Raw genomic sequence first — 56,541 nt, forward strand, 5'->3', positions numbered from 1 at the left:
AGGAGTTACTTATTTGCATATGATTTTGTAACAAAATCATTTTCTTGTGGTTTTTGCTTCATATTTATTATGATTGATGAAGATTTTCAAAAAGAGGGCTTTTTTGCTTCTGCTTTTCATACAATGAAACAGGTGAAATATGAAAAAAACAATTGCTTTTTTGATGATGCTTTTTTGCTTTCAGCTGCCCATAGAGGCAGATTATATCGTCATGTCTGAAGGTGAGGTATTAGCGGGTGACAACATTCATCAGACACAAAGCGTCGCTTCAATCAGCAAGGTGATGACAGCATTGGTAGCGCTGGAAAATGCCGATATCAGCGACAGGATCATCATTGATCGTGAAACGACGATGCAAATCGGTTCTTCCTTATACATGCTTGAAAACGAAGAATATTCATTGCTTTCGCTATTATATGGCCTGATGCTGAGAAGCGGTAATGATGCGGCACATGCAATTGCTCTTCATGTTGGTAAAGATGTTGCCCGTTTTGTGAAAATGATGAATGATAAGGCAAAAGAATTAGGCATGCATGATACTGTGTTTTCAAATCCCAGCGGATTGGATGAAACGGATGAAGGAAATATCTCGAGCTTATATGATATGGCCTTATGCATGCAGGCTGCCATGAAAAATGACATTTTTAGGATGATCGTCAATACGCGTCAGTACCAGGCGGAGAATCAGCGTGTTTGGATCAATAAGAATCGTCTTTTAAGCATGTATGACAGCTGTAATGGAGGAAAGACAGGCTATACGGTAAAATCCGGTAAAACACTGATTACCACAGCTTATGAAAATGGTCTTGAATCCATCGTGGTCAGCTTTAGAGAAGGGGATTATTTTATGTTACATAAACGGCTTCATGAAGATGTGTACCAGAAATATAAATCCCATCTTTTGATTAAAAAAGGCAGCTATAAGATAGCTAATAAGCGGCTGCTCATCAAAGAAGATATTCATGCAATCGTTCCTATTGGTGATGAGGTATTTGCGGAAGCTCTTATTGAAGATGGAAAAGTGCTCATCCGCTATAAAAATTTAGATACTGTGATTGAACGAAGGGAGCTTTTGACATGACGCTTTTCTGGAGCATGATGATCTTAGCCTCTATCTTATTTGCGTTAATTACCGGAAAAAGTGAGCTTTTAAGCAATACGATCGTATCGGTTGGCAGTGAAACATTGGATTTTGTATTGCCGCTGATTGCAGTTACCTGTTTTTTTAACGGGATCGTAGAAATTGCCTTTCAAAACGGCTGTATCGCATGGCTGGAGAGAAGGATGAACCCCTTGCTTCGCTTCCTGCTTCCGGATATCAAGCACGATCAGGAAACCTTGGGCTATGTTGCCAGCAACATCGTGATCAATATGTTTGGATTGGGAAGTGCCGCTACTCCTGTCGGCCTGAAAGCGATCAAGGGCATGCAGAAGCACAATCCTGATCCTAAAACAGCAACCCGAAGCATGGTAACCTTTCTCGTATTAAATACAGGCGGCGTCACACTGTTTCCGACAAGCATCATCGCTTTACGTGTGGCTTATGCATCAAAGGATGCGACCAGCTTTATTCCTTTTGCGATCATTGCTACTTTCAGTGCATCCCTGATAGGACTTTTGGTGGATCGGTGGTGGAATCATGGTCACTAATCTGATCTTGCCGCTTTTTATCTTTCTGATCCTGACCGTATCACTGATTAAGAAGGTTGATTCGTACAATGCCTTTTTAAAGGGGGTCAAAGAAGGCTTTTTACTTTTTAATGATGTATTTGGAAGCATGCTTTCCATGATGTTTGCGATCAATTTATTAAGAATTAGCGGCTTGCTTGATTTTATCGCTCATATTTTCGCGTCTTCGATTCTGAAGATCGAGCCTTCCTTATGGGCCATGATGCTTTTCCGGCCTTTTTCGGGAACAGCCTCTTTAGCGATTATGATCGATATTTTTAAATATTTAGGTGTTGATTCTTTTAGTGGCATCATGGCAAGCATCATTCAGGGAAGTACGGATACGACGCTTTATGTCATTACCTTATATTTTGGGTGTGTTGGTGTTAAAAAGATCAAAAATTCGATGGTCATCGGTCTGATCAGTGATATTGTAGGAATAAGTATGGCCATTCTACTTACATTTCTCTTCTTTTCATGATATGATACTGAAAAAGGAAGTGGAATATGGAAAGATTACAGAAGGTAATTGCTGCCAGCGGCTTGACTTCACGCAGAAAAGCTGAGGTTTTGATCAGTGAAGGAAGGGTCCGTGTGAATGGCAATGTGATTCGTGAAATGGGATATAAAGTAAAAAAAGGTGACAGGATCGAGGTTGATGGTGAACTGATCCAAAAGGAAAATAAGGTCTATTATGTCATGAATAAGCCTAAAAAATGCTTATGTACCTTAGATGATGAGCATGGGCGCAAGACAGTCGTATCACTGATCGATTGTGAAGAAAGAATTTTCCCGGTAGGCAGATTGGACTATGACACAAGCGGTGTCTTGATCCTGACCAATGACGGTGAATTTGCCAATATGATCATTCATCCTCGCTATCATCTTCCTAAAACCTATGACGTGCTGATCGATGGTATCCTGGATACCTCTCAGATCAAAGAATTAGAAAAAGGTATCCAGCTGGATGATGGTATGACGCTGCCGGCAAAAGTAAGGGTTCGTAAAAAAGATTATGCCCTTAAAAAAACTAAATTTGATCTGACGATCGTTGAAGGGAGAAATCATCAGGTCAAACGTATGGTCGAGTATTTTGGCTATCAGGTCACTTCTCTGCATCGTAAATCAATCGGCTTCTTAAAGGTTGATGATATGTCACAGGGAAGCTACCGGCTTTTAAAGCCGCAGGAGGTCAAAGATCTGCGGCGTTTAGCGAATGAAGGAAAATAATGCTCCGCTTTTGGCGGAGTTTCTTTTAAGTTTTATTTGTCTTTTATTGTTATTTCGATTAAAATAGAAAAAGGTGATGGTATGCAGCAGTATTTTATAGAATCAAAACTTAGTGAAAAGATCCTGTTTAATGAGGAACAATCTCATCATATCGCACATGTCATGCGTATGAAGGAAGGCGAGATCGTTAAGGTCGTCGATTGTGAGGAACAGGCCGCTTATGCTGCTATCCACTATGAAGGTAAAAAAGCTGTTGGACTTCTTCAAGAGCATTTGCCTGATGATCATCATAAACAGATCGACATCAGTCTGGCAATGGCACTGGTCAAAAAAGAAAAATGGGAGCTTTGCGTACAAAAATCTGCGGAATGCGGGGCTTATGATATCTTACCGTTTATATCCTCAAGAAGCGTTGTGAAAATCAGTGAAGAAAAGAATGATAAAAAATTAGCGAGATGGCAGAAGATTGCCTTAGAAGCCTGTGAGCAGTCAAAACAGAATCACCGCTGTCTGGTCCATCCGATATGTTCATTTTCACAGGTGCTTGAAAAAGAAGCTGATTTAAAATGCATTGCCTATGAGAATGCGGATACAACAGCCGACAGTCTGGGAAAAGTTTTATGTCAGCATCCCAACATTCGATCTGTGCTGGTCATGATCGGCCCTGAGGGTGGTTTCAGCGGGAAGGAAATCACAGAAGCTAAAGCCCATGGCTTTATCTGTGTATCTCTTGGTAAGCGGATCCTCAGAGCAGAAACAGCTGCTATCAGTGCTGTCAGCATGCTGACTTATCATTATGAGTTGCTTGGAGAATGGTATGGAACTAATAAAGAAAATTCAGAAAAAGGATGAAATCAAACTGTTGAAATGTGATGCAGTCAAGCGTTTCATCAAAGAAAACGAACATTATCTAAAACGATATCACATTGATCTGTCAATCAAAAAAGAGGAGGATTTCTTTTATTTTGAATGTCTTGTTCAAACCTTAAAAAACAAGGAGGCCTTTGAAGGCTGCTTTGTGAAATCTTATGATGATATGATTGATTATTGGCAGACACTGAATTATGAAGAAAGAAAACGTCTGATCAATATCGATATTGACCGGATCAAAGAAAAGCTTCCTTTTGTGGTACGTGATCAGCAGAAGCTTTACTTGCCTTGCATGAATGAGCGCATCAATGCAATTTATGAGAATGAAATGGTATTATTTGAATTGAAACAATATAATCGGCTGCGATTTGATTGTAAGGATATGATCGATCAACATCATCTTACGTGTGAAATGGTCAGCTTTCATTTTACGTCCTTGGAATTGGTAGAAATCGATGAAAATGGTTATTGGGCTTATTGTCCGTTATCATCGACGTTATATCATTTTGTAGATGATGTTATCTGTGAATCCTTTCCTTTGGTCCGTTTCCAAGGTGAGATCAATGAGCTTGAAGACTGGATCTCTTTATATCTGAAGGAAGATGAAGAGGCATGTATTCGTATGTTCATCGAAAAGGGCTGGATCAGTGAAAAGATGACACGTAAAATGACGAAGATCTTAGAAAGAAGGAAAAAATGAAAACATTTGCGATACATACACTTGGCTGCAAGGTCAATTCCTATGAATCTGAAGCTTACATCGAAAAATGTCTTCAGTTAGGTTATAAGCAGGTTGATTTTAAAGATAAAAGTGACATTTATCTGATCAATACCTGTGCAGTGACCAATACCGCAGCTTCAAAATCAAGACAAAAGATCCATCAGGCGATTACTCAAAATCCACATGCTTTTATTGCGGTCGTCGGCTGTTATTCACAGGCTGAGGCAGCGAATATCGAAAAAATGGAAGGTGTGAATGCGGTTGTGGGAAGCGATCAGAAACAGACGTTTCTCGATTCGCTCGATACGCTTGTGGAAAAACATCAGAAGATCAATTATGTTCATGAATTAAATACGATTCCTCAGTTTGAGGATCTGCATATCGAACGCTTTGTTCGGCATACAAGGGCCTATTTAAAGATACAGGATGGCTGCAACCAGTTCTGCAGTTATTGTATCATTCCTTATACAAGGGGAAGAGAACGCTCTTTGGAGGAAGATAAAGCAATAGAGATCGCGAAAAAGCTCGTATCGAACGGGCATCATGAGATCGTTCTTTCAGGGATCCATACCGGAAGATATGGCCGTGGTATTCATAGCGATCTTCCTTCTTTGCTTAACAAGCTGTTGGAAATTCAAGGACTGGACCGTATCCGGATCTCAAGCATTGAGATGAATGAAGTCAGCGATGCTTTGCTGGATCTGATGGAAAAGCATCCCCAGATTGCCCGGCATCTTCATATACCGGTACAGGCCTGCAGCGATTCGGTCTTAAAAAGGATGAATCGTCCCTATGATATGCGGCAGTTCATGAAGCGGATCGAAGAGATTCGTCAAAAGCTTCCTCATATTTCGATCAGTACGGATATCATTGCCGGATTTGCGGATGAAAGTGAAGAAGAGTTTGAAGAAACGTTAAAAAATGCAAAGATGTGCCGCTTTAGCTTCATGCACGTCTTCCCATATTCAAAAAGAGATCAAACAGTGGCTAGTAAAATGAAACAAATTCATGGTACAATAAGAAAGCAAAGAGCACATGAGCTTTGTGAGCTGTCAGATGTGATGAAGAGGGAATACAGCAATTCATGGATTTCAAAAAGCTGTGAGGTTTTGGTCGAAACATGCAAGGGTGAAAATTGCATGGGACATTCCAGTGAATATTTACCGGTTATGTTTAAAGGGGATGCCTCGCTGGTCGGACATATCGTTCGCGTTGTGATTCATGAAGTAAATGATTCCGGATGTTTAGGATCATTGGAGGGTTAAGATGAAATGTTCATATTTATTTGAAAATGCACCGGATATTGAAATTAAGACGCTTTTTTACGATTCTCGGAAGAAAGTAAAAAATGGCATGTTTTTCTGCATGGATGGTCTTGTTCATGACGGTCATGAATTTATTCGGCAGGCGATCGAAAATGGGGCGGTCTGCATCGTCCATTCAGAAGATATCTCTGAAAAGCAAAAGGGAATCGTATATATTCGTGTTGAGGACGTGAGCGATACGATGGCACGGGTTGCTGCTCGTTTTTATGGCTATCCGTCAAAAAAGATGAAGATCTATGGTGTGACCGGAACAAATGGGAAAAGTACGATTACGACGATCATTCGTGATATTCATTCGAGGTTTGAACCTTGCGGCTATATCGGGACGATTTCTATCAGCTATGGTGATGTTACCTTGCCCCCGGATCTTACGACGCCGGATGCCATCATGCTTCAATCGGTATTCAAGGATATGGTGAAGGCCGGAATGAAGGCATGTTCACTTGAGGTCAGCTCACACGGGTTGGAACAGAATCGTGTGAACGGTGTTGATTTTGATGTTGCGATCTTCACCAATCTGACCTATGATCACCTCGATTATCATGGTACTTTTGAAAATTATCTAAAAGCCAAATGCAAGCTTTTTGAAATGATCCGAAAGGATGGCATCTGTGTTTTGAATGTCGATGATGCTTCTTTTAAAGAGTTTGAAGAGGCATCAAATGGACGCGTTGTTACTTATGGCATTCAAAATGATGCGGATTATCGTGCTGATAACATTCAATTGGGTATTGAAGGAACAAGCTTTTCCTTGATTTATGAAAATAAAGAATATCCGGTACGTACAAATCTTGTCGCTTTGTACAATGTCTATAACCTTTTGGCGGCGATTGCCGGCTTGCATCAGGGAGGACTTGATCTTGAGAAGATTCTTGAGTGTCTGAATGATCTCAAGCAGGTTGACGGACGACTGGAGCGAATCGATGAAGGACAGCCGTTCAATGTCATCGTTGATTATGCACATACTCCGGATGGCTTTGAAAAAATATTTGAGTATGCTCAGATGATCACGCCAAGCGATCGCAATATCATTGCCGTGTTTGGCAGTGCCGGACGCCGGGATGCGAAAAAAAGAAAGGTGATGGGCAGCATTGCCGATCGTTATTGCGGGAATATCATCATTACCGATGAAGATCCCCGTACAGATGATCCAAGCGCTATTGCCAATGATATCAAAAGCGGTATCGTCAATGCCAATACGATCTATATTCCTGAAAGAAGTGATGCGATCCGTCAGGCCATTGAGATTGCCAATGTCAAGGATACGATCCTGATCCTTGGCAAGGGGGATGAAGACTATATGGTCTATGAAAACGGCAAGCAGTATTACATGGGCGACCAGAAGGCTGCCAAACGAGCAATTAGAAAATACTATCTAGGTATTGAGGAGGACGAAAATGAAGAAGAGTAAGTATATCGATCATACATTGTTAAAGCCGCAGGCTACGAAGGCTCAGATCCTTAAATTATGTGACGAAGCCCTTGAATATGATTTCGCAAGCGTTTGTGTGAATCCTTACTGGGTCAAGACTTGTGCTGAAAAGCTAAAGGGAAGCGATGTCATGGTTTGTACGGTGATCGGTTTTCCTTTAGGTGCAACGACCAGTGAAACCAAGGCGTTTGAAACGAAGCAGGCCATTGCACAGGGTGCTGATGAAGTGGATATGGTCATGAATATCGGAGCCCTGATAGACGGCGATACGGATACTGTTATCAAGGATATCGAAGCTGTCGTAGAAGCAGCGAACGGCAAGTGTGTCAAGGTGATCCTTGAAACCTGTCTTTTAAGCGATGAACAGATCACTTTGGCTTGTGAATGCTGTGTAAAGGCAAAGGCAACCTTTGTCAAGACGAGCACAGGTTTTTCAACTGCAGGAGCGAATCCGCATGTTGTCAAAGTTATGGTTGATGCTGTCAAAGGAGCATGTAAGGTTAAGGCAGCCGGCGGTGTCCGTACACCTGAAGAAATGGATGAGATGATCAGGATCGGAGCTGACCGTATCGGTACAAGCTCCGGTGTAAAGCTGATGAATAACGAAAGCGGAAAAACTTCATATTGATATAAAACTGGTTTCAAACCTCCCAGTATAATAATAGGCAAAAAGTGAATGAAATTTTTATGAAAGCTTCATGACCTTGCTTATATTACAGGCAGGGTCATTTTTAATGTGAAAGGGTGATTGAATGAAGCGTAAGATCATTATTGACTGTGATCCCGGAATCGATGATAGTTTGGCGATCATGATGGCATTATCATCAAAGGATGTTGAAGTGGTAGGAATTACGATCGTATGCGGCAATGCTCCCGTAACGATGGGTTTTGAAAATGCGAAGAAAGTGCTGAAACATATGAATCGTCTGGATATTCCGATCTATATGGGTGCTGCTAAGCCGTTAAAAAAAGAATATGTAAATGCTTTGGATACGCATGGGAGCGATGGGCTTGGAGAAAGCTTTCTTGAACCTGTGGAAGGCTTTTACCAGCCTTTGACGGCTGTTGAATTTTTATCGCAGACATTGAATGAGGAAAGCTGCAGCGTGATCGCTCTTGGTCCTTTGACAAATCTTGCTGATTTGCTTGCTGCCGATGAAAAAGCCTTTAATAATATTGAGATGCTTGTTTCCATGGGTGGTTCATATAAGGCCCATGGAAACTGTTCACCGGTGGCTGAATACAATTACTGGGAGGATCCTGAGGCTGCGGCTATCGTTTATCAGCATATGGCCAAGCTTGGTCGCTTGATCCATATGGTAGGCCTGGATGTCACAAGAAAGATCGTCCTGACTCCGTCACTTCTTTCTTATATGGAAAGACTTGATCCTGAAAAAGGAGAATTTATACGTAAGATCACGAAATTTTATTTTGATTTTCATTGGCAGTGGGAGCATATCATCGGTTGTGTCATCAATGATCCTCTGGCCATGGCTTATTTTCTAAAGCCAAAGCTATGTCATGGATTTAATTCTTATGTCCAAATTGAAACCGAATCTCTTTCAAGAGGACAATCAATCGTAGATGCTTATGATTTTTATAGAAAAAAGGCGAATGCCCATGTCTTGAATGAAGTAGATATCCGGGGATTTTTTGAATTATTTTTTGAATTGCTGCTTCATATGGAAAAAGACAAGCTTACTGAATTAGAAAAGCTGATTGTGCAGGAGGTGGATCATGAAGGCTAAATTTTCTATCTTTCAAATATGCATGATCGCTTTGAGCGTGGTCCTGAACATCGTGGGCGGTCAGATTGCTTTGTTATTGCGTCTGCCAATCTATCTGGATAGCATCGGCACGATCTTCACAGGAGCTGTCTATGGACCTGTATTAGCCATGCTTCCCAGTCTGCTGAGCGGATTGATACTTGGTGTGACAAGTGATATCTATTCGTTATATTACGCACCTGTGGGCATTCTTTTGGGCCTTTTAAGCTCTCTTGTATGGAAAAAAAGATCTTCCAAGGCAAGCTGGCCTTTTCTTGCTGCCTTTGTGATCACGATTCCGACATCACTATGCAGTGCTTTGATTACCGCAGCACTGTTTGGCGGCATCACTTCCAGCGGGTCAAGCATTTTGGTCCAATTGCTCGCTAAAACACCGCTGGGACTGACCATGAGCTGTTTTATCGTACAGGTCATGACAGATTATCTCGATCGTCTGTTAAGCATCGTCATCGTGCTGGCACTGCTGAAGCGTCTGCCTAAGAGCATGCTTCATAAGATAAATCCTGCGCTTAAGGAAGACAAAGATATTTAAAATAAAGGGTTCATTTTTATCGTTTTATCTATAAAAATACGCTTTATCTTGAAAAAAAGGGTTTAAAACTAGAAAATAACTGAAAAAATTTCCATAAAATCTTGCATAATTATGTGAAATTATGTATAATGTACATGCTTGCTCGGAAGGGAGGTTTTTGTAGATGCCAAAAGTAGTGTTAAAAGAGAACGAAGTTTTAGATGATGCTTTACGTAGATTTAAACGACAAGTATCTAGAAACGGTACCCTTGCTGAGGCTCGTAAAAGAGAGTTTTATGTAAAACCAGGCGTACGTCGCAAATTAAAACAAGAAGCAGCACTCAAAGCTAGACGCTCAAAATAGAAGCAGCTGCTTCTTTTTTTTATCTTTGCAAATAAGTTCAGTTTACGGACACTTCTTTCATATACTGAAATGAGGTGTCTGATGATCACATTATCTGATGAAAAAATCAGTATCATTCATTATAAAAAAATCAGTAAGGTATCGATCCAAGAGATACATATTGAAACGGCGCATACGACTGTCATGATTAGCGGTGAGGAGCTTTTTATCGTCTATCTGAATGCGGATGAAATCATCTTAAAAGGGAAAATCAGGAAGGTTGATTTTTTAGCTCATGAGAGGGCATGATCTTTATAAGGCGGAATGTGATATTTATGAAGTGATGGCTTATGTGATGCAGCATCGTATTACCATCTATCATCTGAGGGAAGAGAAATATGTTTATTTTTCTTCTTCTTGTAAATATCGAACATTGCTTCAAAAACATCCGCTCATTCACTATCAGTCAAGTATCGGTATGATGGGCATGGTGTTTCGCTTTTTTGCCAGCAAAGAAAAAATAGCTGCTTTGATTTGTTCGCTGCTTTTGTTTTTGGGTTTATCCAAAACTATTTTTCAGGTAGAGATCTTGGGTGAAAGTGATTTCCATCACGATCTCATCGAAACAAAGCTCAAACAGTTTCAAACACCTTTTTTCTATTGGGACAGTACAAGTATCTATAAAAAGCTGGCTGAGCTGAATCAGGATCTCAACTGGTATGCCGTACATCAAAAAGGTTCCAAGCTGGAAATTCATTTTCTTCCCCGTGAAAAAATGGAGCTTTCACAGTTTCATCCATATGATCTTATCGCTTCTAAAGATGGTGTCATTGCCGCTTTTGATGTAGCGAAAGGGAATAAGGTCGTCAAGATCAATCAAAAAGTACAAAAAGGAGAAGTCTTGGTCAGCCATATCATTTTGGATAGCAAGGAAGAAGAGAAGACAAGCGATGTATTGGGAAAGGTCTATGCCTATACCTTTGAACGCATTGATGTGGAAATCTCTAAAAATGAGCTTCCCGAGGCCATCAATTATTATTTATGTCTGATGAAAAGCAGGATGCAGCTGTCACTTGATAAAGATGAATATATTGTCAAAGAGATTCCTTTGCAATTTGAAGAAGATTCAGCTACAATAAGGATGTCCAATTATTATGTTTTATATGAGATGATTGCGGTAGTAGGAGAAAGTGATGAATAAATACAGTTTAGATGTTTCTTATTGGGAAATGGATGAAAGAAGAATGCTTTGTGGTCCAAATGATCAGTATTTAAAGCTTTTAGAGAATGAATTTGATTGCCAGCTCGTTTTTGATGATAATTCTTTGATATGCCTTGGAGAAAATGAGTTGTGCCTGAAGGTGATCAAAAACTGTTATTCTTTGATGGAACAAACCCATCAGCTGTCTTTAAGCGATGTCCAATATCTATGTAATCTGGTGAAGAAGTATCCTCATTCCAAAAAGCTTCATTTTTCAAATGAGCCGATTGCCAAGACATTTAACGGTAAGCTGATCTTTCCTAAAACGATCGGTCAGCGCGTGCTTATTGAGAGCATGGAAAACAGTGATATCGTCTTTGCAAGCGGAGTGGCAGGCACCGGAAAAACTTATCTTGCAGTCGTTTATGCTGTCAGCCAGCTGAAAAAAGGCGTTTTCTCTCGAATCGTGCTGACACGTCCGGCCGTAGAAGCAGGTGAATCTTTAGGCTTCTTACCGGGTGATCTGAAAGAAAAGGTCGATCCTTATTTACGTCCTCTTTATGATGCCTTGTATGATATGCTGGGAAATGAGCAGGTGGCAAAGCTCATGGAAAAAGATGTCATAGAAATTGCTCCTTTGGCCTATATGCGTGGCAGGACGCTGGATAATGCTTTCATCATTCTGGATGAGGCACAGAATACGACGCGTTCACAGATGAAGATGTTTTTGACACGCATGGGCTTTAATTCGAAGATCGTGATCACCGGCGATACGACGCAGATCGATCTTGTGAAGCCCAAGGAATGCGGTCTGACGCAGGCAATCGAGTATCTGCATGATGTTGAGGGCATCAGCTGTGTTGAACTGACAAGTCATGATGTCGTTCGTCATCCGATGGTACAAAAAATACTTGAACGTTACGAAAAATATGAAAATTCTTAAAAAAGAAACATCAGAAGTTTCTTTTTTTTATTGGGAATGGATATATAAGAGTAGGAGGTATAAATATGAACTGTGGTATTGAGGTATTAAAACGACTGAATGAATTGATTGATACAGATTTAACAAAGGTAATCTGCCGCTGTGAAAAAAAGATCGGTGAAAAGGGCTTATGTATGTCAGATCTGTTTGAAGAATTGAATCTGGTACTTCCTTGTCAGGCGGTATCTTCGCTTCATCTCATAAAAAAAACACCGTATATTGCTTTTATCGGCTTTGATCATCATGGCCATTATGTTTTGGTCGAGGATGTTCAAAAGAAGGTAAGGGTATATGATCCCGCAAAAGGGTTTTTAAAAATGACAAAATTTCATTTTTATATGATTTGGAGCAAGAAAGCAATCGTTTTTATGTTATAATAGAAAAGAATTCGAGGTGGATTATGATAACGCTCATCAATCAGACAAATGATGAAAAATGGAATGAATATGAAGAAAGATTTCAGCGTATTTTTGAAAAGACGCGTGAGGTATGCAGGGTTGATCGGGATTATGACGTATCGATCATTCTGGTGAATGACCGCGAGATCCATGAAATCAATAAATCGTATAGAAATATCGATCGTCCTACAGATGTGATCAGCTTTGCATTGAAGGATAGTGAGGATGAGATCATGCTGGAGGAAATCGAAGCAGAGCTGGGAGATATTTTCATCAGTGTGGATGCGGTGAGAAAGCAGGCCAAAGAGTATGAGCACAGCGAATGCCGTGAGATCAGCTTTTTATGTACCCATGGGCTTTTACATCTTCTCGGCTATGATCACATGAATGAAGAGGATGAAAAAGAGATGTTCGCTTTGCAGGATGTGATATTGGATGGTTTCTCTTTTTAAGAAATTTAAGGCTGCATTCAGTGGTCTTGGCTGTGCCGTCAAAGACAAAAGCGTCCGGCTTCAATTGGTCTTTGCTGCGGCTGTGCTTGTTTTTGGCTGGATATATGGATTTAGTGGTGAGGAATGGCTTTGGATCATCAGCGCTGTTTTTATCGTCGTCTTATGTGAAATGGTAAATACTGCTGTTGAGCGGATCTGTGATCTTATTGATCCTCATCTTAACGTAAAGATCAAATATATCAAGGATCTGAGTGCCGGTTGTGTCCTGCTTGCCAGTTTATATGCAGTTGTGATAGGATGTATGATCCTGAAAGGAGTATTACGATGATTGATCAGAAATTAGTAGAAAGAGCTTTTAAAAATCTGGAGAATGCCTATGCACCTTATTCACGATATCGTGTCGGAGCATGTCTTGAAACGGTGAATGGAGATTTTTATGATGGTGCAAATATTGAAAATGCCTCATTCGGACTTACCAATTGTGCGGAAAGGAGTGCAGTTTTCGCAGCATATTCCAAAGGTGTCCGCAAAGAGGATATCAAGGCTTTAGCTATCGTTTGTGAAGGAAATACGATTGCTGCACCTTGCGGTGCCTGCCGACAGGTCCTGGTCGAGCTGTTGAAAAAGGATACGCCGATTTATCTGGCGAACCGTACATCACAGCTTGAAACAACGATCGAACAGCTTCTTCCGATGAGCTTTACGCAAGAGGATCTATAAGATGAAAAGCGGTTTTATCGCAATCGTAGGACGTCCTAATGCCGGCAAGAGCACGCTTTTGAACAGCATTATGAATCAAAAGCTGGCGATCATCTCAAGCAAGCCGCAAACAACGCGCAACAATATCCAGGGGATCTTAAATGATGAGGATTCTCAGATGATCTTTATTGATACCCCGGGGATCCATAAACCGCATCATGAATTGGGCCGTACGCTGAATAAAAGTGCTTATGCGTCTTTACAGGATGTCGATGTCATTTATTATATGGTGGATGCATCGGTTCCTTTTGGACATGGAGAAGAATTTGTATTAAATCAGATCAAAGGAAAATCAGAAAATATTTTTCTAATCTTAAATAAGGCGGAACTTTTGTCACGCGATAAGGTCATGCAGTTGATCTTGCAGTGGCAAAAACGATATGATTTTAAAGAGATCTTTCCATTAAGCGCTCTTGAAAGGCGAAATGTCGATGAATTGATCAAAACGACGAAGAAATATCTTTCAGAGGGACCTATGTATTTTGATAGTGATACGATTTGTGATCACGATCAGAATTTTTTGATCAGTGAACTGATCCGTGAAAAAATCATTTATCGGACACAGGAGGAAATCCCGCATTCGGTGGCGGTGGTCATTGAAAATAGGGAAGAAACTGAAAATAAGATCTATATCCAGGCGATGGTCATTGTTGAAAGAGCCAGTCAGAAGGGTATATTGATCGGCAAACAGGGTAAGATGATTTCTTCTATTCGTTTAGATGCGCAAAAGGAATTACGCTTCATTCTGGGCAAAAGGGTTGAATTGGAGCTGTATGTACGCGTAGAAGAAAATTGGCGCAATAAGGAGAGCAAGATCCATCAGTTTGGTATCGGTGAGCTTGATGAGTGATTTTAAGGGCATCGTCTTGACAAATACGCTCATTCATGATCATGATGTGCTCATGAATGTGCTTACGCCTTTTGGAAAGATAAGCATGAAAGCAAAAGGGGTATTAAAAACACATTCTAAAAACCGTAATTATACAGAAGTAGGATGTTACAGCCTTTTTCATACGATCGATAAGAATACGTCGAAGATCGTGCTGTTGAAAAATGCGGAAATGGTAAAACGTTTTTTGAATATTGAACATGATCTGATCCGCAAAAGCATTTATTCATGTTTTCTTGAAATCATGAATAAGACTGACATCTGCTTTGAAGATGCTCTTCAATATATAGAAATCCTGGACAGCTGTGCGAATCCTTATTGTATCTATGCCTTGCTGTTATGTGAAGTGCTGCGCTCAAGCGGCGTTTCGATCGTGGTTGATGCGTGTGTGCTTTGTTCTTCGGAGAAAGGATTATGTGCCTTATCGATTCCGGATGGCGGTTTTGTATGCGTTCATTGCTTTGATCAGACGCGTCATTATCATCTAAGCGTGGATGAATTAAAAAATTTACGCTATGCAGCGCACGCTTCTCTTGAGAATTATCAGGCTTTAGAAGCAGCTTCGACACTTTCCTTCCAGTCAGTCAGCTATCTTGTTGAGCTTTTACATCGCTATGGTGAGATCACGCTTCGAAGCCATGCGTTTTTAGAGGTTTTACAGCCACTTGCTTAATTTGACAATCAAGTGGTTTTTGTGTTATAAAATAGGATGAGTTTGTTTGCACAATTAAAATTTAGGAGGCATAACATATGGGTGATTTCAGTTTTGAAAAAATCGTCAATCATGCGAAAAATTCAGGATTTGTATATCAGGGTTCCGAGATATACGGCGGTCTGAGCAATACGTGGGATTTCGGACCTTTAGGAGTAGAATTAAAAAACAATATTAAAACGGCCTGGTGGAGAAAATTTGTCCAGACGTCACCCTACAATGTAGGCATTCAGAGTGCTATTTTGATGAATCCGAAGGTTTGGGAAGCAACGGGACATTTACAGGGCTTTTCAGATCCTTTGATGGATTGCAAGGTATGCAAGACACGTCATCGCGCGGATCATCTGATCGAAGAGTTTTCAAATGGCAAAGTGAATCCGGAAGGCTGGAGCAACGAACAAATGATGCAGTATATCAAGGACAATCATATCGGCTGTCCAAACTGCGGTGCCCATGACTTCACAGAGATCCGTCAGTTTAATTTGATGTTTAAAACATTTCAGGGGACTTTGGAGGATGCGAAGAGCACGATCTATCTCCGTCCTGAAACTGCGCAGGGAATGTTTGTGAATTTTAAGAACGTTCAAAGAACCATGCGTAAAAAGCTTCCTTTTGGTATTTGCCAGGTAGGAAAATCTTTCAGAAATGAAATTACGCCCGGTAATTTTATATTCAGGACACGTGAGTTTGAACAGATGGAAATGGAATTTTTCTGTAAGCCCGGCGAAGATCTGAAGTGGTACGATTATTGGAAAAAGACGTGCATGGATTTCTTGACGCATTATGGAATCAAACCGGAAAATCTGCGTTTCCGTGATCATGCGAAGGAAGAGCTGTCCTTCTATTCCAAAGCGACCTGTGATATCGAATATAACTTTCCGTTCGGCTGGGGCGAGCTGTGGGGCATTGCAGATCGTACGGATTACGATCTAAAGCGTCATATGGAACATTCCAAGGAAAATCTGGAATATATGGATCCGATGACCCATGAGAAGTATATCCCTTACTGCATTGAACCGGCAGTTGGTGTGGAAAGAGTTTTCCTTAGTGTTTTTGCGGATGCTTATGATGAAGAGGTCATCAACGATAAGGATACGCGTATCGTAATGCATCTGCATCCGGCCTTAGCACCTGTCAAGGCTTGTATCACGCCGCTTAGTAAAAAACAGAATGATCTGGCTATGAAGCTTTTTGAACAGCTGTGTGTTGATTTTGCTGTTGATGTTGATGATGCAGGCAGCATCGGCAAGCGTTATCGCAGAGCGGATGCGATCGGAACGCCATTCTGCATCACACCTGATTTCGATACTGAGAATGATGGTTGTGTTACGGTTCGTGATCGTGATTCCATGGAGCAGGAAAGAATCAAGATCGAAGATTTAAATGAATATATTTCTTCAAAGATCGCATTTTAGGAAGGAAAGCTGATGGCTAGATTAAGTGAAGACAAAATCAATGAAATACGTTCCCGCAGTGATATCGTTGAGGTCATCTCAAAATATATCCCGCTTTCACATAAAGGAAAAAGCTATGTGGGAATGTGTCCTTTTCATGATGATCACGACCCTTCGATGAGCGTTTCACAGGATAAGCAGATCTTTAAATGCTTTGCGTGTGGTGCAGGGGGCAATGTCTTTAACTTTGTATCACGCTATGAGAACATCTCTTTTGTTGAGAGTGTCGTGAAAGTTGCCAAGATCTGTAACATTGATGTTGGTGATATCGAAATCACTTCAAATCATGTCAACGCTCATCTGGCACCTTATTATAAGCTTAACCAGGCGTTTATCGATTATACGCATTACATGCTTCTATCGGGCGGTCATAACGATATTCTGGATTATCTGCATAAGCGGCAAATTCGTGATGATTTGATTAAAAAGTTTGAAATTGGCTACAATCCTAAAGAAGATGCGCTATATCATTACTTGAAGGCGAAAAAATTTAAAGACGATGAAATGATAGAAGCCAATCTCGTACGTTTGACCAGTCAGGGAATCCATGATGTTTTTTCATCAAGGATCACGATTCCGATTCATGACCGCTATGGCAATCCCATTGCCTTTACCGCAAGAAGAATCGGCGATGGGGATGAAGCGAAGTATATCAATACGTCAGAAACGCCATGTTATGTAAAGGGAAATGTTCTTTTCAATTATCATCGTGCTTTAGAGGTCTGCAAGAAGACCCAGCGGGTACTTCTGGTAGAAGGAGCCATGGATACGATAGCCTTTTATAAGGCAGGCATCGAAGATGTGGTTGCCACTTTGGGAACAGCCTGTACCAAGGAGCAGCTAAAACTGTTGAAACAGATGCATGTCAAGGTAGATGTCTGTTACGATGGTGATGCTGCGGGCATCAATGCCATTTATAAATTCGGCAAGATGGCGAGTGAGAGCGCTCTTGTATTTGAGGTTGTCGATAATAAGAGCGGTCTTGATCCCGATGAGATCATTGAAAAATATGGGATCGATGAATTAAGATCCCTGTCTTACAAAACGATTTCATGGATCGATTTCTGTTTCGAATATCTTCAAAGCAGATATCATTTGGAGAATTATTCGCAGAAGGTTGAATATGCCAAGGAGATGAGCGTTGAAATTGAACGTGTAAAAGAAGCTTTTTTAAGAGAAAACTATTTAAAGAAGCTTTATGAGATTACAGGCTTTGATATGAGTCAAAGGACTGTTAAGCCAAAAACTGTTTTACGAAATATATCTAAAAATATTCAATTTAGATATGGGGAAGCGGCTGAATATGAAATATTAGGCCAAATGCTTCTTTCACGTCAGGCGGTCAATGTATTTAAAAATGATCTTGGCTTTCTGATTCATCCTGTTTGTAATCAGCTTGCCTTATATCTGATCAATGAGTATCGGCTTTCCGATACGATACAGGCAGCGGATCTGTTGAATCAGATCAAAGAGGAGGAAGTCAAAAAGCTTCTGATCGATCTGTGTGAATGGGAATTGGCACCGAAAGCCTTTAATATGGAGGTCTTAAAGGATGCCATCCGTAAGATTCATGATAAGTGCATTGAAGCTAAAATCAAGGAAATGTCTGAGCTGGCTAAAAAAATGTCGAATCCGCTGGATAAGGCCAGATTGATGAATGAGATCATAGAATTGCGTAGAAAAAGCAGTCAGTTGTAGGATCAGTTAGGAGAAATTATGAAGCAAGAAAAAACAAAGGAAATCAATAGTTTGAAGACATTGGATGAAATAAAAGAAGATCTTTTGGAAAAGTATCAGAAGGATCATGTTTTGTATCAGAAGGATATTGCTAGTGCGACAGAACACTTGGATTTAAGCGATGATGACACAGATGAGCTGTTTGATTGGCTGACCAAGAATGATATCGAAGTTTCTGATGATGAGGATCTGAATCTGAATGATCCATCGATCGTGCTTGATGAGCCGGATGATATCGGTGATTTTGATGATTTGGATCTTGATGATGAATTTGATGAAGATGATGCTTTAGCAAGCGATATCGAATCGCTTGAACAGTCGTTTGCGAATTCTTCTCAGGCTAAGATCAATGATCCGGTCAAGATGTATTTGAAAGAAATCGGACGCGTCGATCTTTTGAATCCGGAAGATGAGCCGGAAATTGCACGACGCATCCAGGAAGGCGATGAGGAAGCGAAAAAGACGCTGATCGCTGCCAACCTTCGTTTGGTAGTCAGCATTGCTAAAAAATATGTTGGGCGCGGCATGCTCTTTCTTGATTTGATTCAGGAAGGTAACATGGGTCTTGTGAAGGCGGTTGAAAAATTTGATTACACCAAAGGATTTAAGTTTTCAACATATGCGACATGGTGGATCCGTCAAGCGATCACACGTGCAATTGCCGATCAGGCCAGAACGATTCGTATTCCTGTACATATGGTCGAAACGATCAACAAATTGACTCGTATCCAGCGCCAGCTGGTACAGGATCTTGGCAGAGATCCGACAGCTGAGGAAATTGCGGAAAAGATGGATGGCATTACTCCTGAAAAGGTACGTGAAATTCAAAAGATTGCCCTTGAACCGGTATCGCTGGAAACGCCGATCGGTGAAGAGGATGATTCACATTTGGGTGACTTCCTTGAAGATGAGAATGCGATGTCACCGGATGAATATGCCAACAACCAGCTTTTGAAGGATGAGATCAACCTTGTGCTGCAGGGATTGACAGATCGTGAGGAAAAGGTTCTGCGTCTTCGTTTCGGTCTTTATGACGGACGTACAAGGACGTTGGAAGAGGTCGGTCGTGAATTTAATGTGACCCGTGAACGTATCCGTCAGATCGAGGCAAAGGCTTTACGTAAGCTGAAGCATCCTACACGCTCAAAACGGTTAAAGGATTTTGTTGATAAAGCACAATGAGAATTTCAAAAAGGATCCGTGAAATCGAAAAGCTGATACCACAAAACAGCATTGTCGCAGATATCGGCTGTGACCATGCCTATTTGTGCACGCTTGCGGTTCTTCATGGAAAAGCGGTTAAATGCTATGCCTGTGATATCGCACAAGGCCCCTTAGAAAATGCGAAAAGGACGATTCGGGAAATGAATCTTGAAGATCGTATTTTTCCTGTGCTTTCTGATGGCCTTGAACATGTACCGGCCGATGCGAATGTATGTGTCATCAGCGGTATGGGCTTTGATACGCTCAAAAAGATTCTTGAAAATCATGATCTTGATCAGTTTGAGGTGCTCATTCTGCAAATTAATGGAGATGTCTATGATCTGAGAAAATGGATCATTGCACATGATATGAAGATCACTGATGAAAGAATCATTCATGAAGGACATTATTATACGATCTTGGTCTGTCAGCACGGACATGATCATTATACCGAAGAAGATTATATTTTTGGAAAATATCTGCAGGGCGATACCTTTCAGGATTATTGGAAGTTTCGTAAACAAAAAATACAGGAGATCCTTCAGATGTTACATGATTCAAAGCAGACGGATGAGCTGACTCATCTTCTAAAAATGATTCAAAGAAAAACAGGTGCTTAGCATCTGTTTTTAAATGACATCTTCTGTTTTTAAGGGAATGATTTCTTCTGTCTGGAGATAATGGATGATCTGCTGAGTAATTTTAGTAGGCGTTGATGCGCCGCTTGTTACGGCTACCTTTTGAAATGCATGCAGATCTTCTTTTAATAATGCCTCCAGATTTTCAACGCAGAAAACATGATCGGCTTTGTTTTGTGCCAGCTGTGCCAGCTTCTGTGTATTATGGCTTTTAGGATCGCCGACAACAATAAAAGCGTCTGCTCTTTCAAGCTTCATGACTGCCTGCTGACGACATCGTGTCGCGCTGCAGATCTCATTGCTGATAAGTGCGTGGGGATATTTTCTGGCGATGCTTTCATAAAGAGCAGCAGTCTGATAAGAAGACAGTGTCGTCTGATTTGTAAAGAAGAGCTTTTCATTTGTGAAGGTTAGGTCATCTTCTGTTTCGATCAAGTGAACCTTGTCGCTGATCTCAAGCACAGCTTCGCTTTCAGGATGATGTTTTTTACCGATATAGCCAATCGTATAACCTTCATCTAATTTTTCTTTGATCAGCGTATGGATAAATGAAACATATTCACATGTGGCATCAACGATCTTTAATCCTTTGGCTTTTGCCTTGTTGACAACACGTTCGCTGACGCCGTGGGCGGTAAAGATGACATAGCCTTCATCTATTTCGTCTAAAAGCTCATAGCGTGTTTTTTTATCCGTGTCGACGCTGTATATTTGATATTTTTGAAGAGCCTCTACGACAAAGCGATTATGGACCAGCATGCCTAAGATCGTTATTTTATCATGGGGATGCTGTTTTCTGGTTCTTTTGGCGATTTCAATCGCATTGACTACGCCTTTGCAGTAGCCTCTTGGGGTAATTGTGATTACTTCCATTGTTTCACCTCGTCATCATCATATCATATCTGGGAAAATTATGTTATAATTATAAACAAGAAAAAGGAGAAAAGTTATGAGCAAATTTTCAGATTATACATTCAAACAAACAACAAAAGATTTTATCGAACATAACGGATTCATAGCTCCGACCCCCATCCAGCAGAAAGTAATTCCGCTGGTTTGTAAAGGAAAGGATGTCATCGGCATCAGTGATACCGGTACTGGAAAAACTCATGCTTTTCTGATTCCGATCATTGAAAGAATCGATCCAAGCTTAAATGAGGTCCAGGTGGTCATAACGGCCCCTACCCGTGAACTTGCATTACAGCTGTATATGCGGGCTGCCGATCTTTCTGAAGCATTAAAGGGATGTCGTGTTCGCCTGATCAGTGGCGGTATAGATAAAAACAAACAAAATACGACCTTACGGATACAGCCGCATGTCGTCATCGGTACGCCGGGAAGGATCAAGGATCTGTTTCTCGAAGAAAAGACGCTTCGTATTGACAGAGCATCGCTGCTGGTCATTGATGAAGCGGATATGACTTTGGAATTCGGTTTTCTTGAGGATATTGATGCCTTTGCCTCGAAGATGCGAAAGGATCTTCAGATGCTCTCCTTCAGTGCCACGATGCCACAGGGATTACAGCTTTTCCTAAAAAAATATATGCATAATCCGGTAACGGTCAAAATCGAAGATGATACGCATATCAGCGCGCCTAAGATCGAACATATCTGTATCCCGTGCAAGCATCAGGAATACCATGAAAAGCTCTTGGAAGTATTAAAAGGTTTTAAGCCTTATGTTTGTCTGATCTTTGCCAATACACGCAGCGAAGCCGCAAAGGTGGCTCAGGAAATGCGTGATCATGGTTATGATCTGATCGAGCTTCATGGCGATATGCCTTCAAGAGCACGTAAGAATGCCATGAAAAACCTGATGAATCTGGATAAGACCTATATCGTTGCCAGTGATATTGCTGCAAGAGGAATTGATATCAAGGGCATTTCACATGTTATTTCATTGGGCTTTCCAAGTGAGATTGATTTCTATATCCATCGTGCCGGCAGATGCGGCAGAGCAGGTATGAGCGGTATCTGCTACTCCCTTTACAAAAAAGAAGATGAAAATGCCATCCGCCAGCTGACCAATAAGGGAATCCATTTTCAATATATGAATATTAAAGACGGACAATGGATCACTTTAAAGGATAAAAATAAGCCAAAAGAACATAAACAAAGCGAGCTTGATAAAAAAGTCAGCATGATCGTCAACCGTAAGAAAAAAACAGTAAAGCCGGGATATAAAAAGAAGCGTAAGCAGGAGGTTGAAAAATTGAAACGAAAAGCAAAACGAGCCATGATCCAGGAGGAAATAAGAAAACAGAAAAAAGAAAGAGCCATTGCTTCACAGATCCAAAAAAGAGGTCATGAAGAATGATCATAGGTTCACATGTATCCATGTCATCTCCTGATTATGTTTTAGGAAGCATAAAAGAGATGCTCAGCTATCATGCCAATGCCTGCATGATTTATACGGGACCGCCGCAGAATGGCAGAAGGGTTCCTATCGAAAAATTAAAAATTGATGAAGCAAAAGCTCTGCTAAAAGAAAATCATCTTTCAATGGAACATGTCGTTGTGCATGCCCCTTATCTGATCAATCTGGCAAATACGCTGAACCCGCAGACCTATGAGAACAGCATCGAATTATTAAAAAATGAAATTATCCGAACAGACGCTATCGGATCTCCTTATTTGATCCTGCATCCGGGAAGTCATGTGAATGCCGGAAGCGATGTCGGTATTCAAAGTATCATACAGGGATTAAATGCTGCTCTTGACGATTCCCAGAAATGTATTCTTTGTTTAGAAACGATGGCCGGCAAGGGAAGTGAATGTGGCCGTACGTTTGGAGAAATCAGACAAATGATCGACGGTGTACATATAAAGAAGCTGGGGGTCTGTCTGGATACCTGTCATATTCATGATGCCGGTTACGATCTCAGTGATTTTGATCAAATATTACGGATGTTTGATGAGATCATCGGTTTGAGCTATTTGAAAGTCGTTCATTTAAATGATTCTAAAAATATTTGCGGAGCACGGAAAGACCGTCATGAAAATTTAGGACATGGTGCAATCGGCTTTGAAAAGCTTTGTCAGATTGCCCATCACCCTTTGCTGGAAAATATCCCGATCATCCTGGAAACTCCTTATATCGAAAAGAAGCCTCCTTATAAGGAAGAAATTGAAATGCTTCGTAACCAGCAGTTTGTCAATATCAAATAAAAGATGATTTCAGTACAGAAATCATCTTTTTACAAGCCTTTTATGCTTCATCCTTCGAAGCTGTCATTTTAAGTATTTCTTCTTTTAAACGATCTGCCATCTTTTCAGTTGGGAGCTTTTCAATGATCTTGCCTTTTTTGATAAGCAGACCTTCATCCTTTCCTCCTGCGATCGCAATATCCGCATGTCTGGCTTCTCCCGGACCGTTTACTGCACAGCCCATGATGGCTACATTGATATCGGCATTTATGTTCATCAAAAACGGCTCGATTTCTTTTATGACGCTTTCAATGTCATAGCTGGTCCTGCCGCACATCGGACAGGCAATCAGATTTGGTACATGATCGATGAGATGGAGGCACTTTAAAAGCTGCTTGGCAATCATGATTTCCTGAACCGGATCACCATTGACGCTGATACGGATCGTATCACCGATTCCCTGATGAAGCAAAACAGATAAAGCTGCACTCGATTTGATAGAGCTGGTAAACACGGTACCTGCTTCGGTCACGCCTAAATGAAGAGGGTAATCGAAGGTCTTGGAAGCAAGCTCATAGGTTTCGATGCAGAGATTGACATCGCTTGATTTAAATGAAAGTGCAATATCATGAAAATCCAGCTCTTCTAAGATATTCACATGTCTTTGGGCACTTTCGATCATTCCCTGAGCAGTAGGCCTGCCGTATTTATCATGGATATCCTTTTCCAAAGATCCGGCGTTGATACCGATACGGATCGGAATATGATATTTCTTACATTCGTTCACTACCTTACGGACATTTTCCTTTGAACCGATATTTCCGGGATTCAGCCGTATCTTGTCGATCCCCTGATGGATGCATTCGATTGCAATGCGATAATCATAATGAATATCAGCAACTAAAGGAATATGAACCCTTTTTTTGATTTCAGAAATAGCTTTGGCTTCATCAATGCTGACCACCGCTAAACGGACAAGCTGGCAGCCGGCCTTTTCCAAAGCGAGTATTTGTTTAACGGTTGCTTCGATATCACTTGTTTTTGTATTGCACATCGACTGGATGATAACTTTATTTTGATGACCGATCTGCAGGTCATTTACCATGATGGCTCTTGTTTCTGAACGTGTTGTCATTTTTTTCACCTCACTAATAGAATATCACATAATTTTTTAGATGCAAGAATCAAAAGAATGATGTATAATATTTTCATGTTAAGAAATCCATTTAAAGAATTAGATGCAAGAATGAGAAAAAGGAGCTCCGATCTGTTACGATCCAACATGGATTTTAATAAGGTCGTGAATAAAAGGGCAAGGATCTTGATTTTATCGGTGTTTGCCTGCTTTTTTGTGATTGCCGTACGTTTGATCCAAATTCAATATTTTTCACAGGATGAGTATATCGTGAAATTAGCGGCATTTACGCAAAAGAATCAGATTTCCTCGCCTCCAAGAGGTGATATGATCGATCGGAATGGCAATGTGTTAGTTTCCAGCGAGGAAATCGTCAACATTACATATTATCCTCAAAAGGATCTGAGCTCTTACAGCGAAAGCAAATGGCAGCTTGCTTATAAATTTGCTGTACAGTTTGATATTCAGAGCGATTCTATCACGGAACGTGAATGGAAGGATTATTATATCATGGTTGCGAAAGACAGAGGTGCTTCGTTATTGAGCGATGACCAGAAAAAGCTTTCTGACAGTGAACAATATTCCATCAAGATTTCAAAGATCACTTCTGAGATGATCGAAGAATTAAGAAATGCTGCGCAGGATGAAGCTGATGCGAATCGGGGATATTTGACCGATGAGCAGAAATATATCGCCTGGCCGGTCATGTACAAGATGGAACAGGCGACGCTGATCAGCAGTGCAGTTGTGGTTGAGAATGCTTCTGAAGAAAATACGGCATATCTGATCGAACACAAAGAGGAATTCGTCGGTTTTGACATATCTACGGATTCACAGCGCGTTTATCCTTATGGCAGTGTATTGCGTGATGTCTTCGGCCGTGTATCGACCACAGGTCTTGAAGAGGGCAGCAAAGATTATTATCTTGCAAATGATTATGCATTGAATGATCGTTTCGGAACAAGCGGTTTGGAAAAAAAATATGAAAATTATCTCAGCGGCACAAAAACGATCAAGCAGATCACCTATGACGAGGATACGGGAAGTCCTATCTTTACGACGATCCAGGAAGGTAAAAAAGGATATAACATCCAGCTGACGATCGATATCGATCTGCAGCAGCGGGTTGATGCTATCTTGCAGAAGTATCTTACAAATGCCCGCAGCAACGTTTATCGAAAAGACTTTAAACAGGCGTTTTTGGTGATGATGAATCCGCAGAATGGTGAAATTTTGGCTATGAGCGGCCAGCAAATTCAGGATGACGGTTCCTTTATTCCTTTTGCCAGCGGTAATTATCTGCAAAGCTTTCTTCCGGGTTCTTCCGTAAAACCGGCGGTCTTGTATATGGGGCTTAATGAAGGTGCAGTACAGCCCGGAGAAGTTATCAACGATACGACCATGTACTTTGCCGGTGGTCTTGTGAAGGGAAGTTACAACAATAAAGGCCTGATCAACGATATCGAAGCGATCCGCCAATCCAGTAACGTTTATATGTTCCATATCGCGATCCGTCTTGGCGGGGGCTATTATACGCCGTATGGTGCCTTAAATCTGCCAAACGTTGAAAATGCTTATGAGCTTTACCGTAAATATTTCAGTATGTTCGGATTGGGAACGGAAACACAATTAGATGTTCCATATGAAGAAAGCGGCTATCCGGGTACGGATGATACCTCCGGACATCTGCTTGACTTTTCAATCGGTCAGTATGAAAGCTTTACGCCGATTCAGCTTTTGCAATATGTGTCAACGGTAGGTACGGGAGTCAAGGTCAGACCGCATTTCATGAAGCAGATCTATGAGATCAATGATGATGAAACGATCGTTGAACAGTTTGGTACGCAGGTCATTGATGTTTTAAACGGAAATGAAGCATATCTGGAGCGTGTCAAGGAAGGTATGCGCCAATGTATCAGCTCCGGTGCCTGTGGTGCAGGCTTTGCCTCATTGAATAAGGACATTGCCGCAAAGACAGGAACTGCCGAGGTAGGAACGGTCAGCGATGATACGTCAAACTCGATCATGATCGGTTTTGCACCAAGTGAGAATCCGACCATTGCCTTTGCCTGTGTTGCTCCGACTTCATCAACAGGCAATTTGGAATCCAACGTATGTATGTCTATCGTGTATGATGCATTGGTAGAATACTATAAAACCTACGAATAAATGCTGGTATTTTAAGAAATACTGTGTTATAATTTGTAGGCAAATTAATGAATAGGAGGAATTATGAGAGATCGTCTAACATTAAAATGTTCAGTCTGTGGAGAAGAAAACTACATCTCAACAAGAAATAAAAAGAAAAATCCTGACCGCATGGTAGTCAACAAATACTGCCCACGCTGCAATAAGAAAACTGAACATAAGGAGAAGAAATAAAGAAAGCCTTTATCGGCTTTTTTTATATTGTACGTGATGAAAGAAGTCATACGTCTTGTATTGGGAAATGTATTTACCAATACCTATATCTTAAAGGAAGCTGATCATTGCATCATCATTGATCCCGCTGCGAATCCAAAACGGATCCTGAAAGAGGTTGAAGGACTTTGCGTTGATGCGATTTGTTTGACCCATGGTCATTTTGATCATATTCAAGCTGTGGATCCGTTAGTCAAACAATTGCATTGTGACGTTTATATTTCTGAGGATGATGAAGAGATGCTGCGCGACAGCAAAAAGAATGCCAGCGTGATGGCTGAGCCTTTTACAGTCAAGGCTGCGGTATCTCACTATCAGCCTGTTACAAAAATAGGACCCTTTGAATTTGAAGTCATAGAGGCGAGCGGACATACCAAGGGAAGCGTATTGCTGTTGATTGATGATCTGATGTTTTGCGGAGATGTTTTATTTAAAGGGGGCATTGGCAGATGTGATCTTTATGGCGGTAGTTTTTCACAGATGAAAGAAACATTGAAAAAAATTGCGAAAATTGATAAGGATTATAAGATTTATTGCGGTCATGGTGAGAATACAACTCTTTTTGAAGAGTTTAAAAATAATCCTTATTTGAAAGAGCTTTAGGACAGCATTAAAAAAATGCTGTTTTTTTTTATTTTTTTTGGGAAAAATGAAGCTTTGATGCATATAAAATAGTAGGAGGGATTATGAAAAAGATATTGTATCGTTTGATTTTTGAATCACAGAAAGTAAAAGCTACGGATATTCATTTTTTAATTTCTGATACCAGGCATTCCTGTGAGATGCGCGGTATCAGCGGCTTCAGACCCTTTGAAGATGATCAGGTTGACGCTCTTTTTCAATATCTCAAATATTGTGCGAATCTTGATCTTGGTAATTTAACAGTTCCTCAGTCCGGGACTTTTCGGATGAAGCTGAAAGAAAAAGAATATTATTTTCGTTTTTCTTGTATTTCTTCTTATCAGAGCCAAACCGGAGTCTTGCGTATCCTTAATAATCATTCACCGATCATGATCAGTCAATGTTCTGTGAAAAAGACACAAAATGTTCAATTTAAACGGTGGTGTTCATTAAGAAGCGGCTTGATCCTGTTTAGCGGACCGACGGGAAGCGGGAAAACAACGACCTTACATGCCTTGCTTGAGGAAATTGCCCGGCAAAAGAAATTAAAGATCATTACATTAGAAGATCCTATTGAGATCGTCAGCTCCAATTATCTTCAGCTTCAGGTCAATGAAAAAATGAATTTTACATATGAAGAGGGCATCAAGCAATTGCTGCGTCATGATCCGGATGTCATCATGATCGGAGAAATCAGAGATCCAAAATGTGCAGAAATGGTTTATAGGGCTGCTTTGAGCGGACATCTGGTATTTTCTACGCTTCATGCGAAAAGTGCCACAGAAGCAATAAAAAGGCTCTCAGAGTTAGGCCTTTCAGCTTTTGATCTGAAAGAAACGCTCACTGCTGTCGTCAATCAGCGTCTATATCCCGATATCAAAAGAAAGGAGCGAGTCTGTATTTATGAAATTCTTGCCCAGCAGGAGCTTCAAAGATATCTTGAATACGGAAAAATTGAAAATCATAAAACAATTCAGGACGAGATCAGAGAAGCAGTCAAGAAAAAAATCATTCGTTCAACCGATGCGAAGATCGACCTTAACGATTACTAAAGAAGATCTCATTCAGCTTTCTCTTCTTCTAAGCAAAGGATATTCACTCTTTTCATCATTGACCATTCTCGGGCGTTATGAAAGTATTCAGCGTCAGCTCGAGGAAGGGGCTGATTTTAAACAGTTCATTGATTTCCATTCAAAGGATCCGTTTTATGCCTCCCTTCAGTTTTTTATGGAAATCTCGACATTAGATCAGGCGATCCTTTCAGCTTATGATTATCATAAGATAAAAAAACAGCTGCGTGAGGATTGGTTAAAAGAAACAGCTTATCCGCTTTTTGTCTTATTTTTCGCATTCATGGTCTTTATATTTTTTGAAGTTCAGATCTATCCTCAGCTAAGCATGATGATCGATGTACAAAAAGGTTTTCATCTGCATCAGCTCTTCTATTTTATTTTAAGCGTCTTGCTGATATTCATGGCTGGTATCATTTTTTTGTCCATCTTTCTGTTTTTTATAAAAAAGAAACAGAATCAAAAATATCAGCAGATTTATTTAAATTATCTTGGAAGATTTTTTCTCATCAAGAAGATCATCTCCTATGATTTTGCCCTTCATTCACTCATCCTCATGAAAAGAGGGTATTCGACCAAACAGGTATTCGAATGTCTGACAAAATTGAAAAAGAATACCTTCTTGCAAATCAACATCAAAGCAATGAACATGAAGCTTCAACAGGGTGAAGAAATGCTGCAGGTGATCGAACAGATGCCTTATCTTGATCTGACCTTTAAACGCTTTTTTAAAATAGGCTTTTACACACAGAATTTAGAAGGATGCTTGTATGATTACTGTGAATTTCAAAAAAGAGAATTTAAAAAAATTCTGAAAACATCATCAAAGCTTGTCAGCAGCATCGCTTATGCGCTGATTGCGATCCTTGTTATTTCAATCTATCAGCTTTTGCTGATGCCATTAGATATGATCACTCAACTATAGGAGGTAGAAATGAAAAAAGGTTTTACGGTATTAGAAATGATCCTTGTTTTATCTGTCATTTCTCTGATTTTCTTAATTACATTACCCAATATCCAGCAGAAAAATAAAGTCATCCATACAAAAGGATGTGAGGCACTTACCAGCGTCGTTGATTCTCAGATACTTCTTTATGAGGTTGAAAATCTTGTCACACCTGGTTCAATCAGTGATTTGATTGAAAAAGGCTATTTGAAGGAAGGACAGAACCGCTGCCCAAACGGTTCTATGATCGAAATCGTCAATGGTCAGGCAAGTGTACAAAAATAGCGGATATACGCTTATAGAAATGATATTTGTACTTACTATGCTCATTGTGATGACAGGCATGACGATCCACCATATTCCTGATTCCTCTTATCTTCATTTTAAAGCTTTACAAGCACTTTTGCGACAGAGCCAGCTTGAAGGGATCAGCAAGCAGAAACGTCATGAGATCCACATCAATCAAAATAAGGTCACCATCAATGATAAAGACTATTTCTTTTCACCCCTTGTCTGTGATCCCTTGCTGTTCCACTACAATGAACAGGGCAATATCTCAAAAGCATTTACAATGAGATGCAATGGATATAAAGCTGTTTTTCAGCTTGGAAGCGGGTGGATCAGCAATGAATGAGAAGGGGCACAGTCTTCTTGAAAGCCTGCTTCTATTCAGCAGCGTGCTTCTCATCATCAATTATCTGCTGATGACCATTCATGTTATCGAAAGGATAGAAAATGTTGAAATCAATCATGATCCCATTTATGAAAAAGCCAGCCAGTAAGGGATATACCATGCTTGAAATGCTTTTAAGTCTTTTTGTTTTCTCGCTTTCGATCTCTCTTTTGACGATGGTATTGCCGCTTATGCATAAGCTTCAGAATTTTCATGTGGCCGTTGAGGATGAGATTGCTCTTTACCAGCTTCGCCATCTCCTTCTCATCGCTAGTGAGATTCGCTGCCATGAAGATGAATTGAATTTCTTTTATCTTGAAAAAGAGGCTCGTTTGATCTTGGAAAAAAACAGACTTGTCCGTAAAGACGGCTATGTGATCTACATGGAAAATATCAAAGAAGGTTCTTTTATTCAGAAAGGAGATTGTTTCTATATCAGCTATGAAAAAGATGCAAAGAGAAAAGAACGCTTTCTTGGATGCAACTGATAAAGGGAATGTATTGATACTGGCCCTTGGACTTTTTCATTTGCTGTCTGCCGGAGCTATTTACTTTTCCTTGCAGCTTGCTCATCTTACGACCTTGAAAAATATAGATACGGATCTTGAAGTCGTTAAAATAAAAGTGCTTCGACGTATCAAAAATGACTTTTATGAACAAAATTGCGATGACTTTGTCTTTGAAGAAAAGGATATTACCGTAAGTACATCTTATGAAGGAAGCCAATGCACGCTTGATTTTAGCGGTAAGGCAGAATTCCGCATGATCATTCAATATGATGAGGTTTACTTGTGCATTGCATCAGTGGAATATGTTTATGAAAGATGAGCATACTATCAGCATGTGGAAAAATATCGCAGCTTCAATTCTTTTATTACTCATTTTGTTTCCATTTGTATTAACCGGTTTTTTCGAACCGTCTGTCCTATTGACCACCCTCTTATTTTCTTTATATCAGCTCATGCTTGTTCAATATTATGAAGCAAACGGGCGAATAATTGAATTTAAGGATGGAATCTTTACCTTATGCTTTGTGTTCCTCTTGTATCTGTTTTACCGTTTGTTTCATAAAACGCTTGATTCAGATCAGCTCATGATCTTATTGAGTGCAGTATTTATCGCAATGGTTAATGTTGGCTGTACCCGAAGGATCAGGATGGAATCTTACCAAAAAGATTGACAAAAATCATAAATTCATTACAATGAAAGAGGATATCGAAAGGAAGAAAACTATGATTATTGTAAATGATTTGAAACCGGGCAATACGATCGAATATGAAAATGGTATTTATACTGTTCTTGATGTTTCCCATAACAAGACAGCTATGCGTCAGATGATCGTTAAGGTCAAAAGCAAAAATCTTCGTACCGGTACGATTTCTGATCTGACTTTTACGGGCGGTGATAAGGTAGAGCCGGCTCATATCGATAAAAGAGAGATGCAGTTTTTATATGATGACGGAACAAACTGTATCTTTATGGATAATGAAACATATGATCAGCTGGAAATTCCGATGGAACGACTGACATGGGAATTAAATTTCATCAAACCAAATACAAATGTGAACATTTCTTTATATGAGGGAGAAGTTCTTGGAGTGATCTTACCTGATAAGGTGGCTTTGAAGATTACGGAAGCAGAACAGGCAGTTAAAGGGGATACCGCAACGAGTGCTCAGAAAAATGCCGTTCTGGAAACCGGATTAAATATTCGTGTACCGCTTTTTATCAATGAAGGTGAAACGGTTTTAGTAACAACAATAGATGGAAAATATTCAGGAAGAGCAAAAGACTAGGGAATCATAAGATTCCTTTTTCTTTGTGTTCAGATGTGATAAAATAGGTTCATGAATATAGCAAGACATCTGTTTGCCATGTATGGCGGTTTAAAAAAAGAAATATATATCTTATGTTTCGGACGCATCGTGACCTCGATGGGATCGCTGATATGGCCCATGCTGACCTTGATCCTGAAAAATAAGCTTGGATTTGATGCATCCCAGATCGGTTTTTATATGATGGTACTTTCACTGATCATGATCCCTTGTAATCTGATTGGCGGTAAACTGGCAGATCGTTATAATAAAAAGACGATCATCGTGACCCTGGATTTATTAGGTGTGTCATGCTTCCTCATATGTGGATTCATGCAGCTTTCCATCGTGACCATCCTCATTTATGCCTTAGGAAGCATTTTTCAACAGATGGAGGGACCCAGCTTTGATTCTTTGATTGCTGATCTGACAAGTGCTGATGAGCGTGAGAGGGCATATTCGCTGAGCTATCTTTCGATGAATCTGGGACTTGTTCTGGCGCCGACCCTTGGTGGTTTGCTTTTTGAAAATTATCTTGCCCTGGCGTTTATCATTAGCGGATTCGCTGATTTATCATCAACGATCCTGATCTTTTTCCTTGTCAAAGATATAAAAAAAGAAACAGAAGCGGAGGAAGGCTTTTATGAAAAAAAGGAAAGCGATGCATTATGGCAAGTGCTTTGCAAACGAAAGCTGCTGCTTGTTTATTTTTTGATAGCCAGCATCAGCGGTTTGATTTATGCACAGTTTAATTTTTTGATCCCGCTTCATCTGGAAGCTGCTTTTTTTGAAAAAGGTGCCTTGTATTTCGGCTTTCTGACAAGCATCAATGCTGCTGTCGTTATCATAGGGACACCGCTGCTTACAAGAATCTTTTTAGCTTGGAAAGATATTCATCGCTTATATCTGGGGAATTTTTTAGAAATATTGGCATTATCTTTTTATATCTTTATACGTGATCAGTTTTATTTATGTATCATTTCCATGGTTCTTTTTACTTTTGGAGAGATCATCTGTACGATTTCATCGACACCTTATCTTACCAAAAGAATTCCTTCGACCCATCGCGGACGTATCCTTTCCATTCAAAATATCACTTCTATGGTCATCGGGTCATTGGGAAACGTTACTGTGGGTTCTCTTGTCGATATCTATTCGATTCATTTTGTTTGGATCCTTATTTTACTTTTAGGTGTCTTTCTTTTGATCTTCTTTTATTTTTATCAGCGGTGGGATAAGAAATGTTATCGGCAGTTATATTGAAATAAAAATAAAAATTCATATCAATAGAGAGTGAAATTTGTTATAATAAAGAGAGTTGAGGAGGCCATTATGGAAAAATTATCCAGAGTGAAAAAATATGAGAATCTGCGCCGTCAGATCGATACCAATACAATTGAAGAAAACAATACTGAAAAAAGCGATCCTGTACTATTTAAAAAAATGGAGCTGACTGAAGAAGTCCCGCCACGCAGAGAGAGGGAATTCTCATTGCCGAAAAAAGATTCAGATACCTTTGTAAACGAATATATGGATGATCTGATCAGGGATGTGAAGCAGTATAATCGTGAAAAAGGACTTTTACAAAGCGATATTACAGAAATCGACATTTTAAATCAATTGAAAAATCCGGCTCGGTTAAGAAGAGAGGATTATGTCAAAACAATTGAAGAAGAACCAAAGATCGATGAGAATACTCTTGTCCAGTCAAAAAAGGAAATTGCGATGCAGATTCAGGAGCTTCTGAAGGAAGAAAATACGAGCGGAATGAACGTAACCAAGGTTGAACCTGCTGAAGAAGCAACAGCATCTAAAAGCGATGAGGAGCTAAAAGCCGATGAAGATGAAAATGCGGTATCAAAGGACATTGAGGCTGCCCAGCATATCCAGATGCTGAATGAACAGACACAGCAGATGAAGATTAAAATAGAAAAGCAGGAAGAAGAAATGAATGAGCTAAGCAGCGATATTGATAAGACCAATCGCCTTTTGAACATCATCCTGCTGATTTTGGTCATTGCCTTATTTGCGGTGATCGGTTTTACGGTATTTATGATCCTTCGTAATAGCGGAAGAATATGATGAGGTGGTTTCATGCGTATTAATATTGCAATTGATGGGCCAAGTGCTGCCGGAAAAAGTACCATCGCCAAAAGGTGTGCCAAGCTGTTAGGCTATTCTCATCTGGATACCGGTGCCATGTATCGTTGTGTGGCTTACAAAGCAAAAAAAGAAGGTATTGACTGGAATGATGAAGAAAAGCTGGCAGAAATGATCAAAGGAATGGAGATCGATTTTGATAAAGAAGGTCATGTATATCTGGATCATGAAGATGTTTCGGATAAGATTCGTACGAATGATATCTCTATGGGTGCCAGCTGTGTCAGCAGACATTTCAAGGTACGCAAGCGTTTGGTCGAGCTCCAGCAGCAGATTGCCAAAAACAAAGGTTACATCCTTGATGGACGTGATATCGGTACGGTTGTGTTGAAGGATGCCGAATTAAAGATATATCTGGTTGCCTCACCTGGTGCGAGGGCAGATCGTCGTATTAAGGAATACATAGAAAAAGGAATTGATTTTGATAGAGATGAGATCATCAAAGATATTGAAAAAAGAGATTATCAGGATATGCATCGTGAACATTCGCCTTTAAAAAAAGCTGAAGATGCTATTGAAATTGATAGCTCTGATTTAACGATCGATGAAGTCGTTTCAAAGATCGAAAACGAATTGAATCGTTTGGGAGTCGTATATGATTAATGGTGTATGTGCTATCGTAGGAAGACCGAATGTGGGCAAAAGTACGATTTTTAACCGCATTATCGGTGAAAGAAAGAGCATTGTCGAAGATACTCCGGGTGTGACCCGTGATCGAATTTACGGCAAGGTAGAATGGCTGACGAAAGAGTTTCGAGTAATCGATACCGGAGGTATTCAGCTGGCGGACCAGCCTTTTCAAAAAGAAATTGAAATGCAGGTTGAAATAGCGATTGAAGAAGCTGATTCTATTATTTTCATCGTCAGTGGAACAGAGGGTGTCACGCATGATGATGAATATATTGCGAAAATGCTGATACGTTCAAAAAAGCCTGTGATTTTAGCGGTAAATAAGATTGATGACAATCATCTGCTTTCAAATATTTATGAATTTTACAGCTTAGGAGTCGGTGATCCTATTGCGGTCAGCGGTATTCACGGCATCGGTATCGGTGATATGCTGGACGCGCTTGTAAAAACTTTTCCTGAAAAAAATCGCCGTGAATATGAAGGGATTACTTCTTTTGCATTTATCGGACGGCCTAATGTCGGTAAAAGCTCCTTAGTGAATGCCATTTTAAATGAAGACCGAACGATCGTTTCCAATATCGAAGGGACTACGCGTGATGCTATTGATACGCCTTTTAAGCATGATGGCAAGGAATATGTCGTCATTGATACTGCAGGGATAAGAAAAAGAGGCAAGGTTTATGAGAATATCGAAAAATATTCGGTATTGCGTGCTATGAGTGCTATTGAGAGAAGCGATGTTGTTTGTGTGGTGCTGGATGGTGAAACAGGAATAAGGGAGCAGGATAAGCATGTTGCCGGCTATGCGCATGAGGCAGGAAAGGGCATCATCATCCTGTATAATAAATGGGATTGTGTTGAAAAGGACAGTCATACCCAGATTGAAATTGAAAAGAAGATCAGAAATGAATTTATTTATTTAGGTTGTGCGCCGATTTTGTTTGTAAGTGCTTTGAAAAAACAACGGATCCATCAGATATTGCCATTGATCGATGAGGTGCATGATTATTCCCTGATGCGCATACAGACCAATGTGTTAAATGAGGTCATCATGGATGCTCAGCTGATGACGCCGCCACCAACGCACAATGGAAAACGTCTGCGTATCTATTATGCTTCACAGGTAAGCGTTGCTCCGCCGACATTTGTTTTGTTTGTCAATGATCCTGAACTGATGCATTTTTCTTATCGCAGATTTTTAGAAAATAAGCTTCGTGAAGCCTTTAATTTTACCGGTACGACATTACGTATCATTGCTAGAGAAAGAGAGAAATAAGATGAAAGTATTTGTAATTGGAAGTGGGAGCTGGGGAAGCGCCCTTGCACAGATTTGCGTGGATAATGGACATGAGGTCTTGATTTATGGAAATAATGCTGCAGAAATTAATGAAATCAATACGTTTCATACAAATTCCAAATATTTCGATGATGTAGTCTTAAATGAAAAACTGCAGGGAACCTTGGACATTTCTAAAGTGGCTGATGCCGATATTGTCGTCATGTCTGTTCCAAGTGCGGTCACATCTGAAGTTTGTGCTCAGATACAGCCTTTTCTTACCAAAAAGATTATTCTTGTAAATACATCAAAGGGTTTTGATCCAACAACCGGAAAGCGAATGTCAGAAGCCATACGTTCTGTTTTCGATAAAGAGAAATTAAGCAGTGTCGTATCTTTGATCGGTCCTTCACATGCTGAGGAAGTCGTGATCCGTATGCTGACAAGCGTATGCTCTGTTTCGTTAAATGAAGAGGACGCTAAAATTGTCCAGAATGTTTTTTCCAACAATTATTTCAGGGTTTATACCGGAAATGATGAAATTGGAAGTGAATTGGGAGTTGCCACTAAAAATTCAATTGCTTTAGCAAGCGGGATGCTGGCAGGTTTGGGCTATGGTGACAACACCAGAGCTGCCCTGATTACCCGAGGACTGGCAGAGATGATCCGCTTTGGGGTTGCCAGCGGCGGTCAGGAAAAGACGTTTATGGGGCTTACAGGCATGGGTGATCTGATCGTTACTTGTACAAGTACCCATTCCCGTAATTTTGAAGCCGGTTATCAGATCGGAAAAGCAGATACATCAAAGGTGTACTGGGAGAATAATCATAAGACCGTAGAAGGAATCCGTACGACTCAGGTCCTTCATCAGTTAAAGAAAGATCTTCATGTCGAAATGCCGATCGTTGAAGAAATCTACCAGGTACTTTATGAAAATAAAAAGCCTTCCCAAAGTGCCAAGGATTTGATGCTACGAGAACTAAAAGCAGAGTAATCTGCTTTTTATTGTAATAAAGGACTTCCGATTCTCATAAGGTTTAATGACTAGGAGGATTGAAATGAATACACTGGAAGTCTATAAAAATATTGCACAAAGGTGCGGCGGTGACATATATTTAGGAATCGTAGGGCCTGTACGTGTCGGTAAAAGTACTTTTATTAAAAAATTTATGGAAAAGGCAGTCCTTCCATACGTACATGATGAATATGAAAAAGCCCGCATGACGGATGAATTGCCACAATCGGGCGAAGGAAGAACGATCCTTACTGCTGAACCTAAATTTGTGCCAAATAGTGCAGCACAAATTGAATTTGAAGATGGTTTTAAGGTCAATGTACGTCTGGTTGACTGTGTGGGTTACGTGATTGAAGAAGCAAAGGGCTATAAAGATGAAAACGGTATAAGAATGGTTCGTACACCATGGTTTGATGATGCGATTCCATTTGATGAGGCCGCAAAGGTAGGGACCCAGAAGGTCATTCAAGATCATTCAACGATCGGTATCGTCATCACAAGCGACGGTTCGATTACCGATATTCCAAGAGAAGCCTATTTACAGGCAGAAATGGAAGTTATTGAAGAATTGGATCAGATCGGAAAACCATTTATCATCATCGTTAATTCAAAAAATCCTGCCTCTGCGCAATGTGAAAATGTCGTTGCCCGTTTAAAGGAAAAAGTCCATGCTCCTGTTTTAGCTCTCGCTGTCAACCGTTTAGAGGAAAGCGATATCTTACAGCTGCTTAAGGAAGCCTTGTATGAATTTCCTGTCGCTCAAATTAGCATTCAGCTTCCGACATGGGTCGATGTACTGGATAAGAGCCACTGGCTGAAAAAGACGATCAATGATTCGATCCAACAGGGAATGTCGATCATTGAAAAATTAAAGGAAGTCGAAACATTGACCCTCGCTTTAAATGAAAATGAATATATCGAGTCATCGCATCTTGCCAGCATCGATCCCGGAACCGGTAATGTCAATGTCGAAATCCAAGTACAAAAAGGCTTATACAGCCAAATCCTGAAGGAAATCATCCATGTCGATGTCGTAGATAAAGCTTCATTGCTTTCTTTGATGCAGGATTTTTCAAAAGCTAAAAAGGAATATGATGCTATCTCCAATGCATTAAAGATGGTGAAGCTTACAGGTTATGGCTTTGCAAGTGCATCACTGGATGAGATCGAGCTATCACAGCCGGAAATCATCAAGCAGGGAAGCCGCTATGGCGTCAAGCTGAAGGCTGTTGCACCAAGCATCCACATGATCAAGGTAGATGTTGAAAGCAGCTTTGAACCGATCATAGGCTCCAAACAGCAAAGCGAAGAATTGATTCGATATCTGACAAGGGACAGTGAAAATTCACAGACAATCTGGGAATCAGATATTTTTGGACGTAAGCTTTCTGATCTGATCAAAGATGGTCTGAATGTAAAATTATCCATGATTCCGGAAACCGCACGCGTCCGTTTGCAGGATATTTTGACAAAGCTGGTAAATAAAGGAAAAGGCAATGTTATCGCAATCGTTCTTTAATGTGAAAATTTTATGAAAATTCCTAAAAATGATTGAATAATGTCTGTGATAATGGTATGATACCCCTGTCACGGAGGTAATTTAAATGAGTGAAGTTTTAAACAAAAAAAGTCTGATTGATGTAGTAGCAAATAAATTGGATATGACTAAAAAGGATGCTACGGTAGCTGTTGAAACAGTATTCGATACGATTACTGCTTCATTAGTAGAAGGAAATAAAGTAGATATCAGCGGATTTGGAAAATTCGAAGTAAAAACACGTGCTGCACGCACAGGTATCAATCCTGCTACAAAAGAAACGATCCAGATTCCTGAAACAAAGGCTCCTGGTTTTAAGGCTGCCAAGGCTTTAAAAGAAGCAGTTAAATAAGAAGCACAGCGCTTCTTTTTTATATATAAGAAAATGCATATTCGAAAAGAAAATCGATTCTAATCTGCGGTTACGATTCTGTCATATAAATATTTGTTAACTGTGGTATAATAGAATAAAAAGAAAGGAGAATAGATATGGACTATTTCATTTGGATATTTATTATCGTCATCATGATGATATCGCAGTCTTTTCTTTCCAGCTCTTATCAAAAATATCGTAAGATGCCAACGCTTCATCAGATGCGCGGATGTGATGCTGCCAAGCTGATCCTTGAAAGAAACGGTATCTACGACGTTTCAATCGTTCCAAGCAATAGAGGAACATTATCAGATTATTATGATCCAACGAAAAAGGTTGTTAATCTGTCAAGTGATATATACTACAATTCATCAATTGCCAGTGTATCTGTCGCTGCCCATGAGGTGGGACATGCGCTCCAGCATGCTGAAGGTTATGGCTTTATTGCTTTACGTAATAAGATGCTCCCGGCAACACAGATTGCTTCTCAGCTCGGATGGGTTTCAATTTTTATCGGACTCATATCGAATATTGATTTCTTGCTGATGTTCGGTATCTTCGCCCTGATACTTATCATGTTGTTTCAGCTGGTAACATTACCGATCGAATTTAATGCTTCCAGTCGTGCTATCGTTCAGCTGAAAGCAAATGGTATCATCGAGGATAGTGAAATTTCTTCTTCGAAAAAGATGCTCAGAGCAGCAGCATTTACCTATGTTGCAGCATTGATTACGACAGTTTTAAATATTCTGCGTATTTTATTGATTCGCGGAAGCAGAAATCGAGATTAATTTTGGGAATTTTGAACATTTGATGCATATAAAATAGTAGGAGGTATTTTATGAAAAAAACTTTTCTACTATTTTTATTTGTATTTATTGTCCTTTTTACCATGCCTGTCAAAGCATCTTCAACAGACAAAAAGAATTTTCCTTTTGAAATTACTTCTGTAAGGATCACCGATTCCTCTATACAGATACAAGGGTGGGGAATGGCTGTAAATACACATCATTACAACACATCGTCAACACATGATTATGCATTGATCCTAACTTCTGCCAATGATAAGATTACCTATCACTCAAAGCCTTCATACAATTCACAGACAAATACCATGAAGGTCTTAAATGTACGAAGATGTAAAGAGAATGAGTATTATCAGCAGGGTGGTAGCTGCTACTATAATTATGATCAGGTAGGATTTTTTTTTAATATTCCGTTAAAAGATTTAAAAATTGATGAATCGTATAAAGCACAGCTTGCCGTACATTCCAATATCCTTGGATTTACAAAATATACAGATGTGTTCTATCCAATACTTACACCGGTCGTCTTAAAAAAAGGCAAAATCGAGTATCAGATATCTTCGAATCTTTATGATACAAGATTAACTGTTGCTGATTATGCAGTTTTTGAGCGTATTTCACCGGCAAAAAGTTCAAAGATAAGACAAGCTTCATCATTATGTAATGCAATGTACGGATATAATCGTTTTTTTGATGAAGGCAGTACCTTCACTCATGTCTATGATCGTCATGTCAATGAATCTACAATCTACTATAAGGTAAAAACAGGGAATAGCAGTGTCTGTAAGCTTGGTAGGAATGTTGTTTCTGAGGGGAATGCATTTGATTCATGGATTGCCGGAAACTGGGTAGACTTTTCTGGAGAGGCTTTAAAGATTCATGTCATTGACACCAATCAGCCGCCAATGATCGAAATTTTAAACCATCCTACGATTACAACCTTACAAGTACATGAATTTAATTTTAAAGAATACATAAAGGCAAGTGATCCTGAAGATGGAATAATTACAGATAAAGTCACTGTGAAACATCCTGTTGATATTTCTCTCCCAGGTGAATATGACTTGCATCTTGAGGTCAAAGACAGTGACGGAAAAAAAGCAGAAAACATTTTACATGTCACCGTAGTGCAGGGAAATACACCACCTTTTATCCTGGCAGAAGATATTACGATCTACCAGTATGAAGAATTTGATTACTTCAACAATGTATCTGCATATGATGAACAAGATGGCGATGTATCAGATACGCTTACGTATAGCGGGAATGTTAACACTGCTGTTATCGGTCAATATGAAGTAACGTATCATGCACATGATCGACAAGGGCTTTCTGCTTCTAAAACGATTACTATCCATGTGATACGCAACCCTAAAGAAAAGATACGTTATATCTCTACAAATGAAAAAAGACTCTTCTATAAAGAAGAAATCCCTGTTAATTGGATATCATCGATTCACTATCTTATAGAACAACTTCAATCCCCTAAAGAATTTATAAGGAAGAGCATACATCTATAGCCTCAGATTGAGGCATACATTACTTCGCATAATCTATCTTATGTTATAAATTTATTTATCTTTATTTAATAAAAAAAGAATGTCTGTGACTTACAGCATTCTTTATTTTATATTTATTGATTGACAAACAGCTGATCAACCACCGGAAATATCCATTTCTTAATTGCTTCCGTATCTGATTCATTTATCTGATCTTCATGATTTAATCGAGAAATTCCATTATTAAATGGTAATTCTGCCAATAATGGTACATGATTCTCTTTAATAAACTCATCTACATTATTGTCATATAGCTCAATCTTCTTTCCACAGTCAGGACATTCTACATAAGCCATATTCTCAATGACACCTAATACCGGTACATTCATCTGATTCAACATATTGATTGCTTTTGATACAATCATCGAAACCATCGGCTGAGGTGTCGATACCATGATGACTCCGCTCACCGGCAATGTCTGCATGATCGTTAATGCAATATCTCCTGTACCTGGCGGCATATCAATAAAAAGTACGTCCAGATCGCCCCAAAGCACATCATTCCAAAACTGTTGGATCGCACTATTGATGATCGGGCCTCTCCATATTACAGGAGTATTTTCTTCCTCGATCAAATAATTGATCGACATGGTCTTGATACCATCTTCATCTACAACAGGATAGATCTGCTTCTGACCATCTCCATATGCTTTTTCATGTTGAAGATTAAAAAGTCGCGGAATAGAAGACCCTGTAATATCAGCATCCATGACACCTACATGAAGTCCTCTGGCATTTGCCGCTTTAGCTAAAAGCGTCGTCATGCTTGACTTGCCGACTCCGCCTTTTCCTGACATGACAGCAATAACCTTTTTGATATGATTGTTTGGATTAAGCTTTACACCGCATTCATCCTGATTTTTACCGCAATTGCCCTGACTTGGGCATCCGTCACAATTCGACATAAAAGATTCCTCCTATTTATATTATTTCAAATATTCCAAATATGATTCACCGATATCCGGCAGCTTAACGCCAAAATTATCAGCTATCGTACATCCAAGAGATGCAAATGTTTGACTAAGCGGCATTTTTCCATGTCCGCTGAACGATGGTGAATAGCACACAAATGGTACCATCTCACGGGTGTGATCCGTTCCTTTGGCAGTAGGATCATTACCATGGTCAGCACTGATGATCAAAAGATCATCTTCCTTAAGCTTGCTTAAAAGTTCACCAAGCTTAACATCAAATTTTTCAAGCTCGCTTGCATATCCTTGAGGATTACGGCGATGACCCCATAAAGCATCAAAGTCAACAAGATTGACAAAGCAAAGTCCATTGAAATTCTTTTCGCTGATTTCAATGGTCTGTTCCATGCCATGAACAGAGCTTTTTGACTTATACGCCTCCGTAATACCCTCACCGTCAAAAATATCATTGATCTTGCCGACAGAAATTACATCATAGCCATGATCCTTTAATTCATTTAATACCGTTCTGCCGAATGGTTTCAACGCATAATCATGACGATTGCTCGTGCGTGTGAAATGACCCTTTCCGTCACCGATATAAGGACGGGCAATGACACGACCAACCTTATATTCATCCTTCATCGTAAGCTCGCGGGCAATCTCACAACAGCGATAAAGCTCCTCTAATCCGAAAGTTTCTTCATGGCCACAAATCTGTAAAACAGAATCAGCCGATGTATAAACGATCATATCATTTGTTTTCATCTGATGTTCACCCAGCTCATCTAAGATTTCTGTTCCGCTGGCACTCTTATTGCCGACGATCTTATGACCGGTCCTTTTTTCCAGCTCATCTAAAAGGCTCTTCGGAAAACCTGTTTCTGTAAATGTTTTAAAAGGTGTTGTAATCTTTAATCCCATCAGTTCCCAATGTCCTGTCATGGTATCCTTGCCATTGCTGATTTCCATCATTTTCGCATAATAGCCAAGCGGTTCATCGACCGCTTCCACATGTTCGATGGGATGCAGGTTTGCAAAGCCCAGCTTCTGCATATTTGGAATATGAAAAGAATCGACAGCTTTCGAAAGATGATAAAGCGTATCTACATTCTCATCACCAAATTTTTTGCAATCGGGCATTTCACCGACACCCAATGAGTCAATAATAATAGTAAATATACGTTTGTATTTCATGTTAATCCTTTCTGTTTCGTGGATGAAACGATGCATAGGCATCTTTTAAACGTTTGTTTTGGACATGTGTATATATCTGGGTCGTAGAGATATCACTATGACCAAGAAGTTCCTGAACACTGCGCAAATCCGCACCACCATCCAGAAGATGGGTAGCAAAAGAGTGGCGAAGAGAATGGGCACTGATACGTTCATCTACTTGAACGCTTCGACATCTTTTCTTCAGCATCGTATGTATCTGTTCCCTTGCATATGGATTTCCATGCTGATTCAAAAATAAATAAGGACTTTTATGCGTATCCCTTTTTTTACGAACGACTTCCACATATTTTTTTATAGCATCAACATTTCTGCTATTTAAAGGAAGCAGTCTTTCCTTACTTCCCTTTCCGGTGACCTTGACAACTTTCTGTGCCAAGGAAAGCTGGCTGATCTTCAAAGAAACACATTCACTTACTCGCAGACCACATCCATAGATCGTTTCTAAGATTGCTACATCACAGATTTCCTGATCGCTATCATTCTGATAAGCCAAAAGCTTATTTACATCCTCAACGCTCAAATAACGTGGCAGCTTTTGTTCCTTTTTTTTAGTTTTGATAAAAATAGTCGGATTCGGAATATTATAAGAAATCGCACTATATTCATGAAACATTCGAATCGAAGTGATCGCATGATTTACGCTTGCGGCAGCATAGCCATGATTCATATTCAATATGTATCCATGAATCATTTCATAAGAAATATCTTCAATGTCATGGACATGATTTGACTCCATATAATGGATATATCTTTCAAGATCGTGCTGATAAGACGAAATCGTAGCAAGACTTTTCTGATCAACAGAAGTAATATAATGAAGATAATTTTCCAATGCTTCCTTCAGTTCCATAAAACCTCCGTATCTATTATATCACTTAAAATTGATTAAAGAAACGGATAAGCATGATAATTAAAGTAGATTTTAAATAGCTGGCAATTAAAACACTGCCAATTGAAAGCAATAAGTAATTTAAACCTTTATTGAGCTCCAATGACAATTTAAGCTTATGAGGATTTAGACAGGAATACAGAATGTGATTGCTGGATTCTATAGAATAGATGGCAATGATCACGATCGGGATCATTTCTAAAGCTACTTGCGGCAGCAATGTCAAAAAGATTCCCAATATTCCTTTTAGCTCATAGGTATAGATGAACATCATACAAGTCAAGCCGATCTGAAAACCTTTCGTAAATAAAAGAAAAGCAATCAGAAAGGTTCCCAGTATCGATGTACCTAAGATCACTATACCGATAATATACAGCATCTGTAAAGCAAACTGAAACAGAAAAGTCGGATACAGATCAAAGGCATCATTCATCGGAAGCAAGATCACATCCAGCTGATTCAGATTTTCCATTTCCAGAAAAGTGGAACCGATACATCCGATAAGGATACCGCCAAATAAAACGATCAGAATAAAAAGAAGCTGATTTTTATGTATTTTTTTCATATTTCAGTCTATGCTGTTACCATAGAAAAAATGATGGATCAAAAGAAGGCACAGATGTTATTTATTTTTATTCAAGAGATCACTGGCATATACTAAAAGAGGAGCCTCAAAATTCTTATTTAATTCATTTAATATATCCTCATGCGTCACGACATGAGGTTCAAAGATCGAAATCTGTTCAAGTGAATGATTTTGATCGATGAGCGAGCCAAGAGAGATTCCAAGATGACGAATCGGCTGATTGCTGATGTGATTCTTATCAAAAAGAAAAAGTGCATATTCAAACAGCGTATTCATATCAGCAGTCGTTTGATCCATCGTATAACTACGCACGATCGTTGAAAAATCAGCATAACGAATACTGACAGAAATTGTCTTTCCCTGTACCTTTTCTTCCTTGGCACGCAGTGAAAGATCATGTGCCAGCGTTTTTAAAACATTCTTGATCTCATCATAATCTTCAACATCACGATTCATGGTCGTACTTTGTGAAATAGATTGGACGCTGGTCGTAAAGCTTAACTTATTGGAATCATTGCCCCGAGCATTTTCAATACGATGATAACCGTTTTTTCCTAAGATACGCAAGGCAATGGCTTCATTTTTCTCATCTGCCAGGTCACCGATCGTTTCAATGCCATGTTGTCGTAAGATTGGTGCCGTTTTTTTACCGATTCCCCACATACTTTCAATAGGTAACGGCCAGAGCTTTTTAGGAACCTCATGTTTTCGCAATACCGTGATTCCCATAGGCTTGCGCATATCGGACGCCATCTTCGCCAAAAAGCGGTTCGGTGCGACCCCTATGGAACAGCTTAGACCGATTTTTTCTTTTAAGCCTTGCTGGATCTGCCACGCAAGATCCAACGGCCGTTTATAGTTTTGAATGATCCTTGTGACATCGACAAAGCATTCATCAATGCTGACAGGTTCAACATACATCGAATATTCACGGATATAATCAAAAAAACGCTGTGAAAGTGTTTCATACCAGTCAAAATCAACAGGTACCACGATCAAATGCGGACAGATCTGAAGAGCCTGCTGGATCGGCATTGCGGAATGGATTCCCAGCTCTCTGGCACTATAACTGGCAGTACAGACGACCCCTCGTCTTGAAAGACCGCTGACAACCAACGGCACACCTTCATAAGAACTGTTCCTTAATATTTCCGCATTGGCATAAAATGCATTTAAATCAATATGAAATAAGACTCTTGCCATACATCCTCCCTGCTCTGACACATACTATGTATTATATTACGATCTTTATTTCTGTAAATTAATGATATCTTCATTCTTCACAAATAACATCAGCAAACTGAATGAAGCTGTATCAATTATATCATATAACAATCATTTATGATATGATTATTTTATATTTTTATATTTACATCTAATTTAACATCTATAATATGAAATATGATTCACATGAATTCCCAATAAAAAAACCGTCAATGACGGTTTAACGATAATATCTGTCGCTATTTTTTACTTTATTGTCCAAACGTAATTTATCGGATATCATTGCAATAAATTCTGAATTTGTCGGCTTGGCCTTGCTTGCGGAAATCGTATATCCGAAGATCTCATCAATGGCATCGACATTTCCCCTGTTCCATGCAACCTCGATCGCATGACGGATGGCTCTTTCGACACGTGAAGATGTCGTTGCATAAAGACGTGCTATTTCCGGATATAAAACCTTTGTGATCTGTCCCAGAAAGTCAATATTTTCATAGGTTTCAAGAATAGCGGTCCGTAAATAGAGATAACCCTTGATGTGTGCCGGAATACCGATTTCATGCAGAATTTCCGTTACATCCTTCTCTAATTCAAGATGCAAAAGCTTATCGCGCTCAGAAACATTTAATGATATGACATTACCATTTGTTTCAACCCCACTTATAGCGATCATTTTGTTAAGAATCTGTTTTACCTCAAAAGGCTTCATCAGCAGATAGGCAATTGAGTATTTCTGAAGATCAACGATCATAGCGTCATTGATAAGAGGAGTTGTGGCGATGATATGCTTGATGTTGATACGATGCTGCTTTAATTCACTAAGTACCTGAAAGCCATCTTTAATAGGCATGATCAGATCTAAAATAAGAAAATCGATGCTGCGATTGGTAAGTTCTTTTAAGCACTGCTCCCCGTTGCTTGCGCTTCCTACCACTTCAAACCGATCTGATTTTCTTAATTCATCCTTCATGCGATTACAGCCTTCGTTATTATCATCTACGACATAAACACTCATTTTATTGGTCATTGTTATGTCCTCCTATCTTCATTATATCTGATAAAAAACAGTAATGATAGGATTTCGTGTCGAAATACGTCAACTAAACAAGCGTGAACGCTTTCAAAAGTGCAAATGCTGACGATTTATGGAAAAAAAACGACATATTGTCGGTTTTAGTCGCTTTCTTCCAGCATCCATTCGATATAAACACCAAAGCCGGTTGCAGGATTTTGGGCAGATACATGCGTGACCGCTCCGATCAGCTTTTCATTTTGTACGATTGGTGATCCGCTCATTCCCTGTATGATACCGCCTGTTTTTTCTAATATTTGCGCATCAATGATCACAAATTCAAAGCTTTTGATATCTGCTTCGCTCTGCTTATATTTTTTTATGATCTCAATTTCGATCGCTTCTACTTTTTCATCATTTAATACGGTATACATTGTTGCTTTTCCTATATTGATCTCTTCCTGTAAAGCTGTTTCTATCAAACGCTCTGACAAAGGTTCATAACTGTTTCCAAATACACCAAAGCGACTGATCTTTAAAATATTACCGATAGAATGATCAAAATGAATCAAGGCCTGTTTTTCGCCAACACGTGATATTTGGGCTTTTTGTATATCTTTCACGCTTGATGTATAAAGGATTCCCTGATCAAAGCGAATGGTTTGTTTAGTGTCCTGATCGATGATTTCATGACCTAAGGATCCATAGGTAGAATTTGCAGGATCGATATAAGTCAAGGTACCTATGCCCATGATCTCATCTTTTACGAATAAGCCGGTTTTGATCTTGCCATGATCTTCGATGACCTTGAGATTACGGTAAATGATTTCATTTTTTCTTTTTAAGGTACATACAACTGTCTGATTCTTTTTTTGTAATAGAATTTCATTGAGCTGTTCCAAGGTGTCGATCTTTCTGCCATCAATCTCCTTGAGCGTATCACCGCTTTGAATATCACTCTGTGAAGGATTATACGAAAAATCTTTGGTATCCACCTGATAAGTAGCAGTGATCAGCACACCTTCATATTGCAGCTGAATGCCAATGCTTTCACCGCCTAGATAAACTTCTCTGGACTGAACGGAAACCGTAAAAAGTCCTAGGAGAAGTAGAAATATGACATATTTTCTTTTCATATAAAAACCTCCCACATCTAGTATGGATGGGAGGTCATATCTTTATTCTTTATTTTGCCTGAGCACTTTCATAAAGCTCTCTGGCGGCCATAAGCGCACTCTCACTCATCGAATTTGTAGACATAAGGGCAAGTGAAGCGATGATTTCTTCCTTGTCCAGCTCACGAATATGCGTCTTTGTCGAATCAGCAGACTGCGTCTTTTCTACCACATAATGATGGTGGGCGCAGGCTGCGACACTGGAAAGATGGGTGATTGCAAATAACTGATGACGTTGGGCAATCTGACGCATTTTTCTGCCGATAGCTAAAGCAACCTTTCCCGAAACACCGGTATCGATTTCATCAAAGATGATCGTTTCAATCGAGGTAAGATCCGTAAAGATCGTTTTTAGTCCAAGCATCAAACGTGACAATTCCCCTCCGCTTGCGACATTACAAAGAGGTTTTAAAGGTTCCCCGGGATTCATCGAAACATAAAACTCTACCCTGTCAAGTCCTCGCGCATTCGCATCACACGCTTCAAAGCGGACCTCAAAACGTGCCTTTTCCAGATAGAGATCACAACATTCCTTCATGATCTCATTTTCCAGCAATCTCGCCTTTTCCTTACGAATCGCAGAAATTTCAAGTGCCGTCTTTTCAAAGCTGCCATAGGCTTCATCCACCTGATGTTTCAGCTTTTCAAGCATCTCTGCACGATTTTCGATCATTTCGATCCGCTGCATGAGCTGATCCCGTTTTTCCAGAATTTCTTTTACGCTATTCCCATGCTTGCGTTTAAGGTTATTGTAGAGAAAAAGATATTCATTGATCTCATTGACACGATTTTCATCATAATCCAAATGCTGCAGGTGATCATTGATCTGTGATGAAGCTTCTTCAATTTCATAGTAACAATCATTCAGTTTCTCAGTCAGCTCATCGACCCATTCAAATTCTTTTAATGATTCAAGCGAATGAATGGCTTCATAAAGATTTTCAAGAGTTTTATCGGTATTAGTCAGATGTACATAGGCATTTGAAAGATGTTCATTCAGCTTTTCAAAGTTATTTAACTGATTCAACTCTTCATTCATGTCAGAAAGCTTCTCTTCACTCAATTCTGCCTGATCGATCTCATTGACCTGATATCTTAGAAAATCAAGATCATCACTTAATTCATTATTCTGAAATTCTTCATAAGCATGTAATGCCTTCTGATAGCTCTGATACTTCTTTTTGCACTCATCCAGCTTCTTTTCCATGTGACAGTATTCATCAAGCAAAGTGATATGATATTGTTTATTCAATAAATACTGTGTATCATGCTGGGAATGAATGTCGATCAGCTGGGACATGATCATACGCAGCGATGATAAAGGAATGCTTCGCTGATTGATCTTGATGCTGCTTTTGCCGTCACTGTTTATTTTTCTGGTGACGATCATTTCATCTTCCAATTCGATCCCCATCTCCTCACATAGCACTGCTGCCGGATGCTTCTCATCCAATGTAAAGACTCCTTCGATCAGTGCATAATCCTTATCTATCGCAACATATTCACTGCTGGCTCTTGCACCGCACAATAAAGAGATTGCATCGATCAAAAGACTTTTACCGGCACCAGTTTCACCGGTAAAAGCAGAGAGTCCTTCAGAAAATTCCAGATGAAGATCATCGATCAGAACAAAATTTTTAACGTATATTTCTTTAAACATGAGATTCCTTTCTACTTATCCTTACTTATTTTATCATCTTTTAAAGATAATGAAAACCAAAAGATAAAAAGAAAAAAAGCTATCTGACTAGCTTTTTTATCTCTGATATCGGAAAAGAAGAAGAGGAAGGCTGAACGATAAAGTCGATGAAATATTCCTGATTTCCATCTTTTCCTTTTGTTTTAGATTTACCTATATGCAATAGTGAACATTGATTTGATAAAAGAAAATAATAGATATCTTCTAAAACCCTCTCATGAACCTTTTTATCTTTCACGATACCGTTTTTTCCGATATATTTTTTTCCCGCCTCAAATTGAGGCTTGATAAGTACAAGAAATTGGGCCTTAGGAAATAAAGCGATCAAATGAGGCAACAGCGCCTTTACAGAAACAAAGGAAACATCCATGACCACAAAATTGATTTCATGCATAAAATCATCAGTGCTTAAATCAAGAGCATTGGTATTTTCCATGCTCGTCAGACGCGGATGATGTCTTAATGAATCATCCAGCTGCAAAGTACCCACATCAATGGCATATACATGATTAGCACCGCTTTGAAGGGCAACATCGCTAAAGCCACCGGTACTGGCACCGATATCGGCAACATTCTTATCTTTTAAATCAATATTGAAATCTTTTAAGGCATCATACAGCTTATAACCGCCCCTGGAAACGAATTCGATTTCTTTGGACAGCAGCTGAACCTCACCATCATTTACTTCATACGAAGGCTTAAAAATAAGCTTTCCATTAACGCTGACCCTTCCCTCACGAATGGCATCCTGTGCATAGGTGCGTGACTTGACCAGTTTGTTTTCACATAAGTAAACATCAAGCCTCATGAAGAAGCTCTCCGATCTTTTCAAAAAGTGAATTTAAATCAATTTTTTCAGACTTTCTTAATTCACTGATGCTTCCCTGGGCAACATAATGATCATCAATGCCGATACGGATCAAAGGTACCGTTTGCTGTGTATCATTATAATATTCAAGCATGGCACTTGATAAACCGCCGGCAAGAATATCGGTTTCATAAACAATGATCGGCAGATGACTCGCTGCCATATGATCCAGCATGATCGTATCCAATGGCTTGAAAAAACGAGCATTGACCACATTTAAATTTAAATGATTTGCCTGAGCCTTTGAAATAACGGCATCGACATCACTTCCATATGAAACAACATAAAGCTCACATCTGCCTGTGATCGGATATTCACACCAGCTGCCAATTTCAATTTTTTCCATTTTTTCTTCATCTTTTATTACATTTCCTCGCGGATAACGTATCGCAAAAGGATGATCTTGAGAAAAAGCCGTATAAAGCAGATTACGGGCCTCATGTGCATCCTTGGGCTGTGAGAGGATCATATTCGGCAGGCTTCTTAACAGCTGTATATCAAAGCAGCCATGATGCGTAGCTCCATCTTCACCGACAAGACCGGCACGATCGATACCGATGACGACCGGCAGATCCATTCGACAGATATCATGATTGATCGGATCATAAGCACGCTGTAAAAAACTAGAATAGATTGCCAGGAAAGGACGCTTTTTGGCACAGGCCAGTCCTGCCGCCAAAATAGCCGCATGATCTTCCGCAATTCCACAGTCGATCAATCTATCCGGATATTTTTTTTGAAAATTTTCAAGCTTGCTGCCGGTGATCATGGCCGGTGTAATCGCAATGATATCCGGATTGTCAGCCGCCAACTGCAAAAGCGTATCACTGATCAGCTGACTCCATGACAGCGCATTTTTCGGAATCTGGTGTAAAAGCTCTCCGGTACGGACATTAAAAGCAGAAACACCATGCCATTTGCCGGTTGTATCATTTTCAGCGTATTTATATCCCTTTCCTTTTTTCGTACATACATGGACAACGATCGGTCCTTGATGATTCTTTGCCGTTTCCAGCGTCTGGATCAGCTGATGAAGATTATGGCCGTCGATCGGTCCAAGATAATCAAGACCAAAATCACCAAAAAAGCTGGATTCCACGACATTGCGCTTTACTGAATTTTTTATATTTGAAATGGTATGATAAAGATTTTGGCCGGCCTTATTCTTGTTGAGTGAGCTGCTGACCACTTTTTTTGTTTTATTATATACTTCAGAAGTACGCATCTTTGTCAAAGTATCACTTAGCGCCCCGACATTTTTTGATATCGACATCCCATTGTCATTTAAGATAATGATCATCTTGCTTTGCCGTTCACCGATCGTATTCAAAGCTTCCAAGGATATGCCGCTCATCAGTGAGGCATCACCGACCACTGCAATGACCTGATGCTGTTCATGATTATAATCTCTAGCCATCGCAAAGCCCAAAGCACTGCTTAAAGCTGTCGAGGAGTGACCTGCTTCATAGCAGTCATGTTCGCTTTCAGCACGCTTCTGAAAGCCGGAGAGTCCCTTATATTGACGCAGCGTATAGAAACGATTGGCTCTTCCGGTCAATATCTTATGCACGTAGCTTTGATGACCTACATCAAAAATGATCTTATCATTCGGTGAATCAAAAACCTTATGAATGGCCACGCTCAGCTCAACGACTCCCAGATTACTGGCAAGATGTCCGCCTGTATGAGAGATATTTTCTATGAGAAAAGTACGAATTTCATCACACAATTCGTTCAGTTCTTTTATATTCAGACTTTTTAGCTGACGAGGACTTTTTAATTCATTGATTTTCATAAGACTCCTTAATGATCGCGATTTTTTATCATCTGAAAGATATTTAAAATTGATTCGCTGTGAATATTACATTTTTTAAGATCATTTTCAATTTCATCAAAATACTGAAGATAAAGCTTTTGGGCTTTTTCAAAACCCAGCTCGGAAACAAAGGTACTTTTTTGATTTTTCTCATCACTGATGCTCTTTCCAAGCTTTTCTTCATTGCTCGTGATATCCAAACAGTCATCCTGAATCTGAAAAGCCAAACCTGCCTTATAACCGATATTTCGCCAAACCTCGATATCCCCCTTCTTGTTGGCAATCAAGCAGCCGCTGACAAGCGCTAAGGAAAAAAGACAGCCGGTCTTCAGAAGATCGATCTTGCTGATCGTATCCAGATCCGTTTTTATGTTTTCACTTAACAGGTCGATCATCTGTCCTAAGATCATCCCGTTAGCACCGATCGCCTTTACAAATTCTCCTACCAGATCATTATTGATGCTGTTTTGATAAGTGGCATTGGCCACATATCCAAAAGCCTCGCTCAACAAAGCGTCACCGGCTAAAAGAGCAGTGGCTTCATCAAACTGTTTATGACAGGTTTTCTGTCCTCTTCTAAGATCATCATTATCCATACAAGGAAGATCATCATGGATCAAAGAATAAGAATGAATCATCTCGATTGCAATGGCACAGTTATCACCCTGTGATTCATTGACCCCATATGCTTTCAAAACGCCGTAAAGCAGTTGTGGACGCAGGCGCTTGGCCGGTGCACATAATGAATAAAGCATGGCCTCTTTTACTCTTGATGCTTCAAGATGATCGAGTGAATGTGCCAATTTTTCTTCAAAATCATGCATGGTCTTCACCTTCATAGCTTTGGATCAGCTCATTCATCTTATCCTTAAAAGCAATTAATTGCTGATCACAGTCATGAACAAGCTTCAATCCTTCTTCAAAAAGAGAGATTGCTTCCTCCAGATCGATTTCGTTCTTTTCCAAAAGATCCAAAATCTCATCTATTCTATTCATAGACTGTTTAAAAGATAATTTATCACTCATGTTTCTTCTCCTTTTTCAAAACATTTGAATATATTTCACCGTCACTTAAAGTCGTTACGATCCTGTCATTTACCTGTACGTCATCAATGCTTTTGATGCAATGTCCGTTTATCTTTGTCAGCGAATAACCGCGAAGCAGTATTTTCAAGGGCGAATAAGCATCTAAAAGCTGGATCCTACCTCTTAATTCTCTTTCACTGTCCAAACCATATCGCTTTGTATGCATAAGCAGCTTATCATTTTGCTGCCAAAGCTGATTTTCCATCTTCTGTACCATCAGCCTGCCTGCATGTGCAAAACGGATACGTTTTTGTTCAACATCACTATGTAAATTCATCATACCATGGATATATGTTTCAAAAGCATTTCTTTTGAGATCAAGGCTCATCATGCTGTTTTCGATATATGCCATCGGATTTTTTATATAAGGATGGCTTTTCACCTTATCAAGACGATGCGTTGAACGATCCAGAAGCATCTTTAACCGATCGGCCATCATCTTTTTATACCGCTGAAGCTGATCGCTCACTTCCTGAATATCCGGCGTCACCAATTCTGCTGCTGCAGTAGGTGTCGCTGCTCTGGCATCACTGACATAATCGACAAGCGTTGTATCCGTTTCATGACCAACTCCGGTAACGATAGGAGTTGCTGCATCATAAATACATTTTGCCAACGCCTCCTGATTAAAGGCCCAAAGATCTTCGATGCTGCCGCCGCCCCGCACCAGCAAAATAACATCATGGTGCTTTTGATCTGCTTTTTTTATCGTTTCGATCAGCATCGCTGCAGCCTCACTTCCCTGGACCAATGATGGGTAGAACGTAATTTTGGCTAATGGCCAGCGACGGGCGATCGTTGTTCGGACATCACTTGCCGCAGCAGCTTCTTTCGCACTGATCAAAGCAATATCCATCGGATACATCGTCAGCTTCTTTTTATGTGCAGGATCAAAATAACCCTCACTCATCATTTTTTTCTTCAAGGCCTCCAGCTGCAGATACATCTCACCGATGCCATCCGGCTGCAGACCATTGACATAAAGCTGCACGCTTCCACCAGCCTCATAGACACTGACCTTGCACTGTGCGATCACCCTACTGCCATTTTCAAGATCAAAACGAACGAGTCTTGCATAATTTGAAAACATGACACAGCTCATCCGAGCTTTATCATCTTTTAATGTGAAATAATAATGTCCTGAACGATGCTTCACAAGATTGCTGATTTCACCACGTACCAGAAGCTGCATTAAATTCTCATCATGATCGATTCCTCGTTTGATATAAGAAACCAATGCGGAAACTGACCACATCCGATTCATCATAGCTTATCCAGCACTCCATTGATCAGCTTATAAGTATCACTGTCGCAATACTTTTTAGAAAGGGTCACAGCTTCATCAATGACGATGGCCTTATTTGCCGTTTCAAAATCAAGCTCTGCAGCGGCCATTAAAAGAATTGCCTTTTCAACACAGCCCAGACGGTCAAATTCCCAATCATCACTCAATACATCATTGATTTTCTGTATATAATAATCCTTATGCTTCAATGCATCGATCGTTACCGTATAAAGAAACGGATCGATTTCATTTCCGGCATTTTCATAAACGATCGACTTGATATCACCATGTAAAAGAAAATACTGATAAAGACAGGTCATCGCTGTTTCTCGTAATGTATGTCTGCTCATAATATCCTCCGTTTATTCATTTTAACACATATGCCATTCAAAAACACCCGTTAGGGTGTAATTAAGCTAGAAAATGAATCCGGTCACCTTGATATCTATCATATCCATCTTCACACCTGTCATATGCAGGATCGAATTATAAATCTTATCCTGAAGACGTGAACAGATCTCATTCACATTCAGCTGATAGTTTACCTTCACATCAACATTCAGTACCAGCGAATTCTTAGAAACCCTGCAGCTTACAGCATTCTTAAATCTTGAAGAATCCGGTACGACCTTTTTTTCTTCTTCTCCGATTTCGATCAATGCAATTGATTCAAATACTTTTTTATTGATTGCTATCTGTCCGTAATCATTTGATTTTTTGATACAAATATATTCTTGTGCCACTTTTATCACCTTCTATTGCTATTATACTTGAAAGTGGAACATCTTTCAACTAAAAACTAATTCGATCGTCTGATCCGAGGTAATCAGCGGATAAATCAAACGCATGATCTCATCAGCTTTTTCATTGCTTTTCTCTGTTTCAAAAACATGGGTCTTTACGATGTCATCTTCAATATTCACAACACCTTTTATACCTTTTTGTTCCAGTGCATCGACGATCCTTTCTTCTATCTGTTTATTACTCTCGATCGCTTCGATCTTCGAAAGAACCTCTTTCTTCTTTTCTTCACTTGTTTCACTGCTTCCCAGCTGTTCCTTCAGCTGCAATACCAAAGCATTCTTTTTTTCCAGATTCTGCTCATTTAAAACAGCCATCACGCTCGTAACATCACTGACAGGCGTATTGTCTTGAGGAGTGATCGTTTCCAGCGATACATAATAAATCGAAAGCATCAGCACTAATGTAAACATGCTGATAAAAGCGAGGGCTTGTTTATTCATCAAAAAAACCTC

66 protein-coding genes are annotated in these 56,541 nt (G+C 39.7%); 48 read left to right on the plus strand and 18 right to left on the minus strand.

What is annotated here, in order from left to right; genetic code table 11:
- The first annotated feature begins 139 nt into the window (after positions 1-139).
- The 25 genes from ACZYT3_RS07710 (at position 140) to ACZYT3_RS07830 (ending at position 20,294) form a co-directional block, all read left to right on the plus strand.
- A complete protein-coding gene (locus ACZYT3_RS07710) occupies positions 140-1,081 on the plus strand; it encodes a D-alanyl-D-alanine carboxypeptidase family protein (protein WP_464088233.1) in 942 nt (313 codons plus the stop codon).
- Entirely contained in the window at positions 1,078-1,650 is a 573-nt protein-coding gene (locus ACZYT3_RS07715) for a spore maturation protein A (protein WP_294561770.1), read from the plus strand. Before ACZYT3_RS07710 ends, ACZYT3_RS07715 begins: the two co-directional genes overlap by 4 nt.
- Positions 1,640-2,149 (plus strand): spore maturation protein, encoded by a 510-nt coding sequence (locus tag ACZYT3_RS07720; RefSeq protein WP_294561769.1) that lies wholly within the window; start codon positions 1,640-1,642, stop codon positions 2,147-2,149. The genes ACZYT3_RS07715 and ACZYT3_RS07720 overlap by 11 nt, the downstream gene beginning before the upstream one ends.
- 26 nt (positions 2,150-2,175) lie before the next feature.
- A complete protein-coding gene (locus tag ACZYT3_RS07725; RefSeq protein ID WP_294561768.1) occupies positions 2,176-2,898 on the plus strand; it encodes a pseudouridine synthase in 723 nt (240 codons plus the stop codon).
- An 81-nt stretch (positions 2,899-2,979) separates the two neighbouring features.
- Positions 2,980-3,750, plus strand: a complete 771-nt coding sequence (locus tag ACZYT3_RS07730) for an RsmE family RNA methyltransferase (protein WP_294561767.1) — start codon at positions 2,980-2,982, stop codon at positions 3,748-3,750.
- Positions 3,716-4,468 (plus strand): hypothetical protein, encoded by a 753-nt coding sequence (locus ACZYT3_RS07735; RefSeq protein WP_464088234.1) that lies wholly within the window; start codon positions 3,716-3,718, stop codon positions 4,466-4,468. The genes ACZYT3_RS07730 and ACZYT3_RS07735 overlap by 35 nt, the downstream gene beginning before the upstream one ends.
- On the plus strand, positions 4,465-5,754 hold the full coding sequence (mtaB, locus tag ACZYT3_RS07740) for a tRNA (N(6)-L-threonylcarbamoyladenosine(37)-C(2))-methylthiotransferase MtaB (protein ID WP_464088235.1): 1,290 nt from the start codon (positions 4,465-4,467) through the stop codon (positions 5,752-5,754). The genes ACZYT3_RS07735 and mtaB overlap by 4 nt, the downstream gene beginning before the upstream one ends.
- 1 nt (position 5,755) lies before the next feature.
- On the plus strand, positions 5,756-7,225 hold the full coding sequence (locus ACZYT3_RS07745) for a UDP-N-acetylmuramoyl-L-alanyl-D-glutamate--2,6-diaminopimelate ligase (RefSeq protein WP_294561764.1): 1,470 nt from the start codon (positions 5,756-5,758) through the stop codon (positions 7,223-7,225).
- Positions 7,212-7,874 carry a deoxyribose-phosphate aldolase gene (deoC, locus tag ACZYT3_RS07750; RefSeq protein ID WP_464088236.1) on the plus strand — a complete coding sequence of 221 codons (663 nt, stop codon included), beginning with the start codon at positions 7,212-7,214 and terminating at the stop codon, positions 7,872-7,874. Before ACZYT3_RS07745 ends, deoC begins: the two co-directional genes overlap by 14 nt.
- A 124-nt stretch (positions 7,875-7,998) precedes the next feature.
- Positions 7,999-8,994: a nucleoside hydrolase gene (locus ACZYT3_RS07755; RefSeq protein WP_464088237.1), complete on the plus strand. Its 996-nt coding sequence runs from the start codon at positions 7,999-8,001 to the stop codon at positions 8,992-8,994.
- Positions 8,984-9,565 carry an ECF transporter S component gene (locus ACZYT3_RS07760; protein ID WP_464088238.1) on the plus strand — a complete coding sequence of 194 codons (582 nt, stop codon included), beginning with the start codon at positions 8,984-8,986 and terminating at the stop codon, positions 9,563-9,565. Before ACZYT3_RS07755 ends, ACZYT3_RS07760 begins: the two co-directional genes overlap by 11 nt.
- A 163-nt stretch (positions 9,566-9,728) precedes the next feature.
- Complete coding sequence (gene rpsU / locus ACZYT3_RS07765; RefSeq protein ID WP_464088239.1) at positions 9,729-9,908, plus strand: 30S ribosomal protein S21; 180 nt, start codon at positions 9,729-9,731, stop codon at positions 9,906-9,908.
- Between the two features lie 81 nt (positions 9,909-9,989).
- Positions 9,990-10,196 carry a YabP/YqfC family sporulation protein gene (locus ACZYT3_RS07770; protein WP_294562707.1) on the plus strand — a complete coding sequence of 69 codons (207 nt, stop codon included), beginning with the start codon at positions 9,990-9,992 and terminating at the stop codon, positions 10,194-10,196.
- The gene (locus ACZYT3_RS07775; protein WP_294562705.1) at positions 10,183-11,088 is read left to right on the plus strand and encodes a sporulation protein YqfD; all 906 of its coding nucleotides are present in this window, start codon (positions 10,183-10,185) and stop codon (positions 11,086-11,088) included. Before ACZYT3_RS07770 ends, ACZYT3_RS07775 begins: the two co-directional genes overlap by 14 nt.
- The gene (locus tag ACZYT3_RS07780; protein ID WP_464088240.1) at positions 11,081-12,031 is read left to right on the plus strand and encodes a PhoH family protein; all 951 of its coding nucleotides are present in this window, start codon (positions 11,081-11,083) and stop codon (positions 12,029-12,031) included. Before ACZYT3_RS07775 ends, ACZYT3_RS07780 begins: the two co-directional genes overlap by 8 nt.
- Positions 12,032-12,096: 65 nt before the next feature.
- Positions 12,097-12,447 carry a cysteine peptidase family C39 domain-containing protein gene (locus ACZYT3_RS07785; RefSeq protein ID WP_464088241.1) on the plus strand — a complete coding sequence of 117 codons (351 nt, stop codon included), beginning with the start codon at positions 12,097-12,099 and terminating at the stop codon, positions 12,445-12,447.
- A 23-nt stretch (positions 12,448-12,470) separates the two neighbouring features.
- A complete protein-coding gene (gene ybeY, locus ACZYT3_RS07790) occupies positions 12,471-12,920 on the plus strand; it encodes an rRNA maturation RNase YbeY (RefSeq protein WP_464088242.1) in 450 nt (149 codons plus the stop codon).
- A complete protein-coding gene (locus ACZYT3_RS07795) occupies positions 12,904-13,248 on the plus strand; it encodes a diacylglycerol kinase family protein (RefSeq protein ID WP_464088243.1) in 345 nt (114 codons plus the stop codon). Before ybeY ends, ACZYT3_RS07795 begins: the two co-directional genes overlap by 17 nt.
- On the plus strand, positions 13,245-13,640 hold the full coding sequence (gene cdd / locus ACZYT3_RS07800) for a cytidine deaminase (protein WP_294562700.1): 396 nt from the start codon (positions 13,245-13,247) through the stop codon (positions 13,638-13,640). The genes ACZYT3_RS07795 and cdd overlap by 4 nt, the downstream gene beginning before the upstream one ends.
- Before the next feature lies 1 nt (position 13,641).
- Positions 13,642-14,529, plus strand: coding sequence for a GTPase Era (era, locus tag ACZYT3_RS07805; RefSeq protein WP_464088244.1), 888 nt, complete (start codon positions 13,642-13,644; stop codon positions 14,527-14,529).
- Positions 14,522-15,241: a DNA repair protein RecO gene (gene recO / locus ACZYT3_RS07810; protein ID WP_294562698.1), complete on the plus strand. Its 720-nt coding sequence runs from the start codon at positions 14,522-14,524 to the stop codon at positions 15,239-15,241. Before era ends, recO begins: the two co-directional genes overlap by 8 nt.
- A gap of 77 nt (positions 15,242-15,318) precedes the next feature.
- On the plus strand, positions 15,319-16,695 hold the full coding sequence (locus tag ACZYT3_RS07815; RefSeq protein WP_464088245.1) for a glycine--tRNA ligase: 1,377 nt from the start codon (positions 15,319-15,321) through the stop codon (positions 16,693-16,695).
- 12 nt (positions 16,696-16,707) lie between these two features.
- Positions 16,708-18,432 carry a DNA primase gene (gene dnaG / locus ACZYT3_RS07820; protein WP_294562696.1) on the plus strand — a complete coding sequence of 575 codons (1,725 nt, stop codon included), beginning with the start codon at positions 16,708-16,710 and terminating at the stop codon, positions 18,430-18,432.
- Positions 18,433-18,450: 18 nt separating this feature from the next.
- The gene (gene rpoD, locus ACZYT3_RS07825) at positions 18,451-19,653 is read left to right on the plus strand and encodes an RNA polymerase sigma factor RpoD (protein ID WP_294562695.1); all 1,203 of its coding nucleotides are present in this window, start codon (positions 18,451-18,453) and stop codon (positions 19,651-19,653) included.
- Positions 19,650-20,294: a tRNA (adenine(22)-N(1))-methyltransferase gene (locus ACZYT3_RS07830; protein ID WP_464088246.1), complete on the plus strand. Its 645-nt coding sequence runs from the start codon at positions 19,650-19,652 to the stop codon at positions 20,292-20,294. The genes rpoD and ACZYT3_RS07830 overlap by 4 nt, the downstream gene beginning before the upstream one ends.
- A 9-nt stretch (positions 20,295-20,303) precedes the next feature.
- On the opposite strand, the gene ispH is transcribed toward ACZYT3_RS07830, so the two are convergent.
- Positions 20,304-21,185 carry a 4-hydroxy-3-methylbut-2-enyl diphosphate reductase gene (gene ispH, locus ACZYT3_RS07835; protein ID WP_294562691.1) on the minus strand — a complete coding sequence of 294 codons (882 nt, stop codon included), beginning with the start codon at positions 21,183-21,185 and terminating at the stop codon, positions 20,304-20,306.
- Between the two features lie 76 nt (positions 21,186-21,261).
- Between ispH and ACZYT3_RS07840 the strand changes: the two genes are divergently transcribed.
- Together ACZYT3_RS07840 and ACZYT3_RS07845 are read left to right on the plus strand one after the other, a co-directional pair.
- Positions 21,262-22,629 carry a DEAD/DEAH box helicase gene (locus ACZYT3_RS07840; RefSeq protein WP_294562690.1) on the plus strand — a complete coding sequence of 456 codons (1,368 nt, stop codon included), beginning with the start codon at positions 21,262-21,264 and terminating at the stop codon, positions 22,627-22,629.
- The gene (locus tag ACZYT3_RS07845; RefSeq protein WP_464088247.1) at positions 22,626-23,480 is read left to right on the plus strand and encodes a deoxyribonuclease IV; all 855 of its coding nucleotides are present in this window, start codon (positions 22,626-22,628) and stop codon (positions 23,478-23,480) included. Before ACZYT3_RS07840 ends, ACZYT3_RS07845 begins: the two co-directional genes overlap by 4 nt.
- A 40-nt stretch (positions 23,481-23,520) precedes the next feature.
- On the opposite strand, the gene ispG is transcribed toward ACZYT3_RS07845, so the two are convergent.
- A complete protein-coding gene (gene ispG, locus ACZYT3_RS07850) occupies positions 23,521-24,594 on the minus strand; it encodes a flavodoxin-dependent (E)-4-hydroxy-3-methylbut-2-enyl-diphosphate synthase (protein WP_294562686.1) in 1,074 nt (357 codons plus the stop codon).
- Positions 24,595-24,669: 75 nt separating this feature from the next.
- Here ispG and ACZYT3_RS07855 point away from each other — a divergent pair, with 75 nt between their 5' ends.
- The 21 genes from ACZYT3_RS07855 to ACZYT3_RS07955 all read left to right on the plus strand — a co-directional run bounded on the left by ACZYT3_RS07855 (position 24,670) and on the right by ACZYT3_RS07955 (position 41,456).
- Positions 24,670-26,763, plus strand: coding sequence for a peptidoglycan D,D-transpeptidase FtsI family protein (locus ACZYT3_RS07855; protein ID WP_464088248.1), 2,094 nt, complete (start codon positions 24,670-24,672; stop codon positions 26,761-26,763).
- A 63-nt stretch (positions 26,764-26,826) separates the two neighbouring features.
- Entirely contained in the window at positions 26,827-26,976 is a 150-nt protein-coding gene (rpmG, locus tag ACZYT3_RS07860) for a 50S ribosomal protein L33 (RefSeq protein WP_071442751.1), read from the plus strand.
- Between the two features lie 36 nt (positions 26,977-27,012).
- Positions 27,013-27,618 (plus strand): MBL fold metallo-hydrolase, encoded by a 606-nt coding sequence (locus ACZYT3_RS07865; protein ID WP_464088249.1) that lies wholly within the window; start codon positions 27,013-27,015, stop codon positions 27,616-27,618.
- An 83-nt stretch (positions 27,619-27,701) separates the two neighbouring features.
- Complete coding sequence (locus ACZYT3_RS07870) at positions 27,702-28,688, plus strand: ATPase, T2SS/T4P/T4SS family (RefSeq protein WP_464088250.1); 987 nt, start codon at positions 27,702-27,704, stop codon at positions 28,686-28,688.
- Positions 28,576-29,631: a type II secretion system F family protein gene (locus ACZYT3_RS07875; RefSeq protein ID WP_464088251.1), complete on the plus strand. Its 1,056-nt coding sequence runs from the start codon at positions 28,576-28,578 to the stop codon at positions 29,629-29,631. Before ACZYT3_RS07870 ends, ACZYT3_RS07875 begins: the two co-directional genes overlap by 113 nt.
- A gap of 9 nt (positions 29,632-29,640) precedes the next feature.
- The gene (gene comGC, locus ACZYT3_RS07880; protein WP_294562675.1) at positions 29,641-29,937 is read left to right on the plus strand and encodes a competence type IV pilus major pilin ComGC; all 297 of its coding nucleotides are present in this window, start codon (positions 29,641-29,643) and stop codon (positions 29,935-29,937) included.
- Positions 29,938-29,974: 37 nt separating this feature from the next.
- The gene (locus ACZYT3_RS07885; protein ID WP_464088252.1) at positions 29,975-30,286 is read left to right on the plus strand and encodes a hypothetical protein; all 312 of its coding nucleotides are present in this window, start codon (positions 29,975-29,977) and stop codon (positions 30,284-30,286) included.
- On the plus strand, positions 30,279-30,434 hold the full coding sequence (locus tag ACZYT3_RS07890) for a hypothetical protein (RefSeq protein ID WP_294562672.1): 156 nt from the start codon (positions 30,279-30,281) through the stop codon (positions 30,432-30,434). The genes ACZYT3_RS07885 and ACZYT3_RS07890 overlap by 8 nt, the downstream gene beginning before the upstream one ends.
- Entirely contained in the window at positions 30,415-30,813 is a 399-nt protein-coding gene (locus tag ACZYT3_RS07895) for a hypothetical protein (protein ID WP_464088253.1), read from the plus strand. The genes ACZYT3_RS07890 and ACZYT3_RS07895 overlap by 20 nt, the downstream gene beginning before the upstream one ends.
- Positions 30,800-31,153: a hypothetical protein gene (locus ACZYT3_RS07900; RefSeq protein ID WP_464088254.1), complete on the plus strand. Its 354-nt coding sequence runs from the start codon at positions 30,800-30,802 to the stop codon at positions 31,151-31,153. The genes ACZYT3_RS07895 and ACZYT3_RS07900 overlap by 14 nt, the downstream gene beginning before the upstream one ends.
- Entirely contained in the window at positions 31,143-31,505 is a 363-nt protein-coding gene (locus tag ACZYT3_RS07905; protein WP_464088255.1) for a hypothetical protein, read from the plus strand. The genes ACZYT3_RS07900 and ACZYT3_RS07905 overlap by 11 nt, the downstream gene beginning before the upstream one ends.
- Positions 31,506-31,557: 52 nt before the next feature.
- Entirely contained in the window at positions 31,558-32,121 is a 564-nt protein-coding gene (gene efp / locus ACZYT3_RS07910) for an elongation factor P (RefSeq protein ID WP_294562666.1), read from the plus strand.
- Positions 32,122-32,172: 51 nt separating this feature from the next.
- Positions 32,173-33,402, plus strand: a complete 1,230-nt coding sequence (locus ACZYT3_RS07915) for an MFS transporter (RefSeq protein WP_464088256.1) — start codon at positions 32,173-32,175, stop codon at positions 33,400-33,402.
- 69 nt (positions 33,403-33,471) lie between these two features.
- On the plus strand, positions 33,472-34,221 hold the full coding sequence (locus tag ACZYT3_RS07920; RefSeq protein WP_294562664.1) for a hypothetical protein: 750 nt from the start codon (positions 33,472-33,474) through the stop codon (positions 34,219-34,221).
- A gap of 12 nt (positions 34,222-34,233) precedes the next feature.
- Positions 34,234-34,902: a (d)CMP kinase gene (gene cmk, locus ACZYT3_RS07925; protein WP_464088257.1), complete on the plus strand. Its 669-nt coding sequence runs from the start codon at positions 34,234-34,236 to the stop codon at positions 34,900-34,902.
- Positions 34,895-36,205 carry a ribosome biogenesis GTPase Der gene (gene der, locus ACZYT3_RS07930; protein ID WP_464088258.1) on the plus strand — a complete coding sequence of 437 codons (1,311 nt, stop codon included), beginning with the start codon at positions 34,895-34,897 and terminating at the stop codon, positions 36,203-36,205. Before cmk ends, der begins: the two co-directional genes overlap by 8 nt.
- Position 36,206: 1 nt before the next feature.
- Positions 36,207-37,199, plus strand: coding sequence for an NAD(P)H-dependent glycerol-3-phosphate dehydrogenase (locus tag ACZYT3_RS07935; protein ID WP_464088259.1), 993 nt, complete (start codon positions 36,207-36,209; stop codon positions 37,197-37,199).
- Between the two features lie 64 nt (positions 37,200-37,263).
- Positions 37,264-38,739, plus strand: coding sequence for a stage IV sporulation protein A (gene spoIVA / locus ACZYT3_RS07940; RefSeq protein ID WP_294562658.1), 1,476 nt, complete (start codon positions 37,264-37,266; stop codon positions 38,737-38,739).
- 85 nt (positions 38,740-38,824) lie between these two features.
- The gene (locus tag ACZYT3_RS07945) at positions 38,825-39,109 is read left to right on the plus strand and encodes an HU family DNA-binding protein (protein ID WP_071442736.1); all 285 of its coding nucleotides are present in this window, start codon (positions 38,825-38,827) and stop codon (positions 39,107-39,109) included.
- 137 nt (positions 39,110-39,246) lie between these two features.
- Complete coding sequence (locus ACZYT3_RS07950) at positions 39,247-39,921, plus strand: zinc metallopeptidase (protein WP_294562656.1); 675 nt, start codon at positions 39,247-39,249, stop codon at positions 39,919-39,921.
- Positions 39,922-39,971: 50 nt separating this feature from the next.
- Positions 39,972-41,456 carry an immunoglobulin-like domain-containing protein gene (locus tag ACZYT3_RS07955; RefSeq protein WP_464088260.1) on the plus strand — a complete coding sequence of 495 codons (1,485 nt, stop codon included), beginning with the start codon at positions 39,972-39,974 and terminating at the stop codon, positions 41,454-41,456.
- A 113-nt stretch (positions 41,457-41,569) separates the two neighbouring features.
- On the opposite strand, the gene ACZYT3_RS07960 is transcribed toward ACZYT3_RS07955, so the two are convergent.
- From ACZYT3_RS07960 to ACZYT3_RS08035, 16 genes are all read right to left on the minus strand, one after another.
- On the minus strand, positions 41,570-42,400 hold the full coding sequence (locus tag ACZYT3_RS07960) for an Mrp/NBP35 family ATP-binding protein (protein WP_464088261.1): 831 nt from the start codon (positions 42,398-42,400) through the stop codon (positions 41,570-41,572).
- 21 nt (positions 42,401-42,421) lie between these two features.
- Positions 42,422-43,603 (minus strand): phosphopentomutase, encoded by a 1,182-nt coding sequence (deoB, locus tag ACZYT3_RS07965; protein ID WP_464088262.1) that lies wholly within the window; start codon positions 43,601-43,603, stop codon positions 42,422-42,424.
- A 1-nt stretch (position 43,604) separates the two neighbouring features.
- Entirely contained in the window at positions 43,605-44,495 is an 891-nt protein-coding gene (locus tag ACZYT3_RS07970; RefSeq protein WP_464088263.1) for a tyrosine recombinase, read from the minus strand.
- A gap of 25 nt (positions 44,496-44,520) precedes the next feature.
- On the minus strand, positions 44,521-45,099 hold the full coding sequence (locus ACZYT3_RS07975; RefSeq protein ID WP_294562648.1) for a stage II sporulation protein M: 579 nt from the start codon (positions 45,097-45,099) through the stop codon (positions 44,521-44,523).
- Positions 45,100-45,156: 57 nt separating this feature from the next.
- The gene (gene dinB, locus ACZYT3_RS07980) at positions 45,157-46,323 is read right to left on the minus strand and encodes a DNA polymerase IV (protein WP_294562647.1); all 1,167 of its coding nucleotides are present in this window, start codon (positions 46,321-46,323) and stop codon (positions 45,157-45,159) included.
- Positions 46,324-46,564: 241 nt separating this feature from the next.
- Complete coding sequence (gene spo0A, locus ACZYT3_RS07985; RefSeq protein ID WP_294562646.1) at positions 46,565-47,371, minus strand: sporulation transcription factor Spo0A; 807 nt, start codon at positions 47,369-47,371, stop codon at positions 46,565-46,567.
- 146 nt (positions 47,372-47,517) lie between these two features.
- Positions 47,518-48,492, minus strand: a complete 975-nt coding sequence (locus tag ACZYT3_RS07990; protein ID WP_294562645.1) for a SpoIVB peptidase S55 domain-containing protein — start codon at positions 48,490-48,492, stop codon at positions 47,518-47,520.
- A 49-nt stretch (positions 48,493-48,541) separates the two neighbouring features.
- Complete coding sequence (gene recN, locus ACZYT3_RS07995; RefSeq protein ID WP_464088264.1) at positions 48,542-50,191, minus strand: DNA repair protein RecN; 1,650 nt, start codon at positions 50,189-50,191, stop codon at positions 48,542-48,544.
- Between the two features lie 79 nt (positions 50,192-50,270).
- Positions 50,271-51,038, minus strand: coding sequence for a TlyA family RNA methyltransferase (locus ACZYT3_RS08000; protein WP_464088265.1), 768 nt, complete (start codon positions 51,036-51,038; stop codon positions 50,271-50,273).
- Complete coding sequence (dxs, locus tag ACZYT3_RS08005) at positions 51,028-52,893, minus strand: 1-deoxy-D-xylulose-5-phosphate synthase (protein ID WP_464088266.1); 1,866 nt, start codon at positions 52,891-52,893, stop codon at positions 51,028-51,030. Before dxs ends, ACZYT3_RS08000 begins: the two co-directional genes overlap by 11 nt.
- Before the next feature lie 8 nt (positions 52,894-52,901).
- Positions 52,902-53,738, minus strand: coding sequence for a polyprenyl synthetase family protein (locus ACZYT3_RS08010; protein WP_294562639.1), 837 nt, complete (start codon positions 53,736-53,738; stop codon positions 52,902-52,904).
- On the minus strand, positions 53,731-53,940 hold the full coding sequence (gene xseB / locus ACZYT3_RS08015; protein ID WP_294562638.1) for an exodeoxyribonuclease VII small subunit: 210 nt from the start codon (positions 53,938-53,940) through the stop codon (positions 53,731-53,733). Before xseB ends, ACZYT3_RS08010 begins: the two co-directional genes overlap by 8 nt.
- Entirely contained in the window at positions 53,933-55,267 is a 1,335-nt protein-coding gene (gene xseA, locus ACZYT3_RS08020; protein WP_464088267.1) for an exodeoxyribonuclease VII large subunit, read from the minus strand. Before xseA ends, xseB begins: the two co-directional genes overlap by 8 nt.
- A complete protein-coding gene (locus ACZYT3_RS08025) occupies positions 55,264-55,635 on the minus strand; it encodes a transcription antitermination protein NusB (protein ID WP_294562636.1) in 372 nt (123 codons plus the stop codon). The genes xseA and ACZYT3_RS08025 overlap by 4 nt, the downstream gene beginning before the upstream one ends.
- Before the next feature lie 66 nt (positions 55,636-55,701).
- Positions 55,702-56,028, minus strand: a complete 327-nt coding sequence (locus tag ACZYT3_RS08030) for an Asp23/Gls24 family envelope stress response protein (protein WP_294562634.1) — start codon at positions 56,026-56,028, stop codon at positions 55,702-55,704.
- Between the two features lie 45 nt (positions 56,029-56,073).
- On the minus strand, positions 56,074-56,529 hold the full coding sequence (locus ACZYT3_RS08035; protein ID WP_294562632.1) for a hypothetical protein: 456 nt from the start codon (positions 56,527-56,529) through the stop codon (positions 56,074-56,076).
- Between the last annotated feature and the right edge of the window lie 12 nt (positions 56,530-56,541).

This window comes from Traorella sp. mt218, from assembly GCF_055420025.1.

Bases quoted from the DNA above. Each gene is read 5' to 3' on its own strand.
- spoIVA (WP_294562658.1), top strand. From the start codon at position 37,264: ATGAATACACTGGAAGTCTATAAAAATATTGCACAAAGGTGCGGCGGT.
- ACZYT3_RS07895 (WP_464088253.1), top strand. From the start codon at position 30,415: ATGAAAAAGCCAGCCAGTAAGGGATATACCATGCTTGAAATGCTTTTA.
- rpmG (WP_071442751.1), top strand. From the start codon at position 26,827: ATGAGAGATCGTCTAACATTAAAATGTTCAGTCTGTGGAGAAGAAAAC.
- cdd (WP_294562700.1), top strand. From the start codon at position 13,245: ATGATTGATCAGAAATTAGTAGAAAGAGCTTTTAAAAATCTGGAGAAT.
- ACZYT3_RS07845 (WP_464088247.1), top strand. From the start codon at position 22,626: ATGATCATAGGTTCACATGTATCCATGTCATCTCCTGATTATGTTTTA.
- ACZYT3_RS07785 (WP_464088241.1), top strand. From the start codon at position 12,097: ATGAACTGTGGTATTGAGGTATTAAAACGACTGAATGAATTGATTGAT.
- ybeY (WP_464088242.1), top strand. From the start codon at position 12,471: ATGATAACGCTCATCAATCAGACAAATGATGAAAAATGGAATGAATAT.
- efp (WP_294562666.1), top strand. From the start codon at position 31,558: ATGATTATTGTAAATGATTTGAAACCGGGCAATACGATCGAATATGAA.
- ACZYT3_RS07955 (WP_464088260.1), top strand. From the start codon at position 39,972: ATGAAAAAAACTTTTCTACTATTTTTATTTGTATTTATTGTCCTTTTT.
- ACZYT3_RS07890 (WP_294562672.1), top strand. From the start codon at position 30,279: ATGAATGAGAAGGGGCACAGTCTTCTTGAAAGCCTGCTTCTATTCAGC.
- der (WP_464088258.1), top strand. From the start codon at position 34,895: ATGATTAATGGTGTATGTGCTATCGTAGGAAGACCGAATGTGGGCAAA.
- ispG (WP_294562686.1), bottom strand. From the start codon at position 24,594: ATGACAACACGTTCAGAAACAAGAGCCATCATGGTAAATGACCTGCAG.
- mtaB (WP_464088235.1), top strand. From the start codon at position 4,465: ATGAAAACATTTGCGATACATACACTTGGCTGCAAGGTCAATTCCTAT.
- ACZYT3_RS07970 (WP_464088263.1), bottom strand. From the start codon at position 44,495: ATGGAACTGAAGGAAGCATTGGAAAATTATCTTCATTATATTACTTCT.
- ACZYT3_RS07945 (WP_071442736.1), top strand. From the start codon at position 38,825: ATGAGTGAAGTTTTAAACAAAAAAAGTCTGATTGATGTAGTAGCAAAT.
- ACZYT3_RS07780 (WP_464088240.1), top strand. From the start codon at position 11,081: ATGAATAAATACAGTTTAGATGTTTCTTATTGGGAAATGGATGAAAGA.
- spo0A (WP_294562646.1), bottom strand. From the start codon at position 47,371: ATGACCAATAAAATGAGTGTTTATGTCGTAGATGATAATAACGAAGGC.
- ACZYT3_RS07760 (WP_464088238.1), top strand. From the start codon at position 8,984: ATGAAGGCTAAATTTTCTATCTTTCAAATATGCATGATCGCTTTGAGC.
- ACZYT3_RS08025 (WP_294562636.1), bottom strand. From the start codon at position 55,635: ATGAGCAGACATACATTACGAGAAACAGCGATGACCTGTCTTTATCAG.
- ACZYT3_RS07870 (WP_464088250.1), top strand. From the start codon at position 27,702: ATGAAAAAGATATTGTATCGTTTGATTTTTGAATCACAGAAAGTAAAA.
- ACZYT3_RS07865 (WP_464088249.1), top strand. From the start codon at position 27,013: ATGAAAGAAGTCATACGTCTTGTATTGGGAAATGTATTTACCAATACC.
- ACZYT3_RS07720 (WP_294561769.1), top strand. From the start codon at position 1,640: ATGGTCACTAATCTGATCTTGCCGCTTTTTATCTTTCTGATCCTGACC.
- rpsU (WP_464088239.1), top strand. From the start codon at position 9,729: ATGCCAAAAGTAGTGTTAAAAGAGAACGAAGTTTTAGATGATGCTTTA.
- ACZYT3_RS07715 (WP_294561770.1), top strand. From the start codon at position 1,078: ATGACGCTTTTCTGGAGCATGATGATCTTAGCCTCTATCTTATTTGCG.
- recN (WP_464088264.1), bottom strand. From the start codon at position 50,191: ATGTTTAAAGAAATATACGTTAAAAATTTTGTTCTGATCGATGATCTT.
- era (WP_464088244.1), top strand. From the start codon at position 13,642: ATGAAAAGCGGTTTTATCGCAATCGTAGGACGTCCTAATGCCGGCAAG.
- xseB (WP_294562638.1), bottom strand. From the start codon at position 53,940: ATGAGTGATAAATTATCTTTTAAACAGTCTATGAATAGAATAGATGAG.
- cmk (WP_464088257.1), top strand. From the start codon at position 34,234: ATGCGTATTAATATTGCAATTGATGGGCCAAGTGCTGCCGGAAAAAGT.
- ACZYT3_RS07920 (WP_294562664.1), top strand. From the start codon at position 33,472: ATGGAAAAATTATCCAGAGTGAAAAAATATGAGAATCTGCGCCGTCAG.
- recO (WP_294562698.1), top strand. From the start codon at position 14,522: ATGAGTGATTTTAAGGGCATCGTCTTGACAAATACGCTCATTCATGAT.
- ACZYT3_RS08035 (WP_294562632.1), bottom strand. From the start codon at position 56,529: ATGAATAAACAAGCCCTCGCTTTTATCAGCATGTTTACATTAGTGCTG.
- ACZYT3_RS07855 (WP_464088248.1), top strand. From the start codon at position 24,670: ATGTTAAGAAATCCATTTAAAGAATTAGATGCAAGAATGAGAAAAAGG.
- comGC (WP_294562675.1), top strand. From the start codon at position 29,641: ATGAAAAAAGGTTTTACGGTATTAGAAATGATCCTTGTTTTATCTGTC.
- ACZYT3_RS07730 (WP_294561767.1), top strand. From the start codon at position 2,980: ATGCAGCAGTATTTTATAGAATCAAAACTTAGTGAAAAGATCCTGTTT.
- ACZYT3_RS07735 (WP_464088234.1), top strand. From the start codon at position 3,716: ATGGAACTAATAAAGAAAATTCAGAAAAAGGATGAAATCAAACTGTTG.
- ACZYT3_RS07885 (WP_464088252.1), top strand. From the start codon at position 29,975: ATGCTCATTGTGATGACAGGCATGACGATCCACCATATTCCTGATTCC.
- ACZYT3_RS07915 (WP_464088256.1), top strand. From the start codon at position 32,173: ATGAATATAGCAAGACATCTGTTTGCCATGTATGGCGGTTTAAAAAAA.
- ACZYT3_RS07775 (WP_294562705.1), top strand. From the start codon at position 10,183: ATGAGAGGGCATGATCTTTATAAGGCGGAATGTGATATTTATGAAGTG.
- ACZYT3_RS07725 (WP_294561768.1), top strand. From the start codon at position 2,176: ATGGAAAGATTACAGAAGGTAATTGCTGCCAGCGGCTTGACTTCACGC.
- ACZYT3_RS07840 (WP_294562690.1), top strand. From the start codon at position 21,262: ATGAGCAAATTTTCAGATTATACATTCAAACAAACAACAAAAGATTTT.
- ispH (WP_294562691.1), bottom strand. From the start codon at position 21,185: ATGGAAGTAATCACAATTACCCCAAGAGGCTACTGCAAAGGCGTAGTC.
- deoB (WP_464088262.1), bottom strand. From the start codon at position 43,603: ATGAAATACAAACGTATATTTACTATTATTATTGACTCATTGGGTGTC.
- dnaG (WP_294562696.1), top strand. From the start codon at position 16,708: ATGGCTAGATTAAGTGAAGACAAAATCAATGAAATACGTTCCCGCAGT.
- xseA (WP_464088267.1), bottom strand. From the start codon at position 55,267: ATGATGAATCGGATGTGGTCAGTTTCCGCATTGGTTTCTTATATCAAA.
- ACZYT3_RS07830 (WP_464088246.1), top strand. From the start codon at position 19,650: ATGAGAATTTCAAAAAGGATCCGTGAAATCGAAAAGCTGATACCACAA.
- ACZYT3_RS07795 (WP_464088243.1), top strand. From the start codon at position 12,904: ATGGTTTCTCTTTTTAAGAAATTTAAGGCTGCATTCAGTGGTCTTGGC.
- ACZYT3_RS07745 (WP_294561764.1), top strand. From the start codon at position 5,756: ATGAAATGTTCATATTTATTTGAAAATGCACCGGATATTGAAATTAAG.
- ACZYT3_RS08010 (WP_294562639.1), bottom strand. From the start codon at position 53,738: ATGCATGATTTTGAAGAAAAATTGGCACATTCACTCGATCATCTTGAA.
- ACZYT3_RS07935 (WP_464088259.1), top strand. From the start codon at position 36,207: ATGAAAGTATTTGTAATTGGAAGTGGGAGCTGGGGAAGCGCCCTTGCA.
- ACZYT3_RS07950 (WP_294562656.1), top strand. From the start codon at position 39,247: ATGGACTATTTCATTTGGATATTTATTATCGTCATCATGATGATATCG.
- dxs (WP_464088266.1), bottom strand. From the start codon at position 52,893: ATGAAAATCAATGAATTAAAAAGTCCTCGTCAGCTAAAAAGTCTGAAT.
- dinB (WP_294562647.1), bottom strand. From the start codon at position 46,323: ATGGCAAGAGTCTTATTTCATATTGATTTAAATGCATTTTATGCCAAT.
- ACZYT3_RS07905 (WP_464088255.1), top strand. From the start codon at position 31,143: ATGAAAGATGAGCATACTATCAGCATGTGGAAAAATATCGCAGCTTCA.
- ACZYT3_RS07770 (WP_294562707.1), top strand. From the start codon at position 9,990: ATGATCACATTATCTGATGAAAAAATCAGTATCATTCATTATAAAAAA.
- ACZYT3_RS07960 (WP_464088261.1), bottom strand. From the start codon at position 42,400: ATGTCGAATTGTGACGGATGCCCAAGTCAGGGCAATTGCGGTAAAAAT.
- ACZYT3_RS07975 (WP_294562648.1), bottom strand. From the start codon at position 45,099: ATGAAAAAAATACATAAAAATCAGCTTCTTTTTATTCTGATCGTTTTA.
- ACZYT3_RS07710 (WP_464088233.1), top strand. From the start codon at position 140: ATGAAAAAAACAATTGCTTTTTTGATGATGCTTTTTTGCTTTCAGCTG.
- ACZYT3_RS08000 (WP_464088265.1), bottom strand. From the start codon at position 51,038: ATGAGGCTTGATGTTTACTTATGTGAAAACAAACTGGTCAAGTCACGC.
- ACZYT3_RS07755 (WP_464088237.1), top strand. From the start codon at position 7,999: ATGAAGCGTAAGATCATTATTGACTGTGATCCCGGAATCGATGATAGT.
- ACZYT3_RS07990 (WP_294562645.1), bottom strand. From the start codon at position 48,492: ATGAAAAGAAAATATGTCATATTTCTACTTCTCCTAGGACTTTTTACG.
- deoC (WP_464088236.1), top strand. From the start codon at position 7,212: ATGAAGAAGAGTAAGTATATCGATCATACATTGTTAAAGCCGCAGGCT.
- rpoD (WP_294562695.1), top strand. From the start codon at position 18,451: ATGAAGCAAGAAAAAACAAAGGAAATCAATAGTTTGAAGACATTGGAT.
- ACZYT3_RS07815 (WP_464088245.1), top strand. From the start codon at position 15,319: ATGGGTGATTTCAGTTTTGAAAAAATCGTCAATCATGCGAAAAATTCA.